Annotated in this window: 49 protein-coding genes (2 of these 49 cut by a window edge); 33 read left to right on the plus strand and 16 right to left on the minus strand. The window is 34.0% G+C overall.

Annotated elements, in window-relative coordinates; all coding sequences use genetic code 11:
* Both VIX88_RS00275 and nhaA read left to right on the plus strand, forming a co-directional pair.
* Positions 1-1,102 carry the end of a RelA/SpoT family protein gene (locus tag VIX88_RS00275; RefSeq protein WP_061710068.1) on the plus strand. 1,106 nt of this gene lie to the left of the window's left edge, so the window shows 1,102 of its 2,208 coding nt (coding positions 1,107-2,208); its start codon lies beyond the left edge, outside the window; its stop codon occupies positions 1,100-1,102.
* A 30-nt stretch (positions 1,103-1,132) separates the two neighbouring features.
* Complete coding sequence (gene nhaA / locus VIX88_RS00280) at positions 1,133-2,485, plus strand: Na+/H+ antiporter NhaA (RefSeq protein ID WP_004919015.1); 1,353 nt, start codon at positions 1,133-1,135, stop codon at positions 2,483-2,485.
* Between the two features lie 213 nt (positions 2,486-2,698).
* Here nhaA and VIX88_RS00285 read toward each other — a convergent pair whose 3' ends face one another.
* Complete coding sequence (locus tag VIX88_RS00285) at positions 2,699-2,965, minus strand: hypothetical protein (protein WP_127919810.1); 267 nt, start codon at positions 2,963-2,965, stop codon at positions 2,699-2,701.
* Between the two features lie 228 nt (positions 2,966-3,193).
* Positions 3,194-4,129, minus strand: a complete 936-nt coding sequence (locus tag VIX88_RS00290; RefSeq protein WP_064969567.1) for a pseudouridine synthase — start codon at positions 4,127-4,129, stop codon at positions 3,194-3,196.
* 170 nt (positions 4,130-4,299) lie between these two features.
* On the opposite strand from VIX88_RS00290, the gene VIX88_RS00295 reads away from it, so the two are divergent.
* From VIX88_RS00295 to VIX88_RS00305, 3 genes are read left to right on the plus strand one after another with little or no spacing between them, the layout of a single operon-like run.
* Positions 4,300-5,175 (plus strand): ABC transporter ATP-binding protein, encoded by an 876-nt coding sequence (locus VIX88_RS00295; RefSeq protein ID WP_064969568.1) that lies wholly within the window; start codon positions 4,300-4,302, stop codon positions 5,173-5,175.
* Between the two features lie 4 nt (positions 5,176-5,179).
* Positions 5,180-6,730, plus strand: coding sequence for an ABC transporter permease (locus VIX88_RS00300; RefSeq protein WP_237190344.1), 1,551 nt, complete (start codon positions 5,180-5,182; stop codon positions 6,728-6,730).
* Between the two features lie 41 nt (positions 6,731-6,771).
* Positions 6,772-7,650 (plus strand): IS982-like element ISRa1 family transposase, encoded by an 879-nt coding sequence (locus VIX88_RS00305; RefSeq protein ID WP_127919808.1) that lies wholly within the window; start codon positions 6,772-6,774, stop codon positions 7,648-7,650.
* Between the two features lie 136 nt (positions 7,651-7,786).
* On the opposite strand, the gene VIX88_RS00310 is transcribed toward VIX88_RS00305, so the two are convergent.
* The gene (locus VIX88_RS00310; RefSeq protein ID WP_064971202.1) at positions 7,787-12,208 is read right to left on the minus strand and encodes a S8 family serine peptidase; all 4,422 of its coding nucleotides are present in this window, start codon (positions 12,206-12,208) and stop codon (positions 7,787-7,789) included.
* A gap of 527 nt (positions 12,209-12,735) precedes the next feature.
* Between VIX88_RS00310 and VIX88_RS00315 the strand changes: the two genes are divergently transcribed.
* Positions 12,736-14,952 (plus strand): NADP-dependent isocitrate dehydrogenase, encoded by a 2,217-nt coding sequence (locus VIX88_RS00315; protein WP_064971203.1) that lies wholly within the window; start codon positions 12,736-12,738, stop codon positions 14,950-14,952.
* 29 nt (positions 14,953-14,981) lie between these two features.
* Here the strand turns inward: VIX88_RS00315 and VIX88_RS00320 are convergent, their stop codons facing one another.
* A complete protein-coding gene (locus VIX88_RS00320; RefSeq protein WP_127919811.1) occupies positions 14,982-15,860 on the minus strand; it encodes an IS982-like element ISRa1 family transposase in 879 nt (292 codons plus the stop codon).
* Positions 15,861-16,203: 343 nt separating this feature from the next.
* Here VIX88_RS00320 and recR point away from each other — a divergent pair, with 343 nt between their 5' ends.
* Positions 16,204-16,812, plus strand: coding sequence for a recombination mediator RecR (recR, locus tag VIX88_RS00325; protein WP_064970143.1), 609 nt, complete (start codon positions 16,204-16,206; stop codon positions 16,810-16,812).
* Between the two features lie 6 nt (positions 16,813-16,818).
* The gene (locus VIX88_RS00330; RefSeq protein ID WP_310503711.1) at positions 16,819-17,676 is read left to right on the plus strand and encodes a glycosyltransferase family 2 protein; all 858 of its coding nucleotides are present in this window, start codon (positions 16,819-16,821) and stop codon (positions 17,674-17,676) included.
* 39 nt (positions 17,677-17,715) lie between these two features.
* Here the strand turns inward: VIX88_RS00330 and secG are convergent, their stop codons facing one another.
* From secG to VIX88_RS00345, 3 genes are all read right to left on the minus strand, one after another.
* Positions 17,716-18,078 carry a preprotein translocase subunit SecG gene (secG, locus tag VIX88_RS00335; RefSeq protein WP_004919074.1) on the minus strand — a complete coding sequence of 121 codons (363 nt, stop codon included), beginning with the start codon at positions 18,076-18,078 and terminating at the stop codon, positions 17,716-17,718.
* Between the two features lie 142 nt (positions 18,079-18,220).
* Positions 18,221-20,263, minus strand: a complete 2,043-nt coding sequence (locus tag VIX88_RS00340) for a M16 family metallopeptidase (protein ID WP_153926618.1) — start codon at positions 20,261-20,263, stop codon at positions 18,221-18,223.
* A gap of 12 nt (positions 20,264-20,275) precedes the next feature.
* On the minus strand, positions 20,276-21,589 hold the full coding sequence (locus VIX88_RS00345; protein ID WP_064970145.1) for a M16 family metallopeptidase: 1,314 nt from the start codon (positions 21,587-21,589) through the stop codon (positions 20,276-20,278).
* 252 nt (positions 21,590-21,841) lie between these two features.
* Here VIX88_RS00345 and VIX88_RS00350 point away from each other — a divergent pair, with 252 nt between their 5' ends.
* From VIX88_RS00350 to VIX88_RS00425, 16 genes are all read left to right on the plus strand, one after another.
* Positions 21,842-24,181: an ATP-dependent helicase gene (locus tag VIX88_RS00350; RefSeq protein WP_153926617.1), complete on the plus strand. Its 2,340-nt coding sequence runs from the start codon at positions 21,842-21,844 to the stop codon at positions 24,179-24,181.
* Positions 24,182-24,235: 54 nt separating this feature from the next.
* Positions 24,236-27,043 (plus strand): DNA polymerase I, encoded by a 2,808-nt coding sequence (polA, locus tag VIX88_RS00355; RefSeq protein WP_064970147.1) that lies wholly within the window; start codon positions 24,236-24,238, stop codon positions 27,041-27,043.
* Positions 27,044-27,123: 80 nt separating this feature from the next.
* Entirely contained in the window at positions 27,124-27,813 is a 690-nt protein-coding gene (locus VIX88_RS00360; protein WP_064970148.1) for a porin family protein, read from the plus strand.
* Between the two features lie 78 nt (positions 27,814-27,891).
* Positions 27,892-28,572 carry an outer membrane beta-barrel protein gene (locus VIX88_RS00365; RefSeq protein WP_064970149.1) on the plus strand — a complete coding sequence of 227 codons (681 nt, stop codon included), beginning with the start codon at positions 27,892-27,894 and terminating at the stop codon, positions 28,570-28,572.
* Between the two features lie 43 nt (positions 28,573-28,615).
* Positions 28,616-29,461: a glycosyltransferase family 2 protein gene (locus VIX88_RS00370; RefSeq protein WP_064970150.1), complete on the plus strand. Its 846-nt coding sequence runs from the start codon at positions 28,616-28,618 to the stop codon at positions 29,459-29,461.
* A gap of 19 nt (positions 29,462-29,480) precedes the next feature.
* Positions 29,481-30,449, plus strand: a complete 969-nt coding sequence (locus VIX88_RS00375) for a PhoH family protein (RefSeq protein ID WP_310503710.1) — start codon at positions 29,481-29,483, stop codon at positions 30,447-30,449.
* 92 nt (positions 30,450-30,541) lie between these two features.
* On the plus strand, positions 30,542-30,874 hold the full coding sequence (locus VIX88_RS00380) for a hypothetical protein (RefSeq protein WP_237190346.1): 333 nt from the start codon (positions 30,542-30,544) through the stop codon (positions 30,872-30,874).
* Positions 30,875-31,193: 319 nt separating this feature from the next.
* Entirely contained in the window at positions 31,194-31,715 is a 522-nt protein-coding gene (locus VIX88_RS00385; RefSeq protein WP_064970152.1) for a C40 family peptidase, read from the plus strand.
* A gap of 14 nt (positions 31,716-31,729) precedes the next feature.
* Entirely contained in the window at positions 31,730-32,542 is an 813-nt protein-coding gene (locus VIX88_RS00390; protein WP_064970153.1) for a 2,3,4,5-tetrahydropyridine-2,6-dicarboxylate N-succinyltransferase, read from the plus strand.
* 5 nt (positions 32,543-32,547) lie between these two features.
* Positions 32,548-33,723, plus strand: coding sequence for a glycosyltransferase family 87 protein (locus VIX88_RS00395; protein WP_004919386.1), 1,176 nt, complete (start codon positions 32,548-32,550; stop codon positions 33,721-33,723).
* 15 nt (positions 33,724-33,738) lie between these two features.
* Entirely contained in the window at positions 33,739-34,668 is a 930-nt protein-coding gene (locus VIX88_RS00400) for a glycosyltransferase (protein ID WP_064970154.1), read from the plus strand.
* A 5-nt stretch (positions 34,669-34,673) separates the two neighbouring features.
* Complete coding sequence (locus VIX88_RS00405; protein WP_004919382.1) at positions 34,674-35,447, plus strand: polysaccharide deacetylase family protein; 774 nt, start codon at positions 34,674-34,676, stop codon at positions 35,445-35,447.
* Positions 35,448-35,452: 5 nt separating this feature from the next.
* Positions 35,453-36,547: a glycosyltransferase family 4 protein gene (locus VIX88_RS00410; protein WP_064970155.1), complete on the plus strand. Its 1,095-nt coding sequence runs from the start codon at positions 35,453-35,455 to the stop codon at positions 36,545-36,547.
* A gap of 91 nt (positions 36,548-36,638) precedes the next feature.
* On the plus strand, positions 36,639-37,877 hold the full coding sequence (purD, locus tag VIX88_RS00415; protein ID WP_214193940.1) for a phosphoribosylamine--glycine ligase: 1,239 nt from the start codon (positions 36,639-36,641) through the stop codon (positions 37,875-37,877).
* Between the two features lie 93 nt (positions 37,878-37,970).
* Entirely contained in the window at positions 37,971-39,500 is a 1,530-nt protein-coding gene (guaA, locus tag VIX88_RS00420; RefSeq protein ID WP_064970156.1) for a glutamine-hydrolyzing GMP synthase, read from the plus strand.
* A 30-nt stretch (positions 39,501-39,530) separates the two neighbouring features.
* Positions 39,531-40,412: a mechanosensitive ion channel family protein gene (locus VIX88_RS00425; RefSeq protein WP_064970157.1), complete on the plus strand. Its 882-nt coding sequence runs from the start codon at positions 39,531-39,533 to the stop codon at positions 40,410-40,412.
* 44 nt (positions 40,413-40,456) lie between these two features.
* On the opposite strand, the gene VIX88_RS00430 is transcribed toward VIX88_RS00425, so the two are convergent.
* The 4 genes from VIX88_RS00430 to VIX88_RS00445 are packed head-to-tail and all read right to left on the minus strand — an operon-like array spanning position 40,457 to position 44,158.
* Positions 40,457-41,695, minus strand: coding sequence for a DUF1015 domain-containing protein (locus VIX88_RS00430; RefSeq protein ID WP_004919369.1), 1,239 nt, complete (start codon positions 41,693-41,695; stop codon positions 40,457-40,459).
* A 1-nt stretch (position 41,696) separates the two neighbouring features.
* The gene (locus VIX88_RS00435; RefSeq protein WP_064970158.1) at positions 41,697-42,650 is read right to left on the minus strand and encodes a D-2-hydroxyacid dehydrogenase; all 954 of its coding nucleotides are present in this window, start codon (positions 42,648-42,650) and stop codon (positions 41,697-41,699) included.
* Positions 42,651-42,665: 15 nt separating this feature from the next.
* Positions 42,666-43,775, minus strand: coding sequence for a 3-phosphoserine/phosphohydroxythreonine transaminase (gene serC, locus VIX88_RS00440; protein WP_185114016.1), 1,110 nt, complete (start codon positions 43,773-43,775; stop codon positions 42,666-42,668).
* A 32-nt stretch (positions 43,776-43,807) separates the two neighbouring features.
* Positions 43,808-44,158 carry a 4Fe-4S dicluster domain-containing protein gene (locus VIX88_RS00445; protein ID WP_004919366.1) on the minus strand — a complete coding sequence of 117 codons (351 nt, stop codon included), beginning with the start codon at positions 44,156-44,158 and terminating at the stop codon, positions 43,808-43,810.
* 56 nt (positions 44,159-44,214) lie between these two features.
* Between VIX88_RS00445 and VIX88_RS00450 the strand changes: the two genes are divergently transcribed.
* Positions 44,215-45,249 carry an acyl-CoA reductase gene (locus VIX88_RS00450; RefSeq protein ID WP_038693166.1) on the plus strand — a complete coding sequence of 345 codons (1,035 nt, stop codon included), beginning with the start codon at positions 44,215-44,217 and terminating at the stop codon, positions 45,247-45,249.
* A gap of 51 nt (positions 45,250-45,300) precedes the next feature.
* Complete coding sequence (locus VIX88_RS00455) at positions 45,301-45,993, plus strand: Bax inhibitor-1 family protein (RefSeq protein ID WP_064970160.1); 693 nt, start codon at positions 45,301-45,303, stop codon at positions 45,991-45,993.
* Positions 45,994-46,065: 72 nt separating this feature from the next.
* On the opposite strand, the gene VIX88_RS00460 is transcribed toward VIX88_RS00455, so the two are convergent.
* On the minus strand, positions 46,066-46,725 hold the full coding sequence (locus VIX88_RS00460; protein WP_014938769.1) for a hypothetical protein: 660 nt from the start codon (positions 46,723-46,725) through the stop codon (positions 46,066-46,068).
* Between the two features lie 481 nt (positions 46,726-47,206).
* Positions 47,207-49,642, minus strand: a complete 2,436-nt coding sequence (locus VIX88_RS00465) for a hypothetical protein (protein WP_310503708.1) — start codon at positions 49,640-49,642, stop codon at positions 47,207-47,209.
* 155 nt (positions 49,643-49,797) lie between these two features.
* On the opposite strand from VIX88_RS00465, the gene VIX88_RS00470 reads away from it, so the two are divergent.
* Together VIX88_RS00470 and VIX88_RS00475 are read left to right on the plus strand one after the other, a co-directional pair.
* Positions 49,798-51,153, plus strand: a complete 1,356-nt coding sequence (locus VIX88_RS00470) for a deoxyguanosinetriphosphate triphosphohydrolase (RefSeq protein ID WP_064971280.1) — start codon at positions 49,798-49,800, stop codon at positions 51,151-51,153.
* Positions 51,154-51,210: 57 nt separating this feature from the next.
* A complete protein-coding gene (locus VIX88_RS00475; RefSeq protein WP_014938766.1) occupies positions 51,211-51,510 on the plus strand; it encodes a DUF493 domain-containing protein in 300 nt (99 codons plus the stop codon).
* A gap of 26 nt (positions 51,511-51,536) precedes the next feature.
* Here VIX88_RS00475 and VIX88_RS00480 read toward each other — a convergent pair whose 3' ends face one another.
* On the minus strand, positions 51,537-52,247 hold the full coding sequence (locus VIX88_RS00480; RefSeq protein WP_004919352.1) for a DUF4294 domain-containing protein: 711 nt from the start codon (positions 52,245-52,247) through the stop codon (positions 51,537-51,539).
* Between the two features lie 54 nt (positions 52,248-52,301).
* Between VIX88_RS00480 and VIX88_RS00485 the strand changes: the two genes are divergently transcribed.
* Positions 52,302-53,378, plus strand: coding sequence for a M42 family metallopeptidase (locus VIX88_RS00485; protein ID WP_014938765.1), 1,077 nt, complete (start codon positions 52,302-52,304; stop codon positions 53,376-53,378).
* A 100-nt stretch (positions 53,379-53,478) separates the two neighbouring features.
* Positions 53,479-53,802, plus strand: coding sequence for a hypothetical protein (locus tag VIX88_RS00490; protein ID WP_237190348.1), 324 nt, complete (start codon positions 53,479-53,481; stop codon positions 53,800-53,802).
* Here VIX88_RS00490 and VIX88_RS00495 read toward each other — a convergent pair.
* The gene (locus VIX88_RS00495) at positions 53,795-54,673 is read right to left on the minus strand and encodes an IS982-like element ISRa1 family transposase (protein WP_127919811.1); all 879 of its coding nucleotides are present in this window, start codon (positions 54,671-54,673) and stop codon (positions 53,795-53,797) included. The two genes, VIX88_RS00490 and VIX88_RS00495, sit on opposite strands and share 8 nt — an antisense overlap.
* A gap of 69 nt (positions 54,674-54,742) precedes the next feature.
* Positions 54,743-54,889 carry a hypothetical protein gene (locus VIX88_RS00500; protein WP_154212606.1) on the minus strand — a complete coding sequence of 49 codons (147 nt, stop codon included), beginning with the start codon at positions 54,887-54,889 and terminating at the stop codon, positions 54,743-54,745.
* Positions 54,890-55,332: 443 nt separating this feature from the next.
* On the opposite strand from VIX88_RS00500, the gene VIX88_RS00505 reads away from it, so the two are divergent.
* The 3 genes from VIX88_RS00505 to VIX88_RS00515 all read left to right on the plus strand — a co-directional run.
* The gene (locus VIX88_RS00505; RefSeq protein WP_064971233.1) at positions 55,333-55,755 is read left to right on the plus strand and encodes a helix-turn-helix domain-containing protein; all 423 of its coding nucleotides are present in this window, start codon (positions 55,333-55,335) and stop codon (positions 55,753-55,755) included.
* 185 nt (positions 55,756-55,940) lie between these two features.
* Positions 55,941-56,372: a DUF4268 domain-containing protein gene (locus tag VIX88_RS00510; protein ID WP_064971232.1), complete on the plus strand. Its 432-nt coding sequence runs from the start codon at positions 55,941-55,943 to the stop codon at positions 56,370-56,372.
* Positions 56,373-56,454: 82 nt separating this feature from the next.
* Positions 56,455-57,671: the 5' portion of a S46 family peptidase gene (locus VIX88_RS00515; RefSeq protein ID WP_374761061.1), read on the plus strand. Its footprint extends 904 nt past the window's final position; 1,217 of the gene's 2,121 nt are visible here — the first part of the coding sequence; it begins with the start codon at positions 56,455-56,457; the stop codon falls past the right edge of the window.

Genomic DNA, 57,671 nt, shown 5'->3' on the forward strand with positions numbered 1-57,671 from the left:
CAATTTTGAGCAATGGGTAACTCAGATTAGGGAGGTTCTTGAAAATCAGGAAATGATGTCAACCTCCGAGCTGCTAGATGATATCAAGCTTAATCTCTATTCTAAAGAAGTTTTTGTTTTCACTCCAAAAGGCGAGGTTACTATTTTACCTAAAAATGCTACCGCATTAGACTTTGCGTTTTCTGTGCATACAGATTTGGGTATGAAATGTTTAGGAGCTAAAATTAACGGAAAGTTAGTTCCAATTAGTTATGTACTAAAAAATGGAGACCAAATAGAAATTCTATCTTCTAACAATCAAAGACCTAAACAAGACTGGCTAGACTTTGTAGTAACTTCCAAAGCTAAATCAAAGATTAAGAATGCTTTAAATATAGAAAGAAACCAGCGTGTTGCGGAAGGAAAGGAAATTCTACAAAGAAAACTGAAAAGTGCTAAAATTGCATTTAGTGAGGAGGAGGTTAATAATCTACAAAAATATTTTGCACTCAAGACCTCACAAGAGTTATTTCTTAAATTTCATGATGGTAGCCTAGATATAGGTGATTTGAAAAGATATTCGGAAAGAAAAAGTATCTTCTCATCACTTCTTCAAAAATTCCGAAAAATCTCAACCAAATCTCAAAATATAAAAGAGGAAAATCCTTATCAAAACCTCGATTTAATTGTTTTTAGTAAAGATGAAGAAAAACTCAACCATACTTTTGCCAAGTGTTGTACAGTAGTGCCAGGAGATAAGATATTTGGTTTTTTAACCATTTCTGATGGTATTAAGGTACATAATGATAACTGTCCAAACGCTGTAAATCTACGAGCTAACTATGATTATCGTGTTTTAACCGCAAAATGGGTAAATGCTGAGAGCTTTAGTAACCGTGTTAAAGTACAGGTAGAAGGTTTGGATAGAATGGGAATGATAAATGATATTACCAAAATTATTACTAATGCGATGAGCATTGACATGAGGAGCTTTAGTATCGAGTCTACCGATGGGATTTTCACAGGGCAAATAAGCCTAGAAGTTAAAAGTAAAGACCAACTAGAGGAAACTATTAAACACCTCAGAAGGATAGAGGGAGTCACTAGTGTAAAAAGAATCTAATTTTTTAATTTGATAAAAGATAAATATTTTATGGAACAACCTAAAATTCATTTAACTCCAGCAGATAAGTATATTGTAAGACCAGTAAATAAGTTTATTAGTAAATCCACAACGGGTGGTATAGTGTTATTTATTGCGGCTTTAATTGCGATATTTTTCGCTAATTCTGAATGGAGTGAAGAGTATAACCATTTTTGGCATCAGCATATAGTAATTAGTCTAGGCGAATTTTCTTTAGACCTATCATTACACCATTGGATAAATGATGGACTCATGGCCATATTCTTCTTTGTAGTAGGGTTAGAGCTTAAACGAGAACTTACCAATGGAGAATTAGCTTCACCCAAAAAAGCAATGCTCCCAATTATAGCAGCTATTGGAGGTATGGTTTTTCCTGCCCTTATTTATACTTTCTTTAATAACGGAACAGATGCTGCACACGGTTGGGGAATTCCTATGGCAACAGATATTGCCTTTGCACTTGGCGTAATGTACCTACTGGGAAATAAAGTACCTTTACCATTAAAAGTATTTTTAACGGCTTTAGCCATTGTAGATGATTTGGGAGCAGTTTTGGTAATCGCTATATTTTATACCAATGAACTACATATGGGATACCTAAGCCTGGGGCTTGGTATTTTTGCATTGATGCTTTTCTCTAATAAAATGGGCGTTAAAAGTATTATTCATTATGCTATATTGGGGATAGGAGGCGTTTGGCTTTGCTTCTTGATGTCAGGGGTGCATGCTACTATTGCTGCTGTTTTAGCTGCTTTTACAATCCCTGCTAGTGCTAGAGTTAATGAAAGTTATTTTGTCTATAAAATGAGAGAACTTAGAGATAAATTTCTAAGTATAGACCCTGATGAAAAACACGAAGACTTAACTGATGAGCAAATTCGTGTGGTGGAAGATATGCATGAATTAACAAGAGAAACAATACCACCTTCTCAGCGTTTAGAACACGGTATGCATAGTTTTGTAAGCTTTATTGTGATGCCTATTTTTGCATTATGTAACGCGGCTATTCCTATCTCTTTTGATAATGGTTTGAGTTTAGTTACTATTGGAGTTATTTTGGGATTATTACTCGGAAAAGTACTAGGTATATTTGGATTATTAGGTGCTTTGATAAAACTGAAAATAGTTAAAAAAACAGAAGGCTTATCTATGAAAAATCTGTTAGGAGTTGCTTTTTTAGCTTCTATAGGATTTACGATGTCTTTATTTATCACAGAATTAGCCTTTGATACTAAACTACACCCAGAGTATGTTCCAGAGGCTAAAATGGGGATTATTATAGCTTCTCTCATCGGTGGAATTGTAGGTTATCTTATATTAAATACCAATAAAGAAGAGAAAAAAGGAGGAGAAAATATTTAGAGTTTTCTAATCAATATTATAATAGAAATAAGCGGAAAAGTAATATTTTCCGCTTATTTCTTTTTAAATGCTTAGTCTCAATTTTTCTAGTAATGAAAATCTTTTATTTTTGACTCTTTTATTACAATTATATTTTTTAATATTCCTTTTATATTTTGTTTTAGTAAACTTTGAATTTTTATATTTTCAGTAATTATAATTTTTTCACCGTTTTCATAAAACACTATCTGAATCAATATTACTGCTAAACTTTTTTATTTCAACATCATTCCAAGCTCCAATTCCATAAAATACGCTTTTCTTTTTTTCTCCTTTTTGTAACTCAGTTATTATGGAGTTTTGTTTTTCTTTTTGAGTAATGAAACTTCCATAAACCAAAATGTTTCTACTTTTTTGGGTGTCATTTTTCAGAATTAAAGTTCTCACAGGATCACAACTAATTGTAATCATAAGAACAAAAATCAATGTTAATTTATTCATTAAAGATAAACACCATTTTTTATAAAGCTTTCGCTAATAGATAAATTACAGAAAGATATAAACAAATCATCAGTATTGTAAATCTTACAATATATTTCCTTCCATTTCTTTCAAAAACATAATACAAAAATGGAAGCGGAATGAAGAATAGCCCAATCAGCAAGCAAAAAATTAAAAATCCTACTCTCACTTTATTTGACTAAATACTTTTATCAATACAATACTAATTTACAACATCTTCAGGTTATTTACCTCAAGTTCGGTAAGGATACGCCAATGGCCTCTTTTGATATTTTTCTTGGTAAGCCCTGCAAACATCACTCTATCTAACGCCTCAACTTCGTAGCCTAACCTTTGGAATATCCTTCTAATCACTCTATTCCAACCGATATGAATTTCTATCCCAATTTCATTTTTAGGTTTACCGTCTATATAAGAAATGCTATCCACCTCTGCAACACCTTCTTCCAATCTAATCCCTTTGGCTATAGTCGCCATATCTTCGCCTGTAAGCTTTCTGTCTAAAGTAACATGGTAAATTTTCTTGATATTGAAAGAAGGGTGAGTAAGTTTCTTGGTAAGATGTCCATCATTAGTGAGTAGAATAACGCCCGTTGTTTGCCTATCCAAACGTCCCACAGGGAAAATTCTATATGGAGAAGCATTTGCCGTTAAATCCATTACTGTTTTTCTAGCTTTCTCATCTTTTGTAGTAGAGATGTAACCTTTAGGTTTGTTGAGAAGTACATACACAGGCTTTTCAGGTGTAATACTTTGCCCATCAAAAACCACTTTATCTGTCTTTTGCACTTGATAGCCTAGTTCGGTTACTACTTTACCATTGATTTCAACTAAACCTTGCTGTATTAATTCGTCAGCCTCTCGTCTGCTACAAATCCCTGAATTAGCAATATATTTATTAAGTCTAATGGTATCTTTAGGCTGTTGTACAAGTTTATTTATTCTTCTTTTTTGGACAAAAGCTCTAGCTCTGTCGGCTTCTTTATCATCAAATCTTCTTCCACCTCTGCGGTCTCCTTTTACATATTTATCTCTAGAATCAAAATCTCTACCTCCTAATTTTGAGCCACGAGAGTTCTCAGTATTCCCTCTTTTTTGATTTGTTCTTGATTTTCCTGAAAAATTTTTGCGTTCTCTGCTCATACTTGTGACTAATTATGTTTTGCAAAGATACAATTTTTTAGAGGTTATTAGAGGCTACTTATAAAATTAGATGTTTGTGTGAGATACTTGGATAGACTTTTTATCACTAAATTCCACTAAAATTTGTAACACTTTTTATAATAGAGCTACTTATACAAGAAAAAATTATTATGAACTTGAAAATTTCAAATTTAACCAAAGCTTATAGCAATGGAGTGAAAGCCCTTAATGGAGTTAATTTAGAAATAGGGAACGGAATGTTTGGGCTATTAGGACCCAATGGAGCAGGTAAGTCATCTTTAATGAGAACTATTGCGACTCTACAAATGCCAGATGAAGGCGAAATTTATTTTGGAGACATCAATGTTTTAGAGGACAAAATGGCATTGAGGAAGGTGCTAGGCTATCTTCCTCAAGAGTTTGGGGTTTATCCAAATATGTCAGCTCAAAGTTTATTAGATTATTTTGCTCGTTTAAAAGGAATTACCAATGCTTCCGAAAGAGAAACTATGATTAAAGAAGTGCTACAAATTACCAACTTGTACGAAGTGAAAGATAAAAGTGTGAGTGGATATTCTGGCGGTATGAAACAAAGATTTGGTATTGCTCAATTGTTACTCAATAATCCTCAATTGATTATAGTAGATGAGCCTACGGCAGGGCTAGACCCTTCGGAAAGAAGTCGTTTCCTTAATGTTTTGAGAGAAATTGGCACTAAGCATACCGTTATATTTTCTACCCATATAGTAGATGATGTAAGAGAGCTTTGTAATGACTTAGCGGTGCTTAACGGCGGAAAGATACTTTTTAGAGGAACACCTAAGCAAGGGGAAGAAATGTTGAAAGGAAAAGTGTGGAGCCGTATTATCAATCGAGAGGATTATGATGATTTTAATGAAAAATACAACTTGCTTTCCTCTAAATTTAATGAAGACAATACACTCAATATAAGGGTTTATGCTGAACAGCAACCTAATGAAACCTTTGAGGAAGTGAAGCCTATGTTAGAAGATGTTTACTTTGTTTCACTAAAAAACGACCAATAGGCTTATGAAAACGATTTTTATATTTGAGCTGAAAAGATGGTTGAAAAATTGGGTATTTTATCTTTATTTACTCATTTTCTTTTCTTTAGGGTTTTTAATATCTGCGATAGCGTTGGGCTACTTTGATAGCTTGTCTGCCACCACTTCATCTAATAGGTTTATAAATTCAGCTTTGAGCCTTAACGGATTATTGGGACAGTTAGGGACTTTTATCAATTTTATTATTCCTGCAGTAGTAGGTGCAACGGTATATCGAGATTATAAGTACAACTTTCATAGTATATTTTACGCTTATCCGTTCAGTAAGTCTAGCTATATTTTGGGTAAGTTTTTGAGTGGAATACTCGTAACAGTACTGATTTCCTTGTCAATAGGTGCGGCGTTTTTATTAGCTTCTGTGTTGCCTTTCGCAAACAAAGATTTATTAGCTCCTATTGATTTTTTTGCCTATATACAGCCTTATCTTTTGTTTATTATTCCTAATATATTTGTGATAGGAGCTTTTGTTTTTGCATTGGTAACTTTAACGAGAAATGAATACATCGGTTTTGTTTTTGTGATAATTCTGATACTGTTTCAGTCGTTTATCTATAATATGACCAATGATGTAGATGATAAATTTTGGGTAAGTTTGCTAGACCCTTATGGTGCTATATCACTAGATTACCTTACAGAATACTGGACGATTGAAGAGCAGAATACACTGTTTATCCCTTTCAAGAGTGCCTTGCTTTACAATAGATTTGTATGGGTTGGTCTAGGAGTTTTGGTTTTTGTAGCAACCTATTTTATATTCTCGTTTAACTACACAGTGCCTAGTTTTTTTGGTAAAAAGAAGAAAGCACAACGCTTTACAAAGAATAATTTTGGAGGAATAATTAAAATCAATTTGCCTAAAGTAAGCTATCATTACGATTTTTGGAACAATTTTAAAACAGCCATAAGTTTATCTAAATTTGAATTTAAGCTCATTGTAAAGAACAGGATTTTTCTTGTTTTCATTACAATACTTATGCTGTTTATTGTATTTTCGGGCTATACCTTAGGGCAAGAGTTATTTGGAACCAGAACTTATCCTGTAACTTGGAAAGTTATAGGTATGGCTAAAGGACTTCTTGAAGTATTTTTGTTGTTAATCATTTATTTATTCGCAGGAATTAGTCTTAATAATGCTTCTAATTTTAGAATTAATCATTTGGTAGATAGTACTCCTGTTCCTAATTGGGTGCTTTTGATGTCTAAAGTTTTAGGACTTATAAAAATGGTGATACTTATTATGCTAGTAAGTATTACTTCAGGAATGCTGATTCAGTCTTATTATGGCTATTTTAAATTTGAAATAGGGCAATACCTTATAACTTTCTTAGGTTTAGAGTTATTGTATTACATTATTGTCATCTTATATGCTGTATTTATACAAGGATTTTTCAAAAACTATCTTGTTGGTTTTTTTGTAATTATCCTAAGCATGATGTATCCGTTCGTTTTCTCTAAAATAGGACTAGAACAACCCGTTGTGCATTATGAAATGAAAAAAACAAGAGTTGTTTATTAGACTGAAAATCAGTATATTGTTTTTGCTATAAAACGATATAAATGAACAACATAGAGCAAATATATGAAAGAATTTTGGAAGTTTTAGGACTTTTTTCAGAAAATCAACTGATTAGTTATCAGAGAAGAACACCTAAAATGAGCGATTTAGAAGTCATAAGTCTTAATATTACTGCTGAATACTTGAGTATTGATAGCGAATTACAGTTATTTAGAAAATTGCCAAACTCTCTGATAAACAAAATTGAAAGAAGTGTTTACAATAAGCGAAAACGAAGACTATCCCTACAAACAGAGCAAATTAGACAGCGTATTTCGATGGAGTTCAATGAGTTTGAAGATATTTTTATCGTTGATAGCATGCCAATGAAAGTTTGTGAAAATGCTCGTTCTACTCGTTCAAAAATTTGTAAAGAGCAATCCTATTCTTTACCAACATATGGTTATTGTGCTTCACAGAAATTATATTTCTATGGCTATAAACTACACGCAGTATGTTCTTTAAATGGTGTGATTAAGAATTTTGATATAAGCCCTGCATCCGTTCACGACATCCACTATTTAAAAGATATTGGTGAGCAAATGCGAAACTGTACTTTAATTGGAGATAGAGGCTATTTATCAGCAAAAGTTCAAATAGATTTATTTAACTATGCTAATATTAAATTAGATACACCAATGAGAAGTAATCAGAAAGATTATATTCCTCAATTTTCATTGTACAAGAAAAAGCGAAAACGAATTGAGACATTTTTCTCTCAACTTTGCGACCAATTTATGATTAAAAGAAACTATGCTAAAACTTTTGAAGGCTTTAAAACAAGGATAATCAGTAAAATAACCGCCGCAACGGTTATTCAATATATCAATAAATTTATCTTCCAAAGAAAATTAAATCATCTAAAAATCAGTATTATTTAAAATGCACAACGAGTTAATATTAGCTAAGTTTTATATATGCCATTCCTTACCCAAACCTCAAATATATCCAAAAAAGAAAGCCGACCTTGTGAGCCGACTTTCTATAAAATTGAATTCTTATTTAAAGTATCAATTTTTATTTAACCATCAGTTTTACATTGTGTTTTACACCTTTATCATCTACTAGATTTAGGATATAAACACCTTTAGGCTGTTGAGTTAAATTGAGTTCAAATCTGTTTCCTTTGTACTCGTTGGATAAAATCTGTTTTCCAGACATATCGTAAACACTAGCTTTCAGTGCAGATACAGTAGAAACTGCTTCTACTACAAAATTACCATTAGATGGGTTTGGATATACCTTTAATCCTGTATTAGCGTCAACTTCTGATGTAGCAAGTGTGGTGATATTAACAACTACCGTTTGCTTATCAGACTTAACTCCGTCAGAATATACCGCATATACATCGTAAGTATAAGTGCCATTTTGGGTCATTGTTTCATTGTATAGACGGGTGTTGTAATCGTTTATATCACTTACCTTAGTTCCATCTTTAACCACTTCGTAACCTACTAAATGAGGTACAGTAGATATTCCGAAAGAAACTTTGCTGCCTATACCACTATTCAGTGAAGTTTCTGGTAACAGCATCTCTCTAGTTACTAGCTTATCTCCTTTTAAGAAGTCGGCTTTAAAATCAGGAAGCGCCTCTTTACTTAGAGTTTGGGTACCTACAGTTGCCCCTACTTTTCCGTCCACAGAGTTATCATATCCTACTTCTATATCATCTAATGCTAGTATAAAGCCATTATCATCTTTCTTAGTTCTGTGGTGGAACGCTACAAAGAAATCTTTGTTTGTATAGTTTTTGATATTAACAGACTCCAACTTAAATGTAGGATTAGTTCCAGTGGCTTCAAAGGTATAGACTTTATGCCCAGCTTTCACTTCCTCCGCTGTAGGAGCGTTTCCAGAAGCTGGAGCTTCCACTACATAGACATCATATCTCTCATTGTATTTGTGCCATACATTAAAGCTAAGAACTTCTGCTCCTTTTCTTAGTTTAGGAGTTATTAATATATTATCTGCATCAAATGATTTTACATACCAAGAGTAAGATCTTACACCATATTCCCCACTCTTTTTATATACCCCTGTGAGGTACCAATCTAATATGGAATTCTGACCTATTACCGTCATACCACTAGGCATAGCATTTCCATCTTCATCTTCAAATCCTTCTTTATAAATAGGATTAAGGTTGGGACGTTGCCATTTTAAAGTTAATAAGTTATTGGTTTTGTCAAAGTTGTGAGTTAAATCATCTACACTATTATATACCTTTTTAACATTGATGTAGTCTGTTTTTTCTACCGTATCAGAATTATGCTCCGAAGTCGCTTTTAGACTTACTTTATATAGACCTTTCTTAGTAAACTTAACATTCAAATCTTTATCCGTGAATGCCGTTGTAGTACCTGTAAATTCTACACCATCAGACGGCGTGATAGTCCACTCAAACTGATTAGGCTCTGGGTTACCAGTAGAAGTATTAGCAAATAATACCGCTTCTCCCTCAAATATTTCTTGTGCACTAGAGATGAAACCTGCTACTGTAGGCGTATTCTTAACTGTGATGTAATCATTTTTAGTTAATACCTCTTCTCCTTTATCATTTTTAGCTTTTAGGGTAACGCTGTAAGTACCTTCCGCAAGTGATACCTTAGGTGCTTCAGAACTGGTAGAAGTTCCATCTTTAAATGTTACCGTATTTGGAGCGAAAGTCCATTCCCAAGAACTTACAGGAAGTGTAGATGCCGTCATCGTAGCATTTTTAAAACTTACTGTTTCGTAAGAGTTAGCTTGTACTTTATCAGCCGAGAAGTCTACATTTGGTTTGCTTTCTGCGTACTCAAACTTTACATTATCCATTGCAAATGCATAAGACTTGTCTGTACCCTCTGTTTTATGACGGAATCCTATATAAGCTACTTGGTCTGTTGGAACTTTAAACTCATAGAAATATCTATTGTACTTACCCGTAGCCTCTACTCTAGGTGTAAGCTCTTTCGTCATAGACGAGCTATTAGGATTGTTACCTAGAGATATACTTATAGCTTCTGTAAAATTTTGGAATTTTCTCGCATAGAACACCACTCTATAGAGAACATCTTTCTTAAGTTTCAGAGGGTTAGAAAAGAACCAGTCATCTACATCTGTTTTTTCACCAGGGAAATTAAGTGCAAATGAATTGCCTTCGTAAGCTAAACTTTTATCATCATATTTTCTCCAGGTTTTTCCGTCTGCATCTTTATCTTCAGAAGTCCAACCATTTTTGTTAAAATCATCTTCAAAACCAAACTTATGAGAAGCCATATCTGGTGTTAAATCTGCCACAATACCATAAGCTGATGTTGATAGCTTATTGTCTAAACTTATTTCGTCTGCAGCATAAACCAACTCTGCTTCAACAGAATAATTAACAAATGATTTAGATAAATCAAAATGATGAGTCAGGAAGGTTTTATCTGCTGGTGCAATAGACGGTACATCTAATTCCCCTGTTGCTACCACTTCATTACTATTGTCTTTATTAACAAGTTTAACGCTTAACTTAGCTCCCGCACTGTATGCATCTTTACCTTTGTTTTCAACCCTAAAACTTATAGGAGTACTAGCAGTATACTGTAAAGGTGGAACTGTAACTTTTACACCAGTAACTGCTAAATTATTTCTTACACCATTATTAACACCAGTAACCACTAGTGAATAGTCTTGAGAAGTAGCTGGCACAAGATTAACTATAAGATTTCCTTTGTTGTCACGGCTAACCTCGTTTTTCTTTAAGTCTCCTTTGTGTTTTACAACAATAGTATAAGTAGCACCAGCTTCTGGATTTTCTATCACTACCTGCTCTACGTTATCCACATCATTATCCATTTTAACGGCTGGAGCTACTGGATTATCAGGATTTAATCGCCAAGGTAATACTTCTACACCATCTTTGATTACTCTCACATCCAAATCGTTCACCAACATCTTTGACCTATCATTTAAAACTTCTTCGTTGCTCAATGTGCTAGGTGCTGGGTCTGCCCATACTACAGTTACCTTAAGAGGAGAACCTCCTGCTGCTACAACATCAAATGAAGTTTGGGTTCCATTATTTAATGTGTTTTCTTGGATTAAAGAATACTTTCCGTTTAAGGATATGGTTTTCGCTGCATCAAATGCGTTCAACAATCCCCAGCCAGAAGCATAGTCTGGTCCTGGAGCTTCACCTGCTTCGTTAGCTGTAGCAATAGCCAATGCTTTTAAAGTAGCTGACTTCATATGAGCATTAAACTTCTTGAAATAATGCTCTTGTAACAATAATAAAGAGCCTGTAACATTAGGAGAAGCCATAGAGGTTCCGCTCATTGTTCCATAAGCAGTATCTCCTGTAGATACACTAGATTTAAGGTCAACACCAACGCCAGAAATATCAGGCTTAATTCTTCCATCGTCAACAGGTCCAAATGCACTAAAACTAGCCATTCTTACATCTTGAGGTGTCTTATATCCTCCCACTATTTTATTTGCAGCGCCTACAGTAAGAATATTTTTACCTGTGCTTCCGAAAATAATACAATCAAACCCATTATCACCTCCATTTCTTTGTCTTACTTTCGTTGAAGCCATCCATTGCCCTGCAGAGTCTCTCACATAATGTGTCTCTCCTGGTGCAGGACCATCTCCTCTAGGATTTCCTGCTGCTTTCACAGGTAAATAGTAAGGTGCATTAAGAGCAATTAAATCCCAATCTCTATCAGGAGCTGTATACTGTCCATAGCCTTTATATTCAGTGTCCTCATCGCTTCCAAACCAGTGCCAGCCTTGAGTTCCTGACCAATTTCCCCACTCGAATCCTCCCAAATAACCATAAGAATGATTGGATAAAATTGCTCCAGCAGCAGCAGCAGCCACCATTTCATTCTCATCATTATTCCAATCATAAGCATCTAATGTAGCCTTGGGAGCCATTCCTTTCACCAGAGCATCTACTCCTGATGCTACCATAGTTCCCGCTACATGGGTAGCATGATCGCTATTACTTAATGGGACATCTTTCTGAGTTACTCTTCCTCCAAACTCTTGATGGGTAGCTCTCACTTTTCCTCCGTCCCATTCGTGCACCTTCATTCCACTACCTTCTAGGTTGAAAACCCCAGCACTAGGATGAAGTTTACTAGTACCTGTACCTTCGGCAGCTCCCGTGTTATATGTAATATAGTAAAGAGCTCTCCCCTTCTTATCAAAGCCTTGAAGTTGGTAAAGTTTACCATTGGCTTCACCCATAAATGGAATTTTAAGGTCTTTTGCTTTAGCCTGTAGCTCTTTAACACTAAGAGTAGACTTACTAAACCCTTTCTGCAACAAATTTAGTTGCTTGAGATTAGATGACTCTTTAATTTTCTTTACTTGTTCTGCATTCTGTGCAAAAACAAAGTTTGGAAGTAACAGAAAACCTGCTGCTATTGGTAGCAAATTTCCTGTTTCTAAAATAGATTTTTTCATAAAATACAAATGTTTTAAACGCTTTACAATATTAATGTTTTTTTGCTAATAAAAAAATCAAACAAGTGTATAACAATATACTATAAAACACTTTTTTTAAACTTAAAATAAAAATATAGTGTAATTTTTGAAAATATAATAAAACAGAAATTAAGAAATAATAATTTAATATCGAATAGAGTTCTATATCACATTAAATAGCTTAGTATAAAATACTGATAATAAGATTTAAAAACTAAAACTACCCCTCAATAAAACGTATGAATAATATCTCAAAATTAGATAAATATATCAATTCTAATTTATTTTTAACTTCATTAAAATCAATAGTTTAATCAATTTACAAAATACAAAAACATGATATTGGTCATATTTTGAAATTTAATATTGTACAATTTATTATTTTATTATTTATAGTAATTCTAAATAATTAGATGTAATAAATTTAAATATGATTATTATATAGCAACTTTTTTTCATTATTTTTGTGGAAACTAAATGTTGTATAATATAAAAAAACAGAATAAATGTCAACAGCTAAAATTTACTACACCCTTACAGATGAGGCTCCTATGTTAGCCACTCATTCATTTTTACCTATTGTAAAAGCATTTACAAAATCAGCAGATATACAGATAGAAGTGCCGGATATTTCTTTATCAGGGAGAATATTGGCTAACTTTCCAGAAGTTCTTACCGAAGAACAAAGAATTCCTGATGCATTGTCTCAATTAGGAGAATTAGCTACAAAACCAGAAGCTAACATTATTAAGTTGCCTAATATTTCCGCTTCTATACCTCAGCTTAACGAGGCTATAGAAGAATTACAGAAAAAAGGATTTAATGTACCTAATTATCCTGCAGAGCCAAAAACGGAAGAAGAAAAAGAAATTAAGGCTAAATATGCTAAAGTGCTTGGTTCGGCTGTAAACCCTGTACTTAGAGAAGGTAATTCTGACAGAAGAGCTCCTAAAGCTGTAAAAAACTATGCAAAGGCCAACCCACACAAGATGGGAGAATGGTTAGCGAATAGTAAAACAGATGTAGCCCATATGAGCCAAGGAGATTTCTACGGTACTGAAACTTCTACGACTGTAGAGAAAGATGGTAAGTTTAAAATTGTATTCTTTGGAAATGATGGTTCAGAGAAAGTACTAAAAGATTACGCTTCTCTTCAAGCAGGAGAAATTATAGACTCTTCTGTAATGAACATCAAAGCCTTAAAGACTTTTGTAAAAGATGCTATACAAGAAGCTAAAAGTAGAGATGTATTGCTTTCTGCTCATTTAAAGGCAACTATGATGAAGGTGTCTGACCCTATTATTTTCGGAGCTATTGTTGAAACATTCTTCCACGAAGTATTTGAAAAGTATGCAGAGACATTCAAATCATTAGATGTTAATCCTAACGATGGATTGGCAAGTCTTTATGATAAAATTGCAGGAACAGCTCAAGAAGCTGATATAAAAGCTGATATCGAGCGTGTTCTAAACGAAAGTTCAAGAGTAGCAATGGTAAATTCTGATAAGGGAATTACCAATTTCCATGTTCCTAGTGATGTTATTGTAGATGCTTCTATGGCGGCATTAGTTCGTGGTGGCGGTAAAATGTGGAACAAAGACGGACAAGAAGAAGATACTTTAGCCATAATCCCAGACCGTTCTTATGCAGGTTTCTATCAAGCTGTAATAGATGATATGAAAGCTAATGGAAAGTTAGACCCTACTACTATGGGTAGTGTACCTAATGTGGGGCTAATGGCTAAAAAGGCAGAAGAGTACGGTTCTCACGATAAGACTTTCCAAATGGAAGCTGAAGGTACAGTAAAAGTTCTTAATGAAAATAACGAGGTTCTATTAGAACAGAAAGTAGAGGCTGGAGATATTTTCAGAATGTGCCAAACTAAAGATGCTCCTATACAAGATTGGGTTAAATTAGCGGTTAACCGTTCTCGTTTATCGGATACTCCAGCTATATTCTGGCTAGATAAAGGTAGAGCTCACGATAGAGAAGTTATCAAAAAAGTAGAACAATATCTTAAAAATCATAATACAGAAGGTCTTGATATTAGAATTTTAGATGTTAAAGACGCAATGTCTGAAACTCTTAAAAGAGCTAGAGAAGGTAAAGACACTATTTCTGTATCTGGTAATGTTCTTAGAGATTACCTTACGGATTTATTCCCTATCCTAGAGTTAGGAACCTCGGCTAAGATGTTGTCTATTGTACCTCTTATGAATGGTGGTGGGTTATTTGAAACAGGTGCAGGAGGCTCTGCTCCTAAACATATAGAGCAGTTTATAGAAGAAGGCTATTTACGTTGGGATTCTTTAGGAGAATTTTTAGCATTACAGGCAAGTTTAGAACACTTAGCACAAACTCAAAATAACACTAAAGCTCAAGTATTGGCAGATGCACTAGATGAAGCTAATGCCAAGTTTTTAGCTAATGACAAATCTCCAGCTAGAAAAATAGGAAGTATAGATAATAGAGGTTCTCATTTTTATTTAGCGTTATATTGGGCAGAAGCTTTAGCAGCACAGACTCAAGATTCAGAGTTATCTACTCTGTTTCAACCTATTGCTAAAGAAATGCAAGAAAATGAGGCAAAAATCAATGAAGAGCTCATCGCTTCTCAAGGTAAAGCTCAAGATATTGAAGGCTACTATCGTCCAAACAAAGATAAAACTTACGCTGCAATGCGTCCTTCGGTAACACTTAATCAAATTATTGATAGAATATAATTTCGTTATATTCAAACTCGTTGTGCATTTTAAATAATACTGATTTTTAGATGATTTAATTTTCTTTGGAAGATAAATTTATTGATATATTGAATAACCGTTGCGGCGGTTATTTTACTGATTATCCTTGTTTTAAAGCCTTCAAAAGTTTTAGCATAGTTTCTTTTAATCATAAATTGGTCGCAAAGTTGAGAGAAAAATGTCTCAATTCGTTTTCGCTTTTTCTTGTACAATGAAAATTGAGGAATATAATCTTTCTGATTACTTCTCATTGGTGTATCTAATTTAATATTAGCATAGTTAAATAAATCTATTTGAACTTTTGCTGATAAATAGCCTCTATCTCCAATTAAAGTACAGTTTCGCATTTGCTCACCACTATCTTTTAAATAGTGGATGTCGTGAACGGATGCAGGGCTTATATCAAAATTCTTAATCACACCATTTAAAGAACATACTGCGTGTAGTTTATAGCCATAGAAATATAATTTCTGTGAAGCACAATAACCATATGTTGGTGAAGAATAGGATTGCTCTTTACAAATTTTTGAACGAGTAGAACGAGCATTTTCACAAACTTTCATTGGCATGCTATCAACGATAAAAATATCTTCAAACTCATTGAACTCCATCGAAATACGCTGTCTAATTTGCTCTGTTTGTAGGGATAGTCTTCGTTTTCGCTTATTGTAAACACTTCTTTCAATTTTGTTTATCAGAGAGTTTGGCAATTTTCTAAATAACTGTAATTCGCTATCAATACTCAAGTATTCAGCAGTAATATTAAGACTTATGACTTCTAAATCGCTCATTTTAGGTGTTCTTCTCTGATAACTAATCAGTTGATTTTCTGAAAAAAGTCCTAAAACTTCCAAAATTCTTTCATATATTTGCTCTATGTTGTTCATTTATATCGTTTTATAGCAAAAACAATATACTGATTTTCAGTCTAATAAACAACTCTTGTTTTTTTCATTTCATAATGCACAACGGGTTAATATTAGTTAGAACACAAAGTCCATTAAGAAAATATTTAATTTAGTAAATAGAAAAAACATTTTGTAGATGTAAAAATTAAAATTGATACTGGGGATTTAATTTTCTAAGTAGGGGAAAATATTTTCTAGATGTAAAAATTAAAATTGATGATGAACTTCTAACTCCCTTTAAAGTAGAGATGTTCTCTTAATAGAATAAAAAAATAGGGGAAATTGTATAATTGTAAATTGAAATAAAACTAACTTTGCATCTATGAATTTTCCAAGTAAGGTTTTAGAAAAGGCAGTAGAAGAAATATCGGGACTTCCAGGTATAGGCAGAAAGTCGGCTCTCAGACTAGCACTTCATTTGCTTAGACAACCGAGTTCGCAAGGAATAGCTCTAGGCGATGCTATACAAAATCTAGTTACAGAGATAAAATACTGTAAAGAATGTCATAACTTTTCGGACACAGATATTTGCGAAATTTGTGCAGATGACAGTAGACACGCTGAACTCCTATGCGTTGTGGAAGATGTGAGAGATGTAATGGCGATAGAAAATACAGGGAAATTCAAGGGGAAATATTTGGTTTTAGGAGGGAAAATATCACCTATGGAAGGCATTGGTCCTCAACAATTAAATATAGAAACACTAGAAAGCAAACTAGAAACAGGAGAGATAGAGGAGGTGATTTTTGCCCTGTCTGCCACTATGGAAGGCGACACCACCGTATATTATTTATATAAAAAGTTTAAACATTTTGATATAAAATTCTCCAATATTGCGAGAGGTATTTCCGTAGGAGATGAGCTAGAGTATGCCGATGAAGTTTCTTTAGGAAGGTCTATTTTAAACCGAATACCTTATAAAGGTCATTAAGTTTTTATGAAAAAAAAACTAAGCATTATCATCGTTAATTATAATGTAGCCGATTTGTTGTTGGCTTGTATTCAGTCCATAGAAAAGTATGCAGCTACAGTAGATTACGAAATTATAGTTATAGATAATTGCTCCACAGACAACTCTTGGCAAAAACTAAAACACACCTTTCCGAAGGTTACTTTTATAGCATTAGAAGAAAATTTAGGTTTCTCCAAAGCGAATAACATTGCAGCCAAAAAAGCTCAAGGCGAATATATTTTATTACTAAATCCAGATACAGAGTTAGAAAGTGATGGGCTAGATAGTTTGTTAGAATTTGCTGATGGTCGTGATAATTTGGGTTGCATCGGTGTTAGAATGCATAATTTGGCGGGGGATTTTCTTCCTGAGAGTAAGCGTTCTATCCCGAACATTATCAATTCTTTTGAAAAACTATTTCTATTTACCTCTCGGAAAAACAACCGTAAAACCTATTATAGAAACGACATCAATGAAAACGAAATTGCTTGTGTAGAAGTGATTACAGGTGCTTTTCTTTTGATGAAAAGAGAACTATATCTAGATATAGGAGGCTTAGATGAGAGATATTTTATGTACGGCGAAGATATAGATTTGTGTTATACTCTTATCAATAAAGGCTTTCAAAACTATTATTATGGGGCTTATTCTATACTCCATCACGAAGGACAAAGCACTGTGAAAGATTTAAAATATTTATCAAGATTTTATGGAGCGATGTTTTTATTTTTAGAAAAATACTATAAGCATAAAAATAGATTAAAATATCTATTTTTATTACAAGGTTTAAAGCTAAAATACTTTATAGAACGCCTAAAACTAAAAAAGGCGAAAGAAATATAATCTCCTTTCGCTTTTTTCTATTATTCAAGACTAAAAATCTTAGTTTCCTGTATTGCTTGGAGCTACTGGTGTAGCTGTATTGTTTAAATCTACTTTTTGGTTTGGTGCTTGTGGAGCATTAGGTAACTCTGTTTTCTTAGGAGCTACAGGAGCTACATTTACTGTAGGTTTTGCAGTTAATACCACACTTAAAACAATCAGTAATACCACCGTAATTCCTAATGTCCAAGTTGCTTTTTCCATAAAATCATTAGTTCTTTGAACGCCGAAAGAAGCTGACGACGCTCCTCCGAATGTCCCTGAAAGACCTCCACCTTTAGGGTTTTGTGCCATAACTACCATTACCAACAACACACACACAATTACTATAAGAACCATAAATAGTGTAAAAACTGTACCCATAACTAAAAAGATAATTTTTTAAGTCCGCAAATATAAGAAGAATAATTTTATATTAAGAATAAAATCATCAAAACTTATATAAAAAAGAGGCAACTCCAAATAGAATTGCCTCTTAATGTTCAAAAAGTTATGATTTTATTAACTATTTAAAATCCGTTTCTTGAGCTTTGTTAAATTCGTAAGATTTTACTTCAAAAGTAATATCCATACCACTCATATTTTGGTTGATTTTGAACGGCATTTTAACTCCTGAAACTTCTTTGTAATCAGAGAAAGTAGAAGGGATAGTCATTTCTTTATCACCCATTTTTTCTACTTTAGTTTCACCTAATTTCAATCCAGATTTTACGCTGTAAAAATAAGTGGTTTTACCTGATTTAATAGCATAAGCGTCTTCATTACTCACCTTTTCAATGCCTTTTAGTTCATAGTTACTATTATTAGCAAACGTTAATTCCTTGAAAACTTCAGTAGATTTTTGCATCTCTTGCTTAGCCTGTTCTGGCATAGGAATTTTGTTTCCTTGCGCCATAATGTAACCGTCTTTACCATCAAATACAACTTTCTGCATAGAGTTGCCCATCATTTTCATATCCATCATCATTTTACCACCTTTTGCTTGTACTAAAGTCATTTCCAAAGGCATTCCCTGAACGGTAGCCGTAGCATTCATTGTAACAGAATTGATTTTACTAACCGCCTCTTTTCCACCTATGGCTTTAATGTAGTTTTGTGCAACGCTTTCTACATTTACATTAGCAGCTACTTTTTTAACTTCAGGTTTTTGGCTAGGATTTGCATAGGCATCGTAATATTTTACTGGATAACCTAATTTCTCCAAACTATCCGCAATATCTGTTGCTTTACCAGCGATGAAAATTCTAGCTTGATTAGGCAAAATATTTTCACTAACCACCTTTTTAATATCAGCAGCTGTTACCTTTTCTATAGACTTTAAATAATTGGTATAGAAATCCGCAGGTAGATTTTGAAGTTTTTGGTTTAACGCAAATCTAGCAATAGTTTCAGGTTTTTCTAAAGACATAATGAAATTACCTTTCAGTTTAGCCTTAGCGTTTTGTAACTCTTCTGGTTTTACAGTAGAGATGGCATTAAGCTCATTGATGAATTCTTTTACTGCCTTATCTGTAACCTCATTTCTTACACTTGCTTCTGCACTAAAGTTAGGCGAGTATTTACTCGTAGATAGGTTAGAATATGCCCCGTAAGTAAATGCATTTTTCTCCCTAAGATTCATAAACAATCTACCTTCGCCACCGCCACCAAGTATATAGTTTGCCATAACTCCAGCAAAATATTGTGGGTCTTTCATTTGTAAAGTAGAAACATTACCTACTTTAATGATAGATTGTACAGCATTAGGAACATCTACTACATTCACCTCGGTAGTGGTTAGATTTTTAGCAGGTGCAGGAGTTGGAATTTTAACATTAGATTTTTTCCAATTTTTAAATTGGCTTTCTATCTGTTTCTTTACTTCATCATATTTTACATCTCCTACAATTACAAGATAAGCATTGTTAGGTGTGTAATATTTTTGATAGAAATCTTGCACATCTTTTAGTTGAATTTTATTGATGCTTTCCGCTGTTTTAAACTCCCCTAAAGCGGTATTTTTACCATAAATAAGAGCATCAGACACTCGGTTAGCGATAGCTTCTGCACTCTTTTCGTCTGCTTTAAGCCCTTCTAAAGCTCTTTCTTTAGACTTTTGAACTTCCTCACTGGAGAACTTTGGGTTGATGATAGCGTCAGCCATAAGGCTTACCACTTCTGGGTAATATTTAGATAGTGTATTGGCAAATGCTCCAGAAGCCCCAAAATTTAATCTAGCTCCTAAAAAATCTACTTTTTTGTTAAATTCTTCTTTGCTAAGAGAAGTAGTTCCGTTACCTAATTGACTTGCCATCATATTAGAAACTCCAGCAATATCACCCTCATATACAGGAGGTGTGTCTATGGTAAGAGTAACATTAACTCTAGGGAGTTTATTATTTTCTACCACCATTACGGTAAGACCGTTTTTAAGGGTGAAAGTTTTAGGCTGTGCCACATTTACCGTAGGAGTAGGTCCTGGTTTTGGCATTGCATTAAGGTCTATATTTTGAGCAGATAACATTCCTGAAACTAGAAACGCCGCTGCAATGTATTTGATATTTTTCATTGTTGATTAGAATTATTTTTTTTGAGGTAAATAATTGATGTTGATTCTTTGATTTGGATTAAGGTATTTAATCGCTGCTTGTTTTAAATCTTCACGGGTGATAGAACGGTAGATATCTATCTCTTTATTGATAAGATTAGTATCTCCTTTTAAAACATAGCTATCTGCTAGAGAATGAGCGATACCTTCTACAGTAGAATTAGAATTTACAAACTGATTTTCAAACTGGTTTTGAAGTTTTTGATAATCTTCTTCTGAGATTAGTGTAGTTTGTAGTTTTTTGATTTCAGCATCTATATCCTTTTCTAATGTAGCTTTGGTAGTAGCTCCCATAGGTATTGCAAAGAATGCGAAGATGCTATAATCCTCCATACCAATATTAGCCGCTTGTACTTGTAAAGCCTTTTTCTCCTGATCTACCAACTTCTTGTATAAAACAGAAGACTTACCACTACTTAAATAACTGCCCAACATTTCTAAAACATAAGCATCTTTTTCTTTATTAGAAGGCGTTCTGTAAGTAAACACATACGCTGGAATTTGGATATTATTATCATAAACCGTTACCTCCTCTTGTTTTGTAATAGGCGTTTCTTTGGGGAAGTCTCTAGTAATTTCTGCACCTCTAGGAATAGTAGAGTAGTATTCGTTAATCCATTTTTTAGTTTGTTCAGGATTGATGTCTCCAGCCACAACTAAAGTAGCATTATTAGGTACATAATACTTTTTAAAGAAATTTTGAAACTCCTCTAATTTAGCTGCATTTAAGTCTTCCATAGAGCCAATGGTAGTTCCTTTGTAAGGGTGATTTTTAAAGGCAGAAGTTAAAATACTATTAAACAGATTTCCGTAAGGTTGGTTATCCATTCTTAGTCTTTTTTCTTCTTTCACAACCTCTCTTTGTGTATCTACACCCACTTGATTGATGATAGGGTGTCTCATTCTTTCAGCTTCCATCCAAAGTCCAAGTTGAGTATTGTTAGAAGGAAAGGTTTCGTAGTAATATGTTCTATCTCCATTGGTATTAGCATTGTTATTACCTCCGTTAGAAGAAACTACTTTAAACCATTCACCTCTTTTGATATTTGGAGTTCCTTCAAATAAAAGGTGTTCAAAAAAGTGAGCAAACCCTGTTCTACCTTCCATTTCGTCTTTAGCACCTACATGGTACATTACTGCGGTAGTAACTACAGGAGCCGAATTGTCTTGATGGAGAATTACATGAAGTCCGTTAGGGAGGTCGTACTCCTCAAATTTGATTTGTTGTGCATTTAGCAGAGCTCCCGCGAAAGTAGCCACTGCCAAAGAGAAAAACTTTTTTTTCATTACGATATTAAATTTATTTTTTGTTTTTAATTTCTTAAAGCGATTAGTAGGATTTTCTAATGATTTGTTACAAAGTTAGAATGTTTTAATTGAATTTTCTTATAAAGAAATGTTAATTTTATCATCAGTAAAAGTTAATGATTTAGTATAACCAAATTTCTAACTAAAGACCATCATCGGTATTTTTTTTAATCGTTTATAGGTTGTAAATTTGTGGGATTTTTGGAGAGAAAATATTAAAAAAGCATTTCTATGGCAGATTATTTGAAGGGATTAAATGAAGCTCAGTACAAAGCAGTGACTACAATACAGGGACCACTAATGGTATTGGCAGGAGCTGGTTCTGGTAAAACACGTGTGCTTACGATGCGTATTGCACATCTAATTACCAATGGAGTAGACCCTTTTAATATACTTGCACTTACCTTTACCAACAAAGCCGCTAGAGAAATGAAAGAGAGAATTGCCAAAGTGGTCGGAGAAAGCGATGCTAAAAGTCTATGGATGGGGACTTTTCACTCAGTCTTTGCAAGAATATTGAGAAGCGAAGCTCATTACTTAGGATTTCCTTCCAACTTTACCATTTACGACTCTCAAGATGCTCTTAATGTACTTAAGAAGGTCATTAAAGACCTTAATATAGACTCTGATTTATACAAACCTAAAAAAGTACAAGCCAGAATCTCTCAATACAAAAACAATCTCATCACCGTAAGGGCTTACTATAACAATCCTGAACTTATGGAAAACGATGCCCGAGCAAATATGAAACTCATTGGACAAATTTATCAGAAATATGTGGAGGTTTGTTTTAAAAACGGAGCAATGGATTTTGATGACTTGCTTTTGAGAACCAACGAACTTCTCACGCGTTTCCCCGAAGTTCTTGCAAAATATCAAGATAGATTTAGATACATTTTAGTAGATGAGTATCAGGATACCAACCATTCTCAATATCTTATTGTAAAGGCGTTAGCCTCCAAATTTGAAAATATTTGTGTCGTGGGAGATGATGCCCAATCTATTTACTCTTTTAGAGGAGCTAATATTTACAACATTCTTAACTTTAAAAAAGATTATCCAGATGCCGTAACGGTTTCACTAGAGCAAAATTACCGTTCTACACAGAATATTGTAAATGCTGCTAATGTGGTGATTGCTAAAAACCAGCAACAGTTCAAAAAGAATGTATTTAGTGCCAATGAAGAAGGCGAAAAACTTAAAGTTTACCGTTCACTTTCAGATGCCGACGAAGCCAACTTTGTTGCCGCCAACATTTGGGAACTGCACAACTCTCAACAAAGAATGTTCAATGAGTTTGCTATTTTATATAGAACAAACTCTCAAACTAGAGCTTTTGAAGATGCTTTAAGGCGAAAAAATATTCCATACCGTGTCTATGGTGGATTGTCTTTTTATCAAAGGAAAGAGGTTAAAGATTTACTAGCCTATCTAAGACTTTTGGTAAATGAAAACGATGCCGAGGCACTCACAAGAATCATCAACTATCCCGTGAGAGGTATAGGCGAAACTACACAAAATAAACTTATTGTTTACGCAGATGGGCAAGGGTTGTCTTTAGCTCAAGTTCTATCAGATTTGCCATTTCACACACCTAGATTAGGGCTTAACAATTCGGCTCTCAATAAGCTAAATGATTTTTGGCAAATGATAAAAGCATTCCAAGTGATGCTTAAAACCGAAAATGCCTACACCGTTGCAATGGAAGTGGCTAAAAGAAGTGGGCTCATCAAAAACCTAAAAGACGACCAAACTCCCGAAGGGATTTCTAGATTAGAAAACATACAAGAATTGATGAACTCAATGCAAGGTTTCATTGAGGAACAGCAGCAACTTGAAGAAGGCGATGCTAGCCTTTCTAACTTTTTAGAAAATATTGCTCTTTCGGCGGATACTCAAGACAAACCAGACGGTAGTGAGGATATGGTTTCTCTAATGACAATACACCTTTCCAAAGGTCTAGAATTTCCTGTGGTACACCTCGTGGGGTTAGAGGAAAATCTGTTTCCGAGTTTTATGAGCAGTAGCTCCCGAGAAGAATTGGAGGAGGAGCGAAGACTCTTCTATGTGGCTTTAACTCGTGCCGAAAAACAAGCTTATCTTTCCTATGCGGTTTCTCGTTTCCAATGGGGAAAAATTACAGACTCGGAGCCGAGCAGATTTCTTAGCGAAATAGATGCTCAATATTTAGACTTCCTTAATGCAAGTATGGAAAGACGTTTTGTAAATCATTCAGGGATTAAATCTAATATTTTTGATGATACTCCATCAGCTCCAATCGCTTTTAAAAAGAAAGAACCTAAGAAAACCATCAATCGTACAGAAACGAGTTTTCAGCCTAAAGAACCTAAGAAACTAAAACCGTTAGCATCAGCTAAAATTAACAATCCTGTTGGTGGAACAATGCAAGATATACAAGTAGGCGATAGAGTAAGACACGACAGGTTTGGTATGGGAGAGGTTATTTTTATTGATGGTACCGATGCTACCAACATCAAAGCAAAAGTTCATTTTGAACACGAAGGCGAAAAAAACTTAATTTTAAAGTTTGCTAGACTAGAGAAGCTCTAAGATTTAGTAGGAAATCTCAACTATTAGAAAAAAGATTTTGTTTATCTTTGCTCTATGACTGAGAACACCGATAAAAAACTGTATCTTGTAGATGCCTACGCAATGATTTTTAGAGGCTACTATGCCTTTATCAGAAATCCTAGACTTACCACTGATGGATTAGACACTTCCGCTATCTATGGTTTTACTAATTCTCTTATTGAGTTAATTAAAAGAGAACGTCCTACTCACTTAGCCGTCGTTTTTGATGTGGGAAGGCAAAATGTAAGACACGAAGATTTTTCTGACTATAAAGCCAACAGAGCTGAAACTCCAGAGGCAATAAAAATTGCAGTGCCTTACATTCATCGTATTTTAAAGGCAATGCATATCCCAATTTTGGGAGTAGAAGGCTACGAGGCAGATGATGTTATAGGCACTATTGCAGGCAAAGCAGAGAAGCAAGGTTACGAAGTGTTTATGGTAACGCCAGATAAAGATTTTGCACAACTAGTTACAGAGCATATAAAAATCTATAAACCAGGGTTAAAAGGTGGCGATATTGAAATCTTAGGCGTAAAGGAAGTTTTAGAAAAATACGAAATAGAAAACCCTAAGCAGATTATAGACTATCTGGGAATGATGGGCGACTCGGTGGATAATATCCCTGGGCTTGAAGGAGTGGGAGAAAAGACCGCAAAAAAATTCATCAAGGAGTATGGCTCTATGGAAAATCTTCTAGCCAATACTCATCAGCTTAAAGGTAAATTAAGAGAAAAGGTGGAAGCCTCTGCAGAGCGTGGTCTAATGTCAAAAAAACTAGCCACCATACTTTGTGATGCTCCCATAGAATTCCACCAGGAGGAGTACGATTTAGAAACACCTAACTTTGAAGAAGTAAAACAAATTTTTGAAGAGATAGAATTCCGAAGATTGTACGAAAATCTTTACAAAGCCTTCTCTACTGAAAAATCGGTAGAGGAAAAACAATCGAATAAAGACTCTGTTCAGTCGCCAGTACAATTAGATTTATTTTCAGATTTTGAAGCGTTAGAACAGGCTACAACTACAAAGCATACCATAGAAGACCGAGAGCATCTCTATCAATATATAGATACAGAAAAAGGTCAGCTTTTGCTCCTACAAAATCTATTGAAACAAAAAGCGGTTTGTTTTGATACAGAAACCACCTCTTTAGATGAGATGGAAGCAGAGCTTATAGGCATTAGTTTCAGTTATAAAAAAGGCTTGGCTTATTACGTTCCAATCCCTGAAAATAGAGCGGAGGCACAGGCTATTGTAGAGCGTTTTCGTCCGTTTTTTGAAAAGGAAAGCATCTTAAAAATTGCTCATAATCTAAAATATGACTACAAGGTACTCCTAAATTACGGTATAGAAGTTACAGGTAATTTATTTGATACAATGATTGCCCACTACTTGCTCAATCCTGATGGCAGACACGGCATGGATTATCTTTCGGAAATGTACCTTAACTATAAGCCTATAGCATTAGAAACTTTAATTGGCAAAAAAGGAAAAGGGCAAAAAACATTACGAGAAATTGACTTACCAACACAAACACAATACGCCGCAGAAGATGCTGATATTACCTTTCAATTGTACGAAATTTTTTCGCCTCAATTAAAAAAAGAAGAGGTAGAAGAGGTATTTTATAAGATAGAAATGCCTTTAGTTAAAGTCTTAGCTAAAATGGAACTAACGGGCGTAGCTTTAGATGAAGAATGGCTAAAAGATGAAAGTATTAGCTTGGAGCAAGATTTAAAAATTTTAGAAGGACAAATATTTGAACAGGCGGGAGAAGAGTTTAATATTAACTCTCCTAAACAGTTAGGAGATATATTATTTGAAAAATTAAAATTAGACCCTAAAGCTAAGAAGACGAAAACAGGACAGTATTCCACTTCGGAAGATGTTTTGCAAAAACTTTCTCATAAACACGAGATTATCAAGTTAATTTTGGAATACCGCCAATTACAAAAGCTAAAATCTACTTATGTAGATGCTTTGCCAAATCAAATCAGTCCAATAGATGGCAGAGTGCATACCAGCTTTGCCCAAACGGTAGCCGCTACAGGAAGACTGGCTAGTAATAATCCTAATTTACAGAATATCCCTATAAGAACGGAACGAGGACAACAGGTAAGAGGTGCTTTTGTAGCTCCAAAAGGTTCTAAAATTGTTTCAGCGGATTATTCTCAAATAGAACTTCGTCTTATTGCAGAAATTTCTGGAGAGGAAACAATGATAAAGGCATTTAAGGAGGGGCAGGACATTCACGCTTCTACGGCTTCCAAATTATTTGATGTTCCTTTGAATGAAGTGTCTAAAACTCAAAGAAGCCAAGCTAAAACAGTTAATTTTGGTATTATTTATGGACAAAGTGCTTTCGCTTTAGCAGACCAAACAGGTCTTTCTAGAACTGATGCTAAACAACTCATAGACTCCTATTACGAAACTTATCCAAAGTTAAAAGCCTTTATGACAGAGCAAGTTCAAGTGGCTAGAAAAAAAGGCTATGTAGAAACTATCATGGGAAGAAAAAGACACCTTAAAGATATAAACTCTAACAATTTTGTAGTAAGAGGACATGCAGAAAGAAATGCTGTAAACGCCCCAATACAAGGTAGTGCTGCTGATATTATAAAACTGGCAATGATAAAAATAGATTCTGAAATAAAAGCTCAAGGTTTAAAAACCAAAATGCTTTTACAGGTACACGATGAATTGGTATTTGAAGTTCCAAATGAAGAGATAGAAGTTGCGACTACTTTAATAAAACAAGAAATGGAAACTGCTTATTCCACTAAAGTACCATTGCTTACAGAGGTTGGGGTAGGAGATAATTGGCTAGAAGCTCATTAAGTGTGATGAAAATCATTTGCACTCTCAAATGATTTAGGTTTATATTTGTAAAATAACGATTGAAATAAAAATTATTAAAAATGAAAAAAATTTTATTAGCTAGTGCGATTGCACTTTTTGGAGGATTGAATGCACAAGTTAAATATGGTTTAAAGGCTGGTTATAACCTATCTAATGTAAGTTTAGGTACTCCAGCAACTAGTGTTAAAGTGCTTTTAGGTAACAAGTCTGGATTCAATGCTGGAGGTTTTGTAGAATATGGTTTTGGAAAAAATCTTAGCTTACAGGGGGAAGTTCTTTATAGCAATGTAGGTGCTAAATTAACAGCTGATGTTAATAAAATTAAATCTGCAAAAGATCTTTTAGACGCTGGTTTTTCTGGATTAAACGTAAAAAAAGCTTCAGCTACTATCTCTATGCATCAAGTGTCTGTACCAGTTTCTTTGAAATATTCATTTGATAAATTTTCTATTTTAGGAGGTTTCTCAGTTAATTTCAATGCTGGTGTGAGTACTAAAATTGAAGCTGATGGAACAGATGTTAAAAAGTCTATTGAGGCTGATAGCGAAATCAAACTAGACGATACAATAAAATCAGAGTTAGCATCAGCAAACTTTGGTTTACATTTAGGTGCTGAGTACATGTTTACTAAAAATATGTTTGTAGATGCTAGATATAACTGTGGTGTATCTTCGCTTAATAAAAACTATACAGATTTTGCTAAACTTAGACAAAGATACTTCCAAATTGGCTTAGGATATAAGTTCTAATTTTTATAGTTATATTATTTAAAATAGTTTTAGGGTTGCTTTTTTACTAAGGCAACCTTATATTTTATAACAGCCATAATGAGATTATTTATAATTCTATTTATTAGTTGTGGACTTAAAGCTCAATATTTTAAGCAAAACAGAACTATTTTTGCAGGAGCTAGTCTTTCTAATATAATTGTTAATTTTGATGATGCCACTTCTTTAAAATTAGTGTCAGGGAAAAAGTTGGGATATTTTATTGGGGTTACTAAAAACTATAATATATCTGACAAATATTTTTTAGACGCTAGAATCAAACTTTCTGAAACGGGAGGCACAATAAAAAATTCTACTTATTTTATTAAGACTAAATTTCCTAATGATTTGGAAAAATACCGAAATGCATTACTCAAGATTTCTATTTACCAAATTGCAATAGAAACCAATATAGGGATACAAAGTAAATATATTAGTATTTATGGAGGATTACAACCATCGCTAGTTGTATACGGAATATATAAAGAAAACCATCTGCAATCTATTGAAAGAAAACCATCTGAAGAAGGTAAGGATATTAAAACTAATGAAATAAGGAACAATATCAATTTATTCAATATAAAGGCTCAAGCAGGAATAACGGTTAATGTATCCAAAAACTATTTTATAGATATGAGTTATCACTTTGGACTACATAAAGTAGCTTCCATAAATGCATTTAATAATTCTTTAAACTTTAATCAATCTATAATTCAAATAGGAGGAGGTGTTTATTTTTAGAGGAATATTTATATTTGCTAAGAATTTTTATAGTTAAACCAATTTGAGATTCCTTATCATCATACCTGCACATAATGAAGAAGATAGTATTTTGCTATGTTTAAACTCTTTAGCAAAACAGACTTATCAAAATTTTGACTGCATTATTGTAAATGATGGCTCTACGGATAAAACAAAAGAATTGGTAGAAAGTTTCATTAAAGAGAACCTTTCTTTTAAACTCAAAAATTTAGACGCTTCCTTTCATCAGCCTGGGGCAAAGGTCGTTCAAACTTTTTATCGAGGCTTAGAGGAAGTTTCTTTAGCTGATTATGATGTTATTTGTAAATTTGATGCTGATATTATCTTTCCATCACAATATTTAGAAAACATAAATGAAGTCTACACGGAAAACTCTAAAGCAGGTATGGTCTCTGGGCTGGTGTACGTTCAAAATGATAAAGGAGAATGGGTTTATGAAAATTTATCCTCAAGAAATCACGTCAGAGGTCCTATAAAATCTTACCGGAAAGATTGTTTTTTCGCAATGAATGGACTTCGCTCCGTATTGGGTTGGGATAATATAGATGTAATGTTAGCTCAAATGAATGGTTATGAGGTAATTACTATTAAAAATATTTGGGTAAAACATCTAAGACCCACAGCTTATAAGTACAAATCTCAAAAGGCTGAAAAATTGGGAGAATATTTTTATAATATAGGACTTAATTTGCCTTTAGCGATGATATCATCTGCGAAGTCGTCTTTTAAAAATCGTTCCTTTTCAGAATTTTTTATAACAATGAAGAGCTTTTTATCTCAAAATAAGCCTTTGCAATTAACTCAAGAAGAAATTAAATTCATCAGAAATTTGAGAAATCCTCTAAAAAAAATGTTTAATAAACAATAAATCTGTCACTTAATAATATATGGAATTAACCTACGAGATTTCAGGAATAGAAATTAAAACCTTTTACGGAGTTCAAAATCAGTTTTTTAATTTGATAAAATCTTCGTTTCCTACCCTTAAAATAACTGGGAGAGACCATTTTATATTCGCTATGGGAAATCCCGAAACTTTGGAAGTATTAAAAGAAAAATTGGACGATATTGTAAAATTTATCACTAAACATAATACGATTACCATTAAAGATGTAGAAAGTATCTTGATGATAAAAGACGAAAAGGAAAAACAACTTGTCTTTGACCAAGATATTATCGTGAAAGGAGTTCAAGGGAAAATCATTAAAGCTAAAACAACCAATCTCAAAAAACTCGTAAAGGAAACCGAAACAAAAGATATGGTATTCGCCATAGGTCCTGCGGGTACAGGAAAAACTTATACCAGTGTGGCGTTAGCAGTAAGAGCTTTAAAGGAAAAACAAGTAAGACGAATTATCCTCACACGCCCTGCGGTGGAGGCAGGGGAGAGCCTTGGTTTTTTACCTGGAGACTTAAAAGAAAAACTAGACCCTTATTTACAACCGCTTTATGATGCTTTACGAGATATGATACCACACGAAAAGCTAGAAGGGTTTATTGAGAAAAAAGTGATAGAAGTAGCACCCTTAGCTTTTATGAGAGGGCGAACTTTGGACGATGCTTTTGTAATATTAGATGAAGCACAAAACACAACTCATGCCCAAATGAAAATGTTTTTAAGAAGAATGGGGATGAATGCTAAATTCATAATTACAGGCGACCCCACACAGGTAGATTTACCATATAAGCAAAAATCAGGCTTGAAAGAAGCTATGCATATTCTAGAAAACATTAAGGAAATAGGTTTTGTATATCTCAACGAAGCCGATGTGGTAAGGCACCCTGTAGTTAGAAAGATAATTTCTGCTTATAACGAGGAAGAAAAAAGACAGAGTGCAAAGGAATATGATAAATGAAGATATTAAATTAGAATATGATAAAAGTCATTTTGGTTTTAAAATAAAATATCTTTCTTTGCGAGATAAAGAAACGAATAAAATTTAAAATAATGAAAAAACTATTTTTAGCAGGTGCTTTGGCACTTTTTGGAGCTGTTAATGCTCAAAGTAATGGTCACTTTAAACTTGGGGCTAATGTAAGCTTGCCAGTGGGTAGCTTTGGTGATCTTTATTCTGTAGGTATAGGTGCTGACTTAGGTTATATGTTCAAAGTAGCTAAAGACTTTGAATTAGGTGCTGTAACTGGTTATACACATTTCTTTGGAAAAGAGTTTAAGTATGGTATTCCAGGATATGAAGTAACAGTGAAAAATGATGGTGTTGGAGTTATTCCAGTAGCTGTGCGTCTGCTAAATACAATATTACACCTGAGTTCTTTCTAGGAACAGACTTAGGGGTTGCTTTCTATACAGTAAAAGATTCAGGTACAGCATTTTACTATAATCCAAAAGTAGGTTACCAATTCTCTAATAATGAGATTGCTCTTTCTTACAAAGGATTTAGCCGAGATGGAGGAAATTCAGGAGCTGTTAGTTTAGGATACTTCTATAATTTCTAGTAGAAAATTGTTCTAGTAATATTGGGGTTGGAAAGATTTTTCCAACCCTTTTTGTAATAAATGAGAGGAACTTATCTTTATGTAAATTGCAAAATAGACTGAAATTAGTCTATTTTTTTGTATTTTTGGAGCAAATTGGAATAATGAGAAGATTTATTGGTTTTGTGCTATTTTCTGTACTATTAGTTAGCTGTGGAACTTCTAAGAAACCCACAACTACAAGCAAAGTTAGTAAAGTTGCATCTAAAACATTATCTTCAGAAAATTCAGGAGTAGTCACTAAAGAGGCTAGAAAAATAATTAAAACAGCCGAAAAATATTTAGGCGTTCCTTATAAATATGCCGGAAATACTTCATCTGGTTTTGATTGCTCTGGTCTAGTTTCTAAAGTTTTTATAGAGAATAATAAAACCCTTCCTAGGCGTTCAACAGATCAGGCATTGGAGGGGAATAGTATATCTGTTAAAGAAATTAAAGCAGGAGATTTAGTTTTTTTCGCAACTATGGGAGGTGCTAAAGTCTCTCATGTGGGTATTGTTCATACCATAGAAACCGATGGGGAAATTAAATTTATCCATGCTTCAACTTCTAAAGGAGTTATTATTTCGTCTCTAAACGAAACTTACTGGAACAAATCTTTTTTATTTGCAAGAAGAATACTTTAATATAAAATACAAATATGTCATTACAACAAACAATAGAAAATCTTTGGGAGAACAGAGATTTATTACAAAATGAAGAAAACCAAAAAGCAATTAGAGAAGTTATTGCTAAACTAGACAAAGGAGAGCTTCGTGTAGCTGAACCTACGGCTAACGGCTGGCAAGTAAACGAATGGGTAAAAAAGGCGGTAGTAATGTATTTTCCTATTCAAAAGATGGAAACTATCGAAGTAGGACCTTTTGAGTTTCATGATAAAATGCCTTTGAAAAGAAACTACGCTGAAAAAGGAGTAAGAGTAGTGCCTCATGCTGTGGCTAGAGAAGGGGCTTACATAGCATCTGGGGTTATTATGATGCCATCTTATGTAAACATTGGGGCATATGTAGATAGTGGTACTATGGTAGATACTTGGGCTACAGTGGGAAGTTGTGCTCAAATAGGTAAAAATGTACATCTAAGTGGAGGAGTTGGTATTGGAGGGGTTTTAGAGCCATTACAAGCAGCACCTGTAATTATAGAAGATGATGTTTTTGTGGGATCTAGATGCATTGTAGTAGAAGGTGTACATGTGGAAAAAGAAGCGGTTTTAGGTGCTAATGTGGTACTAACAGGTTCTACTAAGATTATAGATGTAACAGGAGAGCAACCTGTTGAATATAAAGGGAGAGTACCAGCTCGTTCAGTAGTAATTCCAGGAAGTCTTACCAAGAAATTCCCAGCAGGAGAGTATCAAGTACCTTGTGCTTTAATTATAGGAAAAAGAAAAGAATCAACAGATAAGAAAACTTCTCTTAACGATGCTTTAAGAGAGAATAATGTAGCGGTATAGTCTTTATGTCTGTAAAAACAAAATTGCTAAAATGGTTCTATAATCCAAAAGTAATTTTTGGGGTTTATTCCTTGGCGGCTATTTTTTCTGCACTTAGTAAATATTTTCACGGGAAAGAGGCTTATAATAATTATTTGTTATTCAAATATGTATTCTTCCATACAGTAGATAAGAAGAATTTATATGCACAATATCCTGAACTTTACTTTGATAGCAACCATTACGGAATATTCTTTAGTACGATAATAATGCCTTTCGCATTGATGCCAGATGCATTAGGAATGGTCTTGTGGAATTTAGCAAATGTATGGCTGCTGATGTACGCATTCGCTAAGCTACCCATATCTACTAATAAAAAAACATTGTTAGCATGGTTGTGTTTACAGGAATATATTACAGCAGCAGTAAGTTTTCAATTTAATGTTGGGCTTACTGCCTTGCTTATATTATCAGCCATTTATGTTGATAACAAAAAGGAAATACATGCGTCTGTAGCTATTTTGACTGGCTTTTTTGTGAAAATTTATGGGATTGCAGGGTTAGCATTTTTCCCCTTTATATCGAATAAAAAGAAGTTTATTTTTTCCTCTTTAGGAGTTTTTGTTCTCTTTTTAATTCTGCCTATGCTCCTATCTGATATGCATTTTGGACTTCAGTCTTACCTAGATTGGTATCAGTCTTTAAGTGGAAAAAATCTATCTAATCAGATTTTAGGAAATAGACAAGATTTTTCTTTAATGGGAATTGTAAGGCGAGTTCTTGGAGACCCTAATATATCAAACTTAGTATTTTTGGTACCTGGAATTATTCTCTTTGCATTGCCGTATATTAGGTTTTCACAATATAAAGCCACGGCTTTCAGACTAATGATATTAGCTTCTACACTTTTGTTTATAGTTTTATTTAGTTCAGGTTCAGAATCACCTACTTATATTATTGCGGTTGCTGGAGTTATGATATGGTTTGTAATACAAAAAAATCAAACCTTTACCACAATGGCTCTTATGCTTTTCGTAATGGTATTGACTTGTTTTAGCTTTTCAGATTTATTTCCGAGGTCTATAAAAGAAGATTATGTTATTAAGTATTCTCTAAAAGCATTGCCTTGTTGTTTAGTTTGGTTTAGAATACTTTATGAATTATTGGTAAAAGATTTTGAAAAAGATTATTCATTAACCTAGTATTGTATTTATTCTATGAAAACTATTTCTATTGTCATACCAGCACATAATGAGGAGAATAACATTAGACCTATATGTGCAGAGATAAAAAAAGTGATGGAAGGCATACCTGATTATGACTTTGAAATTATCTTTGTAAATGATGGGAGTAGAGATGGCACTCAACGAGTTTTAGAGGAAGCTTCTAAAGAAATAAAAGAAGTTAAATACATTGAATTTTCAAGGAACTTTGGACATCAATGTGCTGTAAAGGCGGGAATGGATTTTGCCAAAGGAAATGCCGTTGTTTCTATGGATGCGGATATGCAGCATCCTCCCAGATTGATTCCCAAAATGATAAAAAAATGGGAAGAAGGCTATGATATAGTTTATACCATAAGAGCTTATCCTAAAGAAATTTCTTTTTTCAAAAAAACAACTTCCAAATGGTTTTATAACTTTTTATCCAAAATATCGGATATTGATTTAACTAAAGGTGGTGGTTCTGATTTCAGATTGATGGACGCTTCCGTTATTGATATTATCCGAAATGTAAAAGAAGAGGATCTTTTTTTAAGAGGGTGGACGAATTGGGTTGGTTTTAAACAAACGGGCGTAAGTTTTGTTGCAGCTGAAAGATTATCAGGAGAGAGCAGCTACAATCTAAAGAAAATGATTAGTTTCGCGTTTACAGGAATAACATCATTTAGTATAAAACCGCTTTATTTGGCGGCTTATTTAGGTTTTTTCTTTTCCATATTGGCGGTATTCATTTATATACCTTATGTGGTGTATGCATTTTGGTCAGATACGGAAATCTCTGGTTGGGCATCTCTAATTATGACAATGGTCTTTTTTGGTGGGGTTCAGCTTATTATTCTTGGAATAATGGGGATTTATCTAGGGAAGATTTTTAAACAAGTTAAAGAACGCCCCAATTATATTATTAGAACAAAAAACTTTTAAACTAAATGGTTCTACTCTCGTTTGATATAGAAGAATTTGATATGCCCCTAGAATACCAAGGGGATATCCCTTTTGAGGAACAACTAAAAGTATCTCAAGAGGGGTTAAAGAACATATTGAAAATATTAAAAAAGCATCAAATAAAGGCGACTTTTTTTTCTACAGTAGTTTTCGCAGAAAATAGTCAGGATTTAATTCATCAGTTACTATCAGAAGGACACGAACTTGCCTCACACACTTGGCACCATTCAAAATTTGAAGATGCCGATTTAAAAAAATCAAAAGAGCATCTTAGTTCTTTATTTAACACACAAGTGGTAGGACTAAGAATGCCTAGAATGCAACCTGTTAAAGAGGAAGAAGTAAGTAAAGCAGGGTATTTATACAATTCTTCTATCAACCCTACCTTTTTGCCAGGAAGATATAACAATTTACATATTTCTAAAACATACTTTAAAGAAAATAATGTTTGGCAAATACCAGCCTCTGTTTCTTTATTAAGAGTACCTTTGTTTTGGCTTAGTTTTCATAATTTCCCAATATTTATATACAAACTACTGGCTAAATTTACTTTAAAAAGAGATGGTTATCTTAATATCTATTTCCATCCTTGGGAATTTTCTAACATTAGTAAAAAAAGTTACAAACTACCGTCCTATACTACCAAAAATATAGGAGAACTTATGGTAAAAAGATTTGATAATTTTGTATCTTGGTTAAAGAACAAGGGTGAAACATTTGTAACTTATAAAGAATTTTTAGCTGAAAAAACAAAATAATTATTATGAAAATAGCCTTCGATGCCAAAAGATTTTTTCATAATACCTCAGGTCTAGGGAATTATTCTAGAGATTTGGTAAGGATTTTAGCTTCAGAATTTTCGCAATACCAATACTATCTTCTAGCTGAAAAAATAAGTGAAAGAGGAAAAGATATTTTAACATTACCCAATGTTACTTTTAAAGAAATATCCAAAGGATTTTTAGCGAGGCAAAGGCAAATGGGAACTGATGCTCAGAATTTAAAAGCCGATATCTTTCACGGACTTTCTGGAGAACTCCCTCTGATATGGAATGATAGAGCAATTAAAAAAGTGGTAACTATTCATGATTTAATTTTCTTGCGTTACCCTCAGTTTTATTCTTTCTTTGACAGGAAAATTCATTTTTGGAAATTTAAAAAGGCAGCTCAACAAGCAGATGTTATCATTGCCATTTCGGAACAAACAAAAAGAGATATTATTAAATACCTAAATGTTTCGGAAAAGAAGATAAAAGTGGTTTATCAAGGCTGTCATAAAGCTTTTAAGAACCAACTAAGCCCCAGCGAGCTTACTAAAATTACTGTAAAGTATCAATTACCAAAGCGTTTCATACTAAGTGTTGGCACTATAGAAGAAAGAAAAAACTTACTTAATGTAATTAAGGCTTTAGATGGCACAGGTATCCCTTTAGTGGTAGTAGGTAGAAAAACAAAATATCAAAAAGAAGTTGATAAAACACTAGCTCAAACCAAAGTAGAAGTCCATTTTTTAGAAAATGTATCTATGAAGGAGCTGGCAGGGATTTATCAGTTGGCAGATATATTTATTTATCCCAGCCTTTTTGAAGGTTTTGGCATTCCTGTTATAGAGGCTTTATATTCAGGCACTCCTGTTATTACAAGTAATATAAGCAGTATGCCAGAAGCTGGTGGTCCAGATTCTACTTACATCAATCCACAGAATATATCAGATATTAAATCCAAAATCCTATTTCTATGGAATAATGAAGCGGAAAGAAAACGCCGTTCAGAAAAAGGATTAGACTATGTTCAGAAGTTTAATGATGAAAATATAGCTACCGACTTAATGGAAGTTTATAAGGAGGTACTAAGTTAACTACAAGTTAAAATTAAAAAAGAATTTAAAATATTAAGTTCAAATTTGTATTTTTGTGCAAATCGTTACTTAAATAAAAAAACAAAAAATAATGAGAATACTAATCGTTGGAAATGGAGGTAGAGAATCTGCTCTAGCTATGAAACTCAAAGATGATAAAAGAGTTACCCAAATGTATTTTGCTAAAGGCAATGCCACTACGCAAGCCCTAGGTAAGACAGCACACGAGACAGATATTAAATACCTAAGAGATTTTGCTATCAAAGAAAAAATAGATTTAACCATTGTAGGACCAGAAGCTCCATTAGTAGACGGTTTAGTAGATGAGTTTAAAAAATTTGATTTAAAAGTTTTTGGTCCCAATCAAAAGGCAGTTAGTTTAGAAGGCAGTAAGGCATTTTCTAAAAAATTTATGCAAAAGCATGGAGTTAAAACAGCTGTTGCAAAAGTTTTTGATGCTTATGGAGAAGCCAAAGAATATTTGAAAAATAAAAATTATCCTTTAGTTATCAAAGCAAGTGGCTTAGCTGGAGGGAAAGGTGTAGTTATTTGTGAAGATTATGATGAAGCATTGGCTACCCTTGATGATTTTATGATTAGAAGAATCTACGGAGATGCAGGTATTAGAGTTGTGATAGAGGAGTATTTAAGAGGATTTGAAGCTTCTATCATTGCTTTCTCTAATGGCAAAGAACTTTTCCCGTGTATACCAGTGAAAGACTATAAGAAGGTAGGCAACGGAGATAAAGGAGCAAATACAGGAGGAATGGGTAGTGTGGCTCCAAGCCCAGAGTTTACAGAGGCTCACATGGAAGACTTCAAGAAAAATATACTCACCCCAACTATTCAAGGGCTTAAAGCTGATGAACTTGAGTTTAAAGGATTTATCTTCTTTGGTCTGATGGTAACAGCTGATGGTTGCTACTGTTTAGAATACAATATGAGATTAGGTGACCCTGAAACACAGGTGATTATGCCATTGTTGGAAAATAATCTTATTGATGTTATTGAAGATTGTTTAGCAGGTAAAGAAGTGGAGCTTAAATTCAAAGACGAAAAAGCCGTATGTTTGGTAATGTGTTCTGGAGGTTATCCTAGAAATATAGAAACAGGGTACGAAATAACAGGCTTAGATAAGGTAACTCATAGCCAAGTCCTATTTGCAGGGGCTACTATACAAGGGGAAAGAGTCATTACTAACGGAGGGCGAGTGGTTAATTTTGTAGCCACAGCTCCAACTTATGAGGAAGCACGAAAGAAAGTTTATGCTGATGCTCATACAGTAAATTTTGATTATGCTTTTTATCGTGATGATATTGCTAAATTTTAATCAGATTATAATTATATAACTAAATATTGAAAAGTAATTATGTGAAATTTGTTAATAATTTCCATAGTTACTTTTTGTCTAAATAAACCATCTATGCAAAACGGAATTATTATATTAGACTTCGGTTCTCAGTACAACCAACTGATAGGAAGACGTATTAGAGAAATGGAAGTTTACTCTGAAGTATTGCCTTACAATACACCTATTGAAGTCATATTAGAAAAGAACCCAAAAGGGATTATCTTATCTGGTGGGCCTAGCTCTGTAAATGCGGAAAATGCCCATTTGGTAGACAAAGCTTTGTTTGAACAATCAATTCCTGTATTAGGAATCTGCTATGGCATGCAGTTAACGACTCATCTGCTTGGAGGCACTGTTAAAAAAGGTATCAAAGGGGAATACGGCAAAGCTGAGCTTAAAATACAACAATCGTCTAAATTATTTCAAGGTGTTTCGGAAGAATCTATTGTTTGGATGAGCCATTTTGATGAAGTAGAAGTAGTACCAGAAGGTTTTACTATTAACGCTAAAACAGAAGTAATTTCAGCTATTTCAAATGAAGATAGAGACATTTATTGCGTTCAGTTTCACCCAGAAGTTTCCCATACGGAAGAAGGTGTTAAGATGTTGGAAAACTTTGTCTTTAATATTTGTAAGGCAGAGAAAAACTGGAAACTTACTAGCTATATAGACCGTACTGTAGAAGAAATTAGACAAAAGGTAGGCAATCAGAAAGTGATATTAGGACTATCTGGAGGTGTGGATTCTTCTGTAGCAGCGGTTTTAATCCATAAAGCTATTGGCTCTCAACTAACTTGTATTTTTGTAGATACAGGGCTTTTAAGAAAAAACGAAGCACAGAAGGTAATGGAAAATTATGGTTCTCATTTCAATCTTAACATTAAGCTGATAGATGCTTCAGAGAGATTTTTATCAAAATTAAAAGGTGTTTCAGACCCTGAACAAAAACGAAAAATCATCGGAAATGAGTTTGTAGCTGTTTTTGATGAAGAATCTCATAAAATAGAAGGTGCCAAGTTCTTAGCACAAGGAACGATTTATCCAGATGTGATAGAATCTCAATCGGTTAAAGGTCCATCTGCAGTTATAAAATCCCATCACAATGTGGGTGGTTTGCCTGAAGATATGGAGTTTGAACTTTTAGAACCTTTGAGAGAGCTTTTCAAAGATGAAGTAAGAAAAGTAGGAGAGGAGTTGGGGATTCCACATCATTTGGTTTACAGACATCCGTTTCCGGGACCTGGATTAGGTATTAGAATTTTGGGTGAAGTAGATGCTGAAAAAGCTAAAATATTGCAAGAAGCCGATGATATTTTTATAGAAGAACTTTATAAAAATGATTTATACGATAAGGTGTCTCAAGCGTTTGTGGTATTACTTCCTGTGAAATCGGTAGGAGTTATGGGAGACGAGAGAACTTATGAATACACAGCTGTGGTGCGTTCTGCAAATACAATAGACTTTATGACGGCAACCTTTAGTAAATTTCCTTGGGAGTTCTTAGAAAAGGTATCTAATAGAATCATCAATGAAGTTAAAGGTATCAATAGAGTAGTTTATGATATCTCTAGTAAACCACCTGCAACTATAGAATGGGAGTAAAAGTAAAATTTTTAAAAAGAACGAAATAATATGTTTTTAAATACTACGGAACAGTCATTTACAAAAAATGTTGGCTCTGCTTGGGATAAAACCTATGAGAAATTAGAAGATTGGCAGCAGTCCATATTTTCTAATATTCCTAACTTTATTGTAGCAATTTTTGTTTTTACAGTCGCTCTATTTTTATCAAGAATTATTTATAGAGTTGTTGTTAGTCTACTTTACAAAACATCTTTACAAGATTCTGCTAAAAATGTAATTGCCAGAATGGTATCTATAGGAGTTATTATGCTTGGGATTATACTCGTTTTGGTAGTTCTTAACCTTAATGGTGTTTTAAATACGATTCTTGCGGGTGCTGGGGTTATGGGGTTAGCCGTAGGTCTAGCATTACAAGGAACGCTATCTAATACCTTCTCAGGAGTGGTACTTTCTTTAGTGAAAAATATCAGAATTGGCGATTGGGTATCCTCAAATAATTTCTCTGGTCAAATTATGGATATAGACTTTAGAATGACTACGATAAAAGATATAGATAATAATATTGTATTGATACCTAATAAATTAGTGTTAGACTCACCGATAAAAAATGCTTCTTTGACTCCTCAAAGAAGACTTATCTTAACCTGCGGTGTGGGGTATGAGTCTGATTTAGATAAAGTTAAAGAAATTGTTCTAGAAACAGTAAAAAAAACGGTTGAATATTTAGTAGAGGAAGAAGAAATTACTTTCCTCTATACCTCGTTTGGAGATAGTGCTATTGATTTTGAATTGAGATGTATGCTCAATGTTAGCTCTGGCTTGTTGGTAGCACAACAAAAAAGTAATCTTATTACTGCCCTAAAGAAAAGGTTTGATGAGGAAGGTATAAATATACCATTTCCTATTAGAACTTTTAAATTTGAACAATAGAATAGAAAAGCCTTGCTTCTTCTAGGATAAGAGCAAGGCTTTTTTTATTTCATATCGTACATCACCATTGCGGTCATCAGTTTTGGAGATATTAGAGTAGATTTAGGTGGCATTTTTTGATTTAAGTCGGATATTTTAACCAAATCATTAAAACTTACTGGATAAACCCCAAAAGCAACTTGATATTCGTTTGAGTCTACCTTGTCTTTTAATTTTAGTATTCCGTTAATATCAGAAGTTCCCTTTAAAAATTTAACTCTATCCGAAATCTTAGAGTTTTCTATACCTAAAATTGGTTTTAGAATAAACTTTTCTAAAAGGTAATGATCCATACTCTCCAATCCTTCTTCCGTAGGACGAAGGTCGTGTTTAATGTGTAGACTATAAAATTTCCCATCTAAATACATACTGATATGGAATTTTTTAGAAGGGAAATAAGGCGTTTCTCCCTTTTCATAGATAAGGAAATCTTGCTCCAATCGTTTTAAGAAATCTTCCTTAGAAAATCCGTTAAGGTCTTTTATCAATCTGTTGTAATCGTGTATTTTTATAGACTGATTAGATACAATGAAACTATAAACAAAGTTATAACCTTCTGTACCTAAACTCTTTTTGTTTTTCTCTCTTTGTAATTTTGCATTCAATGCAGCAGAGCCAATTCTATGGTGTCCGTCGGCTATGTAGAAAGAGTCTATTTGGTCTATAACCTCTTTAAACTGTTGGAGTTTTAGGCGGTTATCTATTTTCCAAACTTTATGACAAATATTTTGGTCATCTTTGAAATTTATGATAGGAATGTTTTTCTCCTCAAGATTCATCAACATTTCTACCTTTGAGTTTGCTGGATAGGTAAGGAGTACAGGTTCTGCTTGTAGTTCTACCTTACCAAGGTATTCGGCTAACCTTTCTTTTTTATGTGTAATAGTAGCCTCGTGCTTTTTTATTTTGCCATTCCAAAAATCTTCTACAGAAACTAATCCTAATAAACCTCTGAAAACGGTTTTGTTAGGCATTATTTGCTCGTATAAGTAGTAAGAAGCGGCATCTTGCATAAGATTACTCTTTGCTATTTCTTCGTAGTTATTTCTTACCTTTCTTAAATTTCTGTTTACATCTTTGGATTTACTGCATATATAGGGCTTTACCATATTGATGTAGCTTCCTTCTATGTTCGCTTTTTCAGCTATCACATCATCAGTATAGTTATCCAACGGACGAGTGGGAAATATGTTAATGTACTCGCTTCTTGGTCTTACTCCTTTAAATGGTTTAAATGTAGGCATTTTACGAATTAAAGTTTATAATTTGTTGAGCAAGTTCTGTTCCGATTCTTTCTTGGGCTTCAAGAGTGTTGCCTCCTAAATGAGGACTTAATGAAAGGCTAGGATTCATAAGTAAAGATAAAGATGGCTCTGGCTCATTCTCAAAAACATCTAGAGCAGCGCCTGCTATTTTACCGTTTTCAATAAATTCTAGTAAAGCTTCCTCATTAAGTACACCACCTCTAGCCGTATTTACAATAAATACACCATCTTTCATACACTCGTACTCAGCAGAATCTAGTATATATCCTTCTGTTTTAGGTGTGTTTATTGTAATGAAATCAGACGAAGACAGTAACTTAGACAAATCGTTTGTAGTTTCTATTTCAAAATCAAGACTTCTCCCATCAAAAAAGTTGAGGGAAATAGTTTCTTTTCTAGCTTTTCTAGTGTAGGCCACGATATTCATTCCTAGGGCAATGCCTATTTTAGCTACTTCTTTACCAATACTTCCTAAACCGATAATTCCTAACGTTTTTCCTGAAAGCTCCACCGCTTTAGTGTAGGCTTTTTTTAAATCTTTAAATTTGGTATCTCCTTCTAGAGGCATCATTCGGTTAGATTCGTGTAAAAATCTTGCCAAAGAGAAGAAATGAGCAAATACCATCTCTGCTACAGATTTAGACGAAGCTAAAGGGGTATTGATGACTTTAATACCTTTGGATAAAGCATAATCTACATCTATATTATCCATTCCTACACCACCTCTACCTATTATTTTGAGGCTAGGGCAGGCATCTATTAAGTCTTTTCTTACTTTGGTGGCACTTCTTACAAGAAGTACATCTATATTATTTTCATTTATAAAGTTGGCTAATTGCTCTTGAGCTACACGATGCTCAACAAACTCTATCCCTGCATTTTTTAACATGGTAATCCCTGCATTGGACATACCATCGTTAGCTAATACTTTCATATTACACATTTACTATTAGTCTAAAGATTTCATAACATCTACCAACACCTGTACACTTTCTAGCGGAAGTGCATTGTAAAGGCTGGCTCTATAACCACCGATACTTCTATGTCCATTAAGTCCATTGATACCTGCTTCTTTCCATAAAGCATCAAACTTTTCTTTTTTAGACTCATCAGTCAATTTAAAGCTCACATTCATCATAGAACGGTCTTCCGCGATAGCAAAACCTTCAAACAGAGGGTTCCTATCTATTTCGTTATAGATGAGTTCTGCTTTAGCTTTATTTTTAGCTTCAGCAGCTGCAATTCCACCATTTTGCTCCAAATGTTGTAGCGTAAGTAATGAGGCATAAACGGCAAAAACAGGAGGTGTATTAAACATAGACTCCTTTTTGATGTGTAGAGAATAATCCAAATAAGAAGGAATCTCTCTTTGTGTTTTTCCTAAAATATCTTTCTTTACAACCACTAATACTGTCCCCGCTGGTCCCATATTTTTTTGTGCTCCAGCATAGATTAAATCAAACTTAGAAAAGTCCAGTTGCCTAGAGAAAATATCCGAACTCATATCACACACCATTGGAACTTCCATTTGAGGAAACTCTTTCATTTGAGTACCATAAATAGTATTATTAGAAGTACAATGGAAATAATCAAAATCTTTCCCAACAGTATAGCTTTTAGGAATATAGCTGTATTGGTCGGCTTTTGATGAGGCTACAATTTCTACATTTCCTAATTTTTGTGCTTCTTTTATTGCCCCTGCTGCCCAGGTCCCCGTATCTAAGTAAGCGGCTTTACCAGTAGTGCTAAGCAAGTTGAAAGGAACCATAACAAACTGCAAACTAGCACCTCCTTGTAAAAACAAGACTTCATAATCATCATTAAGATTCATTAGTCGTTTTACAATAGCTCTAGCTTCGTCCATCACCGCAACGAAGTCTTTAGAACGGTGAGAGATTTCTAATAAAGATAAGCCTAATCCGTTAAAATCAAGCACGGCTTCCGCTGATTTTTGAAAAACCTCTTGTGGAAGTATGCACGGACCAGCACTAAAATTATGTTTTTTATTCATTTTTATTTCTATTAGATTGTTTCTATTTAAAACTAAAACGCCCGCCATTTTCAGTTTAATAGCGAGCGATATTGGGGTGTCTATTCACCGTGTAGAAATGCTTTCTTAGATAATAGTTGTTCTTCTGTTTCTACATTATCTTCATCTGGGATACAACAATCTACAGGACATACAGCAGCACATTGTGGTTCTTCGTGGAAGCCTTTACATTCTGTACATTTGTCCGAAACTATAAAATAGACATCATCATTTACTGGCTCTTGTGGAGCATCTGCATCTACCGTAAGCCCAGAAGGTAGTGTTACCATTCCTTTTAGTTCTGTTCCGTCAGAAGCACGCCAATCTACAGCTCCTTCATATATTGCGTTATTAGGACATTCTGGCTCACAAGCCCCACAGTTAATGCATTCGTCAGTGATTATGATTGCCATTCTTAATAAATTTTTAAATTTGCACAAAGTTATCATATTTTTATACAAAATACCAAATGAATATCAGTATTAAAATTTCGGGCTTAGCTCAACTGGGACTTTTCATAAATCAATTTTTAGAAAAAACAGAAGAGGTTTACTCAGAGGAAGAAGCTTTATTTTCAATGAAACTAAGCCGTTCAGAAATAGAAAATCCTTGGTTTACTCAAGATAGTTTACGGTTTGCGTTAAAGCAATGGGCAGATTTATTAACCGAAGAGAACCTCAATGATTGGGTAAATAGTTATCCCGAAACCAAAGGTGGTAAAAAAGTAGGATTGATATTAGCAGGAAATATTCCTTTAGTGGGATTTCACGATGTTATCACAGTCGTACTTAGTGGGCATATACCTGTTATTAAAATGTCCTCTAAGGATAAACAAATTTTACCTTTTCTCTTGGAAAAATGGGCTTCACTTTCTGAAGGTATAGAATATCAGTTGGTAGAAAAACTGGAAAATTACGACGCTGTGATTGCCACAGGAAGTAATAATACGGCAAGGTATCTAGAATATTACTTTAAGAATAAACCAAATATTATTCGCAAAAACAGAACTTCGGTGGCTGTTCTTTCAGGGAAAGAAACAGATGAAGAATTACAACTTTTAGCCGAAGATATTTTTAGATATTTTGGTTTAGGCTGCCGTAATGTTACGAGGCTTTTCATTCCTCAAGATTTTAAATTAGAGCGTTTGTTTGAAAACTTCGTAGGGTTTCAGGATATTATCAATCATCACAAATATGCCAACAATTACGACTATAACCGAGCGGTTTATCTCCTAAATCAAGAAAATTTTTGGGATAATAATTTTGTAATGCTTAAAGAGGATACTCAACTTTTTAGTCCACTTTCGGTAATTAACTTTAGCCGTTATGATAATCTTGCAGAGATTGAGACTTTTCTAAATGAAAACCATGAAAATATACAGTGTATTGTAAGTCATCTCTGTTTGAGTAGAGGAGAAGTAGGATTTGGTGAGGCTCAAACTCCTAGTTTAAATACCTATGCTGATAATGTGGATACTATGGCTTTTTTAAGAATCATAGACTAATTAGAAATGAATTAAATTTGTTATATTTGTAAAAATTAAAAAAACAATCTTATGGAATATTCTAATGATTTACTAGTGGCACAGGCTACAGATGTTGAAAAAGCAACATTCTACAAGAAAACTTATACTCACTTAGCATTAGCGGTATTGGCTTTTGTGGTGGTAGAGAGTCTTCTTATTAGTGTGGTCCCTGAAGAAATTATTATTTCTATGATTTCTGGGAAGTATATTTGGCTTTTGATACTAGGAGGCTTTTGGTTAGCTTCTATTTTAGCAAACAAATGGACACTGTCTCAGAATAAAAACACGCAGTATATGGGGCTTGGCTTCTATGTATTATTGCAGGCGATTATCTTTTTGCCAATGATTTACATTGCAATGTTTTATAGCGACCCAACTCTAATACCACAGGCAGCTATTATTACTCTAGCATTGTTTGGCGGGCTTACGGGAGTAGCGTTTACCAGCAAAAGAGATTTTTCGTTCCTAAGAAACATTATTGTAGTTGGTGGTTTCGTGGCTTTAGGTCTTATTATAGCTGGAGCTCTTTTCGGGTTTAATCTTGGACTTTGGTTCTCAGTAGGTATGGTACTTTTGGCATCAGCGAGTATCTTATACGAAACACAAAAACTACAATTTACTTATACCAAAAGTCAGTATGTAGGAGCTTCTCTACAATTGTTTGCTTCTGTAATGCTCCTGTTCTGGTATGTATTAAGAATTTTAATGTCTAGAAGAGATTAAAAGTATTTTGCTTAAAAAAGATAAAAAATCCTGAACCAAACAGTTCAGGATTTTTTTTAGACTTCTTCAATTTTAACTTCTGACGAACTTGCCGATGCTTTCCAGCAGTTGTGGGCGGTCGTCTAAGGCGATTTGGGCTACGGCGTAAAACTCCCGAACCCAATCGGAAAGGGTGGCAAAGGCTTTGTTTTTCTGTTGGGTGGCATCTTGGCTTTCGCCTTTTTCTTTTTCGTAAGCCGCACGGAGGGTTTCTACTTGTTGGATTTGTGCGATTTGAGCATCAACCGCCGCTTTATTGATTTTGAATTTTTCTAACAGTGGTTGGGCTTCGCTGTGGCTTTGGGCTTGTTCGTAAAAGGTTTTGATTTCTTGCATTGCTTTGAGATAAGCGGCGGACAAACTCCCATCGAGGGCGAGGGTTTTCCAAAGTTCGGGCTTTTTCATTAGGGCGACTTTGGCTATTTTGCGGTGCTTGCTGTAGGTTTTCTTTAGAACATCAAAGGCGTCTGAAAACCGGGCATAGGCTTCTTTTTCTTCGGCGGTTTCTTGTTGGTTTTGGTTGTAGAGTTGCTGGGTGTGGTCGAATAGGGCTTTGCCTTCGGCGATTTTGGCATCATCGTAGCCATAGTCTGCCAATTCGGTTTTTAAATCTTGTACCTCATCTAAATTGGCGAATAATACGCGGTAGTTTTCGAGGTACTGGAGTTCGGAAATTCTTTTTGCTCTGTTCATAGTAGTAAGATTTAGTGATTAATATTTAGTTTATTAAATTATTTTTAATTTTTCGCTCAAAAACCACTCATTCCTCTATCGCCCCGAGTCGTTTTCGTATTTTTCACCAACAATTTAGGTCGCCCATTATCATTCTTCTATCGCCCCGCGTCATTCTTGTATCGCCCACCAACTTTTTGGGTCGCCCCGAGCCTTTCTTCTATTGCCCGTACTTATTCTTGTATCGCCCACACCCATTTTTGTGTCGCCCTAAGTGGTTTTTGATGGATTGTGGGTTAAAGTTAAGGATTTTTTGTATAATATATATATCATCGTTCATCTATTTTGCCTCTTTAAAGTCTGGATATATCTTTTTTACCCAATCTAATCGATTTAAGTCTTCCATAATTTTAGACAATATTTATTCTATGCATTTATATTCTCAGCATGTTGTATAGTATGCGTTTTTTAATCAATTTATTTTATGCTTTTACTACTTCTACTATTCTTTCAGAAAACCGTATTGATAAACTTTTGGAGTAATTTTTTGAGCTAAGTCTTTCAGAGTATCTCTAAGTTGGGTAATGAGTTTTGTGTAATGTTGGTCTGAGCTACGAGAGTTCATTCTACCTTTGCTATTACGTCCTTGAAAATACTCTCGTATATCGTATAGACTGGCGTTAGGCTCAGCGTTAGGTTGAGTATGATAGTAGCACCAAAGGGCTTTACCTGCTTGGAATACAGCTTGAGCTTCTGTGGAGAATTGCAACGGTTCTGTGGGAACCAGTGGTGGAATTTCTTCCAAAGCAAAGAGAGGTGCTTCTTGTGATTTTTTTGTGTATTTAAGTTTACCCTTTATAAAATCAGTCATAAATGAGCTGTCAAACTTATCTTGTGCATTCACTTCTTGCTCAGTAAAGGGTATCCAGTGGTTGGTGCCTTCTTGGGAAGATATGTTGTTGTTAAATAGTGTATAGGCAAGGCAGTCATTTTGGAATTCTATGTCTGTTCTCCAGTCTTCATTGGGGTAAAGGAATTGGTCTCTATCGTTAAGCCATGTGGCGGGAATGACTTTACGAACAGCATAATATATTGAAATAGGAATTAAATTTTTATCGTAGATTCTAGTATGCCTTCCTCCTTTTTTCCAAAGTTCCTTTGAAACATTATCAATGAATATCATTCTTTGATTTTGAAAGTCATTTCCTACAGATGCTAAATGCCCTATTTGAAAGGATTGTATTTTTGAGAAAGATACGAGCCAATCACTTATATACTTATAGTTATCATAAGTTGTAATTTCTTTTGTGTTTACAAAGTTGGTTTTAGCATCATAAATATCTGCGGTAATTTGTTTAAAAACTTCTTTTTTATTCAAATTCCATATCAAAAAACCAATTGGAAAATGACCTTTGACATTATCAAAAGTATTAGCAGGAACTACAAAAATTTTTTCGAGCTTCGCTCGGAAGAAACTTCGGAAATCCGAAAAGTTTGGTGCTTGCAGAATTTTCAACTTTGAAAATTCTGCAAGCACACAGTTAGGGATTTCAGCATAAATTCTAGCAAAAAACTGTGCGAAAAGTTCACTTCCTGCCTTCCCAATTATATTTTGATATTTTACATGAGTATTGCTTATGTGTACATCTCTTCTTCCAATACCACGAACATTATCACCTTCTGCATATGGTGGGTTGATATAGATGATTAATTTTTTGCGTTTTTCTTCATCGTTAATAATGTCTTGTAAACTTTGTGGGAGTTTGCTAAAATCATCGTTCAGAAAATCAAACTGAAATACATGGCTTTTTAGGAGGTTAGCACCGTGGTCTATACGCTCGTGCATTACATTTACATCTGCCATGTCTAGCGTGCTTGCCCAGATATTGTATTTGTTGGTAAGTCCTGCTAATAGGTTGCCTGTGCCAGCAGCACAGTCCCAAATGTAGTAGTCGTCTTGCCAATTTTCACCTAGATAATCGGTAAGGTATTTTTGGGAAAGTTCTACCCATTTTCTTGGGGTAAAGAATGCTCCTTTGCGTTCACGAATATCTTGTGGTACAAGGAGGTCTCTCCGTTCAATGATGTATTCCTGAAATTCAGTAATGGGTGGACGCTTGTAGCGTTTCCAAAATTGTTGGTAAGCGTTTTTGTTGCGTATGCCGATAGTGGCATCAAACATTTGGCGGAGGTTTTCTTTAGAAATTTTATAGCCTTGGTTTTCGTAAATTACAAATAGACTATCGCGTATGGAGGTATCGTCTTCAAGTTTTTGAGTATCCTTATCATCTACAAAAATATCGGCAAGGTAGAAGTCACTGTCTAAAATGTTATTTTTCTTGAGTTCGTCCCAATCAACATCAATTGTAGGCTTTACTATTTCTAGCCAGCGGAGGTAGATGGGGATAAAGTTGTTTTTATCTATTTTGATTTTTCGTACTTCAGAGGCATTAGCAATATTATTTTTAATAAAGAAACGCAGTTCCTTTTCGTCGGTTTCGTAATCGTACACATAGGAAGTGTTTTTCAAAGTCTGGTCTATGCGTTCTTTGATGAGTTGAAACTCTTTAGTAGTGTGGTTGCTGGGAGTTACATTCCAATTAAAATCGTTAAGGTAGAAAATATCTTGGATATTGATGTAAGGTACAAAAGCGATTTTTTGTCCATCAAATGCACCAAGAAATGCAGGAGGATAGGCTTTATCAAAAGTTCGTGCCTTGCCAATAGTGAGGATAAGTTGTACGAACATAGCAGTGGTGTCATAGTTTCCTGTTTTGGCTTCTGCCCATAGGAGGGCGGTTCTGCCAAAAATATTTTCCTGTCTTGGTAGTACGGTAAAGTCTATATTGCCTACTATTTCGGTAGTGTCATAATCTTTAAAAAAGTCTGTCCCGACTTTGTTTTTGAGTTCTTCTTCACGAATATTTTTGTATTTCATAAGACTACATGTTACGATTATTTTGTAAAGAAGGTATAAGCCCTCTTATTGAGAAAAGCAAATATACAACTTTCAAGGGTTTTGAATGTTTTTGTAAGTAGGAGTATATTATTATTTACTTATTTTTGCTCCCTAAATTATTTGTGTGTTTTAATATGGATTTAAACCAACTTTTCACCAATCAAAGAACAGGTAACGACCCTAATACCAAAGTTTCTCGAAACGATTTCCAAAGGGATTATGATAGAATTATATTCTCTTCGGCTTTCAGAAGGTTGCAAAATAAAACGCAAGTGTTCCCATTGCCAGGGAGTGTTTTCGTGCATAATAGGCTTACGCATTCGTTGGAGGTTTCTTCTGTTGGGCGGAGTTTAGGAAGTCTAGCGGGAGCTTTCTTGGTGGAAACTTTTAAGAATGATTTATCCGAAACAGCAAAACACTTCTATACTTATCAGCTAGGAGAGGTTATCGCAGCGGCTTGTCTTTGCCACGATATAGGTAACCCTGCTTTTGGACATTCGGGAGAAGATGCCATCGCAAGTTATTTCACTAGGAATGAAAGTGAACTTAAACCTAAATTCGCACCTAACGAATGGGCAGATTTTATCAATTTTGAAGGAAATGCCAATGCGATAAGAGTGCTTACCAATAAGCAAGTAGGAAAGGAAAAAGGAGGCATTCAACTTACCCATACTACTTTAGCGAGTATCGCAAAGTATCCTTGTGAGGCGATAGCTAAAGATAAAAGTGTTCTGCACCGAAAGAAGTTTGGATTCTTCCAAAGCGAAAAAGAAACTTTTAAGCACATTGCCGAAAATACAGCAATGATACAGGAAACTCAAAATCCGTTAGGCTACAAAAGACACCCTTTTGTGTGGTTGGTAGAAGCGGCAGATGATATTTGCTACAATATCATAGATATGGAAGACGCCCATAGATTGGGGATTGTAAATACTTCGGATTGTAAAAACTTGTTTTATGATTTAATAAAATCCATAGAGATTGACACTAAAAAGATAGACCAAAAACTAAGTGTAATTACGGATAGTAACGAGCAAATTTCTTATTTAAGAGCTAAAGTCATCAACTCTTTAATTAACAAGTCTATTGAAATATTTAAAGATAATGCGGTAGATTTATTAGAAGGGAATTTTGCTAGTTCGTTGCTTGGCATTTACCAAAAAGAAAATGATGCCCTCCAAAAGATAGAGAAATTTTCCGTTGAAAAAATATATAATCATAAAGCAGTAGTAGAGATTGAAAACGCGGGTTATAATGTAATGTATGAGTTGCTAAATCACTTTATTCCTTCGGCGGTTCTAGCCCCTTCGGAGCGAAAAGGTTATGATAAAAAGGCTCTTCAGCTAATTCCTAATCAGTTTAGGGTAGAGGAGGGAAGTGTGTATCAAAAAGTATTGGGCGTATTAGATTTTGTAAGCGGTATGACAGATAACTACGCCACCGACCTTTACCGAAAAATTAAAGGAATTGATATTGGTATGACGATGTAGGACGATAATAATCCTAAAACTTATTTTGTATCTTTGCTCGGCAAAATAAGTAAGACTATGGTAGAAACATTTGAAGACGACGCAACTAAAGACCCTTATCATTCGTTTAGAGAGAAACTAAATGAAGCCCACGATTTTCCTTCGGATTATCTTTTTAAATTTATTTTCCCTAATGATAAGGCTAAACTTACAGAAATTTATCAGATTTTTGATAATACTCAAAACTCCATATCTACCAAGGAAAGTAAGAATGGTAAGTACATCTCTGCCAGTATCCAAGCGTTTGTTCTAGATGCAAATCAGGTGATTAACCTTTATAAAGAAGTTCATAAGATAGAAGGCGTAATAATGCTATAAATCACGTTTAAAGTAAGAAAGGAATATTACTCCTTTCTTACTTTAAAATTTTTATGCCCTTCATAAGGTGCAAAATAACCTAGATTCCAATAAGATTGTAGTAGAGATTCTACAAATTCATCGTGTCTATTTCTGTATGGGTCGTAAGGTTCTTTTATATCTACATCAGCAATATTCCCCTTTACATTCCACCAGAAAGCACTCCAGCCTCCTCTTAATTCTTTTATAATATCGTACACGCTTTTGCCTGTGGCTCTGTACATTAGTTTGGCAAAAATACGACCTTCGGAGGTGGTTAAATCTCTTAGTTTTTTTTCGTAGGCTTGTGCAAGTTCTTCTTGTTTAGCTTTTATGTATTTTCTTTTTTCAGATTTATCATCAAGACGAGAGGTGTAGTTATTTATTTCGTTATATTGTTCTAAAGCGGTGATAAATAAAGGGTAAACTCGGTTCAATTTTTTACTTAAAAAGAAATAATAATTTTTATCTAACTGATTATTAAATCTAGGCTTGTTTGGAATAACTACTTCATCTAAAACGATTACTGTTTCGCCCTCAATTTCGTAGATTTTAGCTTGTTGTTTCGCATCGTAATAATAGTAATTTCCGTAGTCATCTTTCTTGAGTAATTCCTTTGGATATTGTGATAGCGCCTTTACAACAAGGGTATCCTTTTGTGCTTTAGACATAAAACCGATACACAAAAAAATAATCAGTAGATTTATTTTAAAATTCATTACTTTTACCTTCTCAAAATAAAAACTGTTTAATATCAAAAATTATTCCTTTTTATGAAATTTGAAAAGAAATCTTTAAAATTTTTAGAACAATACCTTAATACAGCTTCTCCTACAGGATATGAACACGCTGGACAGAAATTATGGATGGATTACATCAAGCCCTATGTAGATGAAGTAAGAACAGACCATTATGGGACGGCTTACGGAATCATCAATCCTGATGCTCCGTTCAAAGTAGTTATAGAAGCTCACGCTGACGAAATTTCTTGGTATGTTAATTATATTACTGAAGATGGACTTATCTATGTGATTAGAAATGGTGGTTCAGACCAAAGTATTGCTCCATCTAAAGTAGTAAATATCCACGGAGAAAAAGGCATTGTAAAAGGTGTTTTTGGGTGGCCTGCGATACATACTAGAGCTAAACAGGAAGAGCCTGTACCTAAAATAGAAAATATATTCATAGACTGTGGAGCGAAGTCTAAAGAGGAGGTGGAAAAAATGGGTATCTACGTTGGTTGTATGATTACTTATCCTGATACCTTTTTTGAACTTAACGACCGCTATTTTGTATGTCGTGCGTTGGATAATAGGATAGGTGGCTTTATGATAGCCGAAGTGGCTAGACTACTAAAAGAAAATAAAAATAAACTGCCATTTGGACTGTATATTACCAATTCTGTACAGGAGGAAGTTGGGCTTTACGGTGCCGAAATGATAGCTAACACCATTAAACCTAATATCGCTATCGTAACCGATGTTACCCACGATACTACGACGCCTTTTATTGACAAGAAAAAAGAAGGAGAACAAAAATGTGGCGATGGACCTGTGGTTTTCTTCGCTCCTAGTGTACACCATAACATTAGAACTCTAATTACAGATACCGCTAAAGCTAAAAAAATTCCTTTCCAAAGAGCCGCTTCTAGCCGTGTTACAGGGACAGATACTGATGCTTTTGCTCATTCTAATGGTGGCGTACCTTCTGCACTTATTTCGCTTCCGTTAAGGTATATGCATACTACGGTAGAGATGGTGGATAAAACTGATGTGCAAAATGTAATTAAACTCATTTATGAAACACTTCTTAAAATAACTCCTGAAATGGAACTGAAGTATCATAAGTAACCACTGAAAAATTTTTGAGACTTTATATTTTTTTGTTATAATTGTTGTCTGGCTAGTATAGTATGAAAATCGATATAACCAATTTAAAACACTAAATATTATGAAAAAAAGCATTCAATTTGTTCTACTTTTTGTTTCGTTTGTAGTATTTTCTCAAACAACGAGGTTTATCTATGATTTTAAATATAAAACCGATTCCACAGCAACTTCTTACCAAAGTGAATCAATGGTATTGGAGTTAAATAATGACGAGATTCAGTTTTATGAACAAAAAGCGATAAGGATAGATTCACTAAATGCTCTGAATAACAATGGTTCATCAAGCTATACTTTTGAATTTGCGAAGATTAAAAGAAAACTATCCACTTCAACCAATAAGAATTACTATTTTCTTAGAGGAGAACTCGTTGTGCATTTTAAATAATACTGATTTTTAGATGATTTAATTTTCTTTGGAAGATAAATTTATTGATATATTGAATAACCGTTGCGGCGGTTATTTTACTGATTATCCTTGTTTTAAAGCCTTCAAAAGTTTTAGCATAGTTTCTTTTAATCATAAATTGGTCGCAAAGTTGAGAGAAAAATGTCTCAATTCGTTTTCGCTTTTTCTTGTACAATGAAAATTGAGGAATATAATCTTTCTGATTACTTCTCATTGGTGTATCTAATTTAATATTAGCATAGTTAAATAAATCTATTTGAACTTTTGCTGATAAATAGCCTCTATCTCCAATTAAAGTACAGTTTCGCATTTGCTCACCACTATCTTTTAAATAGTGGATGTCGTGAACGGATGCAGGGCTTATATCAAAATTCTTAATCACACCATTTAAAGAACATACTGCGTGTAGTTTATAGCCATAGAAATATAATTTCTGTGAAGCACAATAACCATATGTTGGTGAAGAATAGGATTGCTCTTTACAAATTTTTGAACGAGTAGAACGAGCGTTTTCACAAACTTTCATTGGCATGCTATCAACGATAAAAATATCTTCAAACTCATTGAACTCCATCGAAATACGCTGTCTAATTTGCTCTGTTTGTAGGGATAGTCTTCGTTTTCGCTTATTGTAAACACTTCTTTCAATTTTGTTTATCAGAGAGTTTGGCAATTTTCTAAATAACTGTAATTCGCTATCAATACTCAAGTATTCAGCAGTAATATTAAGACTTATGACTTCTAAATCGCTCATTTTAGGTGTTCTTCTCTGATAACTAATCAGTTGATTTTCTGAAAAAAGTCCTAAAACTTCCAAAATTCTTTCATATATTTGCTCTATGTTGTTCATTTATACCGTTTTATAGCAAAAACAATATACTGATTTTCAGTCTAATAAACAACTCTTGTTTTTTTCATTTCATAATGCACAACGGGTTATATTAGAAAATCCTACATCCTCATATAATGAAATAAAGAAGACACAAGCTCCTTTAGGCATATCATTAGTAACTAATGATGCTGTTTTTGTAACAAACTCAGCAAATTTTCTTTTTTCTTCGCCCATATCTAAAAATTTAATTGTTGTAATAAAAAGAAAGGCACTGCAACTCGTCTAGTCTAAACCGCATATTGTTTTTGAAAGTTGAGGAAAATATAGCGGTTTCTTCGTGCCTTTCTGCAAGATTAACAGGTAACCTGTTAGTTTTTTTTACATTTTTTATGTAAAAAATTTTTCAAAGCCATTGGCTTTATAAAATTCAATGTAATTAGGTAAAAACAATGTTTTTGAGTTCCTTTTCACCTGTTTATTTAAGGCAGTCTGCGTACACTTTACATGTAAGCATAGCCTTAGATTAAAGTCGTTGTTGTTTTTTATTTTATTTTTTAATTCTTCGGGAAGAATAAAAAAATCATTACATTTGTCTTCCATTTTGTACGCCATTTTGGTAAAGCAAAATTACATAATTTATATAAAAAACAACAAAAAATTACATAATTTGTGTAAAAATGAATGAAAGAAAAATAGATAAGGCTGTATTTCAGAAGTTTAAAGATGAAGTGGAGAAGTTGAAAAAGGAAAAAAAAATGAAGAAAAGTGATATTGCCCAGGCTTTAGGGTATGAAAAATATCAAACTTTCTCTAATATCCTGCAAGGGATTACAAAATTATCGTTGGAAGACCTGCTTAATTTTTGTGATATTTTTGGATATGATATTTCATATTTTATGAACAATTCAAATGAAAAGGAAAAGCACATTGAGATGATGAATATAAACACCATAAAAACAAGAATGAAAAATATAGAACAGCAGATAGATGTAGTATCTAAGACCAATGATATGATGAAACAGCTCTATATCTCAGGCATTACATTAGCCGAAAGTCAAATATCAAATCTTAGAAATTTAAGAGCTTTAATTGGGCATTAGTCACAATTCTGTCCCAATAAAAAAATAAGTATAACTATAAACTACGGTAAACAAGGAGGTTAATAAATATTTGAACGCTTGGGTAATATTTCCTTCGCGTTCACCAACCGCCTTTTTTAGGGCGGTTTTTTATTTATAACAAAATTGATTATCCTAGATTTAGTGCCAATAAAATAAAATGCAATATGTTTAGCAAGCAAGAAGCAGCACAACTGAAAAAAGAATTCTGGATTGCCTTTGGGAAATCTTTCCCTAGAAAATGGCTTCTTTATAATACCAAAATTAAAGATTTTTCATTTAAGTTTTTTGCCGATAACAAAAAGGCAATGGTGTGCTTAGATATAGAGATTAAGGAGGAACTTTTCAGAAATGCTTACTTTGAAAAAATACAATCTTTACAATCTATTTTAGATGAAGCTCTTGGTGAGGAGGCTTTTTTTGAAGAAACATTATATTTAGATAATGGTAAAGAAATTAGCCGAGTGTGGGTAGAGTGTGATGGTGTAAGTATTTTTAATAAAGAAAGTTGGCAAAAAATATTTGAGTTTTTTGTAGAAAAAATGATGGCATTTGAAACCGTATTTTATGAGTACGAAGATTTTATAAAAGATATTTAAAGTGAGAACTGTCATTTTATAAATTAGGTTGGTTTTTTCATTTTTCTTATTTTTAGGGCAAAAATTTTTAATAATGATTAAAATGATAAAGAAACCTCTAATACTATCTGCCGTGGTGTTGCCTGCTGTAATGGCGTTTGCACAGCAATACGGAGGAATGTGGATGCCAACGGAGCTCAATGAGAAAGAAATGAAAGAGCTGGGAATGAAAATATCTGCAAAAGATATCTTCAATCCAGAAAAGCCTAGTATTAAAGATGCAGTGGTACAGTTCAACGGAGGGTGTACTGCAGAAGTTATTTCTCCTAAAGGGCTTATTATTACCAATCATCATTGTGGTTATGGGCAGATACAATCTCACTCTAGTGTAGAAAAAGATTATCTAAAAGATGGTTTTTGGGCTAAAAATATGGGAGAAGAGTTACCTAATCCTGGGGTAACTGTAGACTTTATTGTGGATATTAAAAATGTAACCAACGAAGTTTTAAAAGGAAATCCAAGTCTTTCTGAGCAAAATATCAAGGATAATATAGAGGCTTTAAAAAAATCGTTTAAACTAGAACCTTATCAGCATATTGTGGTAAAGCCTGTATATTATGGTAATCAATATTATGCTTATGTCATAGAAACTTTCAAAGATGTTCGTTTGGTAGGAGCTCCACCGTCTTCTATTGGCAAGTTTGGTAGTGATACAGATAATTGGGTTTGGCCTAGACATACGGGAGATTTCTCTATGTTCCGTGTTTATGCAGATAAAAATAACAAACCTGCAGAATATTCTAAAGATAACATTCCGTACAAACCAAAACATTTTTTACCAATTTCTATCAAAGACAAAAAAGAAAACGATTTTACTTTTGTATTTGGTTTTCCAGGGAGAACGCAGGAATATCTACCATCTATCGCTGTGGAAAAGATAATGAAAGAGATAGACCCTGCAATGATTTCTATGAGAGAGGTTGCTCTTAAAACTTTGGACGAAAAAATGCGTGTAGATGATGCAACAAGAATAAAGTATGCTTCTAAATATGCCTCGGTAGCCAACTATTGGAAAAAATGGATAGGTGAGGTGGAAGGGCTTAAAAAGTCTAAAGCGGTGGATAAAAAACGAGCGTATGAAGCGGAACTCATCAAAAAGAACCCTGAAATAAAGAAAACTATAGATGAGCTTAATAGACTTTATACAGAGCAATCTGCCTATGCATTGAATAGAGCGTATTATAACGAACTCTTAAGGAATGCAGAGACACTTAATCTAGCTAACCGCTATCTAGATTATCTGTTTAATGTAGAGAAAGG

The sequence above is a fragment of the Riemerella anatipestifer genome (assembly GCF_035666175.1).
Lineage (GTDB): Bacteria > Bacteroidota > Bacteroidia > Flavobacteriales > Weeksellaceae > Riemerella > Riemerella anatipestifer_D.

Excerpts from the sequence above, each read along its gene's own strand:
- nhaA (WP_004919015.1), top strand. The coding sequence starts at position 1,133 with ATGGAACAACCTAAAATTCATTTAACTCCAGCAGATAAGTATATTGTA.
- VIX88_RS00285 (WP_127919810.1), bottom strand. The coding sequence starts at position 2,965 with ATGAATAAATTAACATTGATTTTTGTTCTTATGATTACAATTAGTTGT.
- VIX88_RS00290 (WP_064969567.1), bottom strand. The coding sequence starts at position 4,129 with ATGAGCAGAGAACGCAAAAATTTTTCAGGAAAATCAAGAACAAATCAA.
- VIX88_RS00295 (WP_064969568.1), top strand. The coding sequence starts at position 4,300 with ATGAACTTGAAAATTTCAAATTTAACCAAAGCTTATAGCAATGGAGTG.
- VIX88_RS00300 (WP_237190344.1), top strand. The coding sequence starts at position 5,180 with ATGAAAACGATTTTTATATTTGAGCTGAAAAGATGGTTGAAAAATTGG.
- VIX88_RS00305 (WP_127919808.1), top strand. The coding sequence starts at position 6,772 with ATGAACAACATAGAGCAAATATATGAAAGAATTTTGGAAGTTTTAGGA.
- VIX88_RS00310 (WP_064971202.1), bottom strand. The coding sequence starts at position 12,208 with ATGAAAAAATCTATTTTAGAAACAGGAAATTTGCTACCAATAGCAGCA.
- VIX88_RS00315 (WP_064971203.1), top strand. The coding sequence starts at position 12,736 with ATGTCAACAGCTAAAATTTACTACACCCTTACAGATGAGGCTCCTATG.
- VIX88_RS00320 (WP_127919811.1), bottom strand. The coding sequence starts at position 15,860 with ATGAACAACATAGAGCAAATATATGAAAGAATTTTGGAAGTTTTAGGA.
- recR (WP_064970143.1), top strand. The coding sequence starts at position 16,204 with ATGAATTTTCCAAGTAAGGTTTTAGAAAAGGCAGTAGAAGAAATATCG.
- VIX88_RS00330 (WP_310503711.1), top strand. The coding sequence starts at position 16,819 with ATGAAAAAAAAACTAAGCATTATCATCGTTAATTATAATGTAGCCGAT.
- secG (WP_004919074.1), bottom strand. The coding sequence starts at position 18,078 with ATGGGTACAGTTTTTACACTATTTATGGTTCTTATAGTAATTGTGTGT.
- VIX88_RS00340 (WP_153926618.1), bottom strand. The coding sequence starts at position 20,263 with ATGAAAAATATCAAATACATTGCAGCGGCGTTTCTAGTTTCAGGAATG.
- VIX88_RS00345 (WP_064970145.1), bottom strand. The coding sequence starts at position 21,589 with ATGAAAAAAAAGTTTTTCTCTTTGGCAGTGGCTACTTTCGCGGGAGCT.
- VIX88_RS00350 (WP_153926617.1), top strand. The coding sequence starts at position 21,842 with ATGGCAGATTATTTGAAGGGATTAAATGAAGCTCAGTACAAAGCAGTG.
- polA (WP_064970147.1), top strand. The coding sequence starts at position 24,236 with ATGACTGAGAACACCGATAAAAAACTGTATCTTGTAGATGCCTACGCA.
- VIX88_RS00360 (WP_064970148.1), top strand. The coding sequence starts at position 27,124 with ATGAAAAAAATTTTATTAGCTAGTGCGATTGCACTTTTTGGAGGATTG.
- VIX88_RS00365 (WP_064970149.1), top strand. The coding sequence starts at position 27,892 with ATGAGATTATTTATAATTCTATTTATTAGTTGTGGACTTAAAGCTCAA.
- VIX88_RS00375 (WP_310503710.1), top strand. The coding sequence starts at position 29,481 with ATGGAATTAACCTACGAGATTTCAGGAATAGAAATTAAAACCTTTTAC.
- VIX88_RS00380 (WP_237190346.1), top strand. The coding sequence starts at position 30,542 with ATGAAAAAACTATTTTTAGCAGGTGCTTTGGCACTTTTTGGAGCTGTT.
- VIX88_RS00385 (WP_064970152.1), top strand. The coding sequence starts at position 31,194 with ATGAGAAGATTTATTGGTTTTGTGCTATTTTCTGTACTATTAGTTAGC.
- VIX88_RS00390 (WP_064970153.1), top strand. The coding sequence starts at position 31,730 with ATGTCATTACAACAAACAATAGAAAATCTTTGGGAGAACAGAGATTTA.
- VIX88_RS00395 (WP_004919386.1), top strand. The coding sequence starts at position 32,548 with ATGTCTGTAAAAACAAAATTGCTAAAATGGTTCTATAATCCAAAAGTA.
- VIX88_RS00400 (WP_064970154.1), top strand. The coding sequence starts at position 33,739 with ATGAAAACTATTTCTATTGTCATACCAGCACATAATGAGGAGAATAAC.
- VIX88_RS00405 (WP_004919382.1), top strand. The coding sequence starts at position 34,674 with ATGGTTCTACTCTCGTTTGATATAGAAGAATTTGATATGCCCCTAGAA.
- VIX88_RS00410 (WP_064970155.1), top strand. The coding sequence starts at position 35,453 with ATGAAAATAGCCTTCGATGCCAAAAGATTTTTTCATAATACCTCAGGT.
- purD (WP_214193940.1), top strand. The coding sequence starts at position 36,639 with ATGAGAATACTAATCGTTGGAAATGGAGGTAGAGAATCTGCTCTAGCT.
- guaA (WP_064970156.1), top strand. The coding sequence starts at position 37,971 with ATGCAAAACGGAATTATTATATTAGACTTCGGTTCTCAGTACAACCAA.
- VIX88_RS00425 (WP_064970157.1), top strand. The coding sequence starts at position 39,531 with ATGTTTTTAAATACTACGGAACAGTCATTTACAAAAAATGTTGGCTCT.
- VIX88_RS00430 (WP_004919369.1), bottom strand. The coding sequence starts at position 41,695 with ATGCCTACATTTAAACCATTTAAAGGAGTAAGACCAAGAAGCGAGTAC.
- VIX88_RS00435 (WP_064970158.1), bottom strand. The coding sequence starts at position 42,650 with ATGAAAGTATTAGCTAACGATGGTATGTCCAATGCAGGGATTACCATG.
- serC (WP_185114016.1), bottom strand. The coding sequence starts at position 43,775 with ATGGCGGGCGTTTTAGTTTTAAATAGAAACAATCTAATAGAAATAAAA.
- VIX88_RS00445 (WP_004919366.1), bottom strand. The coding sequence starts at position 44,158 with ATGGCAATCATAATCACTGACGAATGCATTAACTGTGGGGCTTGTGAG.
- VIX88_RS00450 (WP_038693166.1), top strand. The coding sequence starts at position 44,215 with ATGAATATCAGTATTAAAATTTCGGGCTTAGCTCAACTGGGACTTTTC.
- VIX88_RS00455 (WP_064970160.1), top strand. The coding sequence starts at position 45,301 with ATGGAATATTCTAATGATTTACTAGTGGCACAGGCTACAGATGTTGAA.
- VIX88_RS00460 (WP_014938769.1), bottom strand. The coding sequence starts at position 46,725 with ATGAACAGAGCAAAAAGAATTTCCGAACTCCAGTACCTCGAAAACTAC.
- VIX88_RS00465 (WP_310503708.1), bottom strand. The coding sequence starts at position 49,642 with ATGAAATACAAAAATATTCGTGAAGAAGAACTCAAAAACAAAGTCGGG.
- VIX88_RS00470 (WP_064971280.1), top strand. The coding sequence starts at position 49,798 with ATGGATTTAAACCAACTTTTCACCAATCAAAGAACAGGTAACGACCCT.
- VIX88_RS00475 (WP_014938766.1), top strand. The coding sequence starts at position 51,211 with ATGGTAGAAACATTTGAAGACGACGCAACTAAAGACCCTTATCATTCG.
- VIX88_RS00480 (WP_004919352.1), bottom strand. The coding sequence starts at position 52,247 with ATGAATTTTAAAATAAATCTACTGATTATTTTTTTGTGTATCGGTTTT.
- VIX88_RS00485 (WP_014938765.1), top strand. The coding sequence starts at position 52,302 with ATGAAATTTGAAAAGAAATCTTTAAAATTTTTAGAACAATACCTTAAT.
- VIX88_RS00490 (WP_237190348.1), top strand. The coding sequence starts at position 53,479 with ATGAAAAAAAGCATTCAATTTGTTCTACTTTTTGTTTCGTTTGTAGTA.
- VIX88_RS00495 (WP_127919811.1), bottom strand. The coding sequence starts at position 54,673 with ATGAACAACATAGAGCAAATATATGAAAGAATTTTGGAAGTTTTAGGA.
- VIX88_RS00500 (WP_154212606.1), bottom strand. The coding sequence starts at position 54,889 with ATGGGCGAAGAAAAAAGAAAATTTGCTGAGTTTGTTACAAAAACAGCA.
- VIX88_RS00505 (WP_064971233.1), top strand. The coding sequence starts at position 55,333 with ATGAATGAAAGAAAAATAGATAAGGCTGTATTTCAGAAGTTTAAAGAT.
- VIX88_RS00510 (WP_064971232.1), top strand. The coding sequence starts at position 55,941 with ATGTTTAGCAAGCAAGAAGCAGCACAACTGAAAAAAGAATTCTGGATT.